This window comes from Halomonas urmiana (assembly GCF_005780185.1).
Classification (GTDB): Bacteria; Pseudomonadota; Gammaproteobacteria; order Pseudomonadales; family Halomonadaceae; genus Halomonas; species Halomonas urmiana.
Window position 1 is genome coordinate 1 of record NZ_VBUI01000026.1, and the last position, 57,386, is coordinate 57,386.

Sequence of the window (57,386 nt, forward strand, 5' to 3'; positions counted from 1 at the left end):
CGGCGACCACGTGGGCGGTGGCGCCGGCCAGGGCGCCGTCGTGATGTTCGGCAAGGACCAGAATGCTCATGAGATCAGCTCCTTTCAAAGCACTGTTTTCAAAGCACTTTGGCTTCGTTCTTGAGTTTATCGACCAGCTCATCCACGGAGCCCACCTTGACGCCCCCCTGGCGCTCGGCCGGCGGCTCGACCTTGACCAGCGTGACCTTCGAGGCCACCTCGATGCCCAGATCCGCCGGCGTCTTGACGTCCATCGGCTTCTTCTTGGCCTTCATGATGTCGGGTAGCTTGGCGTAGCGCGGCTCGTTGAGCCGCAAATCCGTCGTCACTATCGCCGGCAGGGTCAGCGACACCGTCTGCAGGCCGCCGTCGACCTCGCGGGTCACCTTGGCCGTGTCGTTCTCGACGACCACCTCGGAGGCGAAGGTGCCCTGGGGCAGCCCGGTCAGCGCCGCCAGCATCTGGCCGGTCTGGTTGTTGTCGGTGTCGATGGCCTGCTTGCCGAGGATGACCAGCCCCGGCTGCTCTTCCTCGACGATCTTGGCCAGCGCCTTGGCCGCGCCCAGCGACTCGACGCGCTCATCGGTCTCGACGTGCACGGCACGATCGGCACCCAGCGCCAGCGCGGTGCGAAGCTGCTCCTGGGCGGCCTTGGGACCGACGGTGGCCACGATGACCTCGCTGGCCACGCCCTTCTCCTTCAGGCGCACGGCCTCTTCCACGGCGATCTCGCAGAAGGGGTTCATGGCCATCTTGACGTTGGTGAGGTCGACGTCGGAGTGATCCGGCTTGACTCGGATCTTGACGTTGTAGTCAAGCACGCGCTTGACCGCGACGAGGATCTTCATGGGTGCTCTCTCCTGTCGGTTGTTGTCATCGGGCTCAGCAGAAGGCCTGGATGCCGGTCTGGGCGCGACCGAGGATCAGGGCGTGGACGTCATGGGTGCCCTCGTAGGTGTTCACCACCTCGAGGTTGACCAGGTGGCGCGCCACCCCGAATTCGTCGCTGATGCCGTTGCCGCCCAGCATGTCGCGGGCCAGCCGCGCGATATCCAGGGCGTGGCCGCAGCTGTTGCGCTTCATGATCGAGGTGATCTCCACCGCGGCGCTGCCCTCGTCCTTCATGCGCCCCAGGCGCAGGCAGCCCTGCAGGGCCAGGCAGATATCGGTCTGCATGTCGGCCAGCTTCTTCTGGATCAGCTGGTTGGCGGCCAGCGGCCTGCCGAACTGCTGGCGGTCCAGGGTGTACTGTCGCGCGGTGTGCCAGCAGTCCTCGGCGGCACCGAGCGCGCCCCAACTGATGCCGTAACGGGCCGAGTTGAGGCAGGTGAAGGGGCCCTTGAGGCCGCGCACCTCGGGAAACAGGTTCTCCTCGGGCACGAAGACGTCGTCCATGACGACTTCGCCGGTGATCGAGGCGCGCAGGCCGACCTTGCCGTGGATCGCCGGGGCGGAGAGGCCCTCCCAGCCCTTCTCGAGCACGAAGCCGCGGATGTCGCCCTCGTCGTCCTTGGCCCACACCACGAAGACGTCGGCGATGGGGCTGTTGGTGATCCAGGTCTTGTTGCCGGTGAGCCGGTAGCCGCCCTCGACCTTGCGGGCGCGGGACACCATGGAGCCGGGGTCGGAGCCGTGATTGGGCTCGGTGAGGCCGAAGCAGCCGATCCACTCGCCGCTGGCCAGTTTTGGCAGGTACTTCTGCTTGGTCGCTTCGGTGCCGAATTCGTTGATCGGCACCATCACCAGCGAGGACTGCACGCTCATCATCGAACGGTAGCCGGAGTCGACGCGCTCGACTTCCCGGGCGATCAGGCCGTAGCAGACGTAGTTGAGACCGCTGCCGCCATATTCCTCGGGGATGGTAGCGCCCAGCAGGCCGGTCTCGCCCATCTCGCGGAAGATGGCCGGATCGGTCTGCTCATGACGAAAGGCCTCCAGCACGCGGGGGGCGAGCTTGTCGGCGGCAAACTGAGCGGCACTCTGCTGCACCATGCGCTCTTCGTCGCTGAGCTGCCGGTCGAGCAGCAGCGGATCCTGCCAATGGAAAGCGGGATTCTGGGACATATCGAAAATTCCTTTGCCTGTCGGTATGGCCTGGGGTGACAAGCCATGCTGATTTTGTATTGCGAAACCTGATTTCATTTATACCATGATGCTGAACGGCTCTGACACCGTCAAGCAGCAAATGCCATGCTTAAAATCGCGCTAGCAGGAACCACACCGCCAACAGCGGCACGGCAAGACAGAGAAAGAGGCCATTCCAGCGATAACCGATCCGCAGCGACGAAATGCCCGTGAACCTGGACAGGATCAGCATCGAGATGGTCATGGGTGATGACATGAGCGCCAGCGTCCACCCCATCAGCAGGGAGACCGCGAGCACGGGCGGCGTCAAACCATCGATGCCCAGGGTGGGCAGAATCCCGACCAGCAGGGTGACGCTGACGATGGGGTTGATGCCCACCTGCGCCAGCAGTGCCACCAGCAGCATGGCGACCACCGCGGTGCCGGCGCCCAGCGACGACAGGAAGCCGACGCTCTCCGCCAGAGAGGCCCCGTCCACCAATCCCACGCAGAGGTGCCCCAGAAAGCCTGCCGCCCCCAGCACCACGATTTCGTTGGACGCCGGCGACACCAGCTTGGGAAACCCGCGATGCAGGGCAACGGCGGCGGCCGGCACCCCCGCCCTACCATGGCGACGGCACTGCCAGCAGAGCCACAGGAAAGCCCCCAGCGGCGCGCCCAACAGCACGGCCGTAGGCAAAGGCAGGTCGAGTCCCCAGGCGAGAACGAAGATCAATGCCACCAGCGAGAACAGCAGCAGGACGAAACGCGCCAAGGGCCGCAGCGAGGGAACCTCCCGCTGCCTGTTCTGCTGCAGTCGTGGGCCGGTCACCCGGTCGACGCCCCAGCCCACCAGGAACAGCACCAGCGCCGCACCCAGGGCGTAGGGGGCCAGCTCGATCCAGCTAAGCCCCTCCATGCTGGAGAGCACCACCGCCATGCCGATACCCATGGGCGACACCAGTGGCGCCAGGGCAAAACCGCGCAGCAGCGCCAGCATCATGCGCCGCTGCCGGGCTTGCTGTACCCACTGACGCCCTTGGGCGGCCGCCAGGGTATTGCTCTTCTCGATCATGGCGGCAAAGAGATTGAGCACGCCGATATTGAGGATGATGCCGAACAACGCCGAGCCCAGTGACAGGATCGGATAACGCCGGCTGGGCGGCTGAAGCAGCATGGCCTGCCCACAGCGCGTCACCAGCCTCGACCGGTAGGCCGGTAGCCGAAGCAGGCCCAGCGCCACCAGAAAGGTCGCGAAGAAGGCGAAACGTCCCGCCGCCTCGCGCAGCAGCGCCAGCGGAGCGGTGTGTTGCCACAGCGCGACCAGGCTCAGCATGATCGCCGCCCCCAAAAGGGTACGGGCCATGGTCGACAGCCCGCGCAGGGTGAGCAGATAGCCCCCCAGGGCGACCATGGCCACCCACTGCGCCAGGAGGCTTACGAACACCAGGTCTGCCAGGGTCGCCAGGGTCACGACCAGCAGCAGGGAAGCCCTCAGGCGCTCCCGGCTCACTGGCCCTCTCCCTCCTCGGCCTCGCTTCCTCGACGCCGACGGAAGGCCCCTTCGCCCATCGCCACGAGGTTGCCTTCGCTGTCGAATACTCTACCGCTGGCCATGAAGGTACTGCGCCCTCCCCCTTCCAACCGGCCGATAGCACGCAGCGTCTCCCCCTTGGCCGAGGCAACGAAGGTGGTGGTGAGCGACAGCGTCATCGCCTTGCGCAGCCGATCCGGCGCCTCGCAGTGCAAGCCCGAAAAGCTCATGGCCACATCCAGCAAGGTGCAGAGGACGCCGCCGTGCACGATCCCGCTGCGGTTGAGGTGATGCGGCTCGACCCCCAGTTCGAGCGTGACCCGATCCGGCTCCCAGTCGACGACGCGAATGCCCAGGAAGTCCTGGAAACCCACCATCCGCCATGACAACGGCAAGGCATCACTCATGACGGATCTCCCCCTTGCGCCATGTCGCGAAGCCGCCCCTTGAGGATCTTGCCGCTCGCCGTCGCGGGCAGGCTGTCCATCAGCACGATCCGGGTGGGCCGCTTGTAGGGTGCCAGCCGCTCGGCAATGAACGCCCTGAGCGCCGCCTGCTCCAGGTTCGCGCCCGGCTCGCACTGCACGAAGGCCACCACCTCCTCATTGCCTACTACCTGGCGCCCCACCACGGCTGACAGCGTCACGTCGGGATGCTCGTTGATCACCGCCTCCACATCCGGCGGATAGATATTGAACCCGGAGCGGATGATCAGCTCCTTGCTGCGCCCCACGATATACAGCTGGTCGTCCTCGTCGAACCGCGCGATGTCACCGGTATTGAGCCAGCCGTCGTCGGTCAGGCAGGCCCGTGTGGCCTCTGGCTGGCGGAAGTAGCCCTTCATCACGTTGGGGCCGCGTACCCAGAGCTCGCCCACCCCGTCATCGTCTGCAGGGGCATCATCGCTCGCGTCCAATGGCTCGAGGCGATACTCCAGCAGCGGCAGGGCCCGCCCCACGGTATTGCTGGCATGGCGATCGTCGATACGGGTCTGACTGATGGTCGGGCTGGCTTCGGTCAACCCATAGCCGTTGTGCAGGGTCAGGCCGAAGACCGCCTCGACCCGGCGCTTGATGTCGCTGTCCAGCGGCGAGCCACCGGCCGAGATATAGATCAGCGCCGGCACCTCTAGCCTCTCGCCCTCCCGCTTGAGGTGCTCGAGCATGCGCGCATACATGGCCGGCACCCCCTGCAGCACGGTGATCCGCTCCTGCTTCAGGGCGTCGAGCAGCATCGCCGCATCGAAGCGCGGCACCGTATAGAGGCAGGCACCGTTGTAGAGCGCCCCCATGCACACCGAGGAGAGGCCGAAGACATGCGACATGGGCAACACGCCGTAGACCCGCTGGCCCTCGCTCAGGTGACGCATGCCACCGGAGATCGAGGCGATATAGAGGATACCGCGGTGGCTCAGCATGACGCCCTTGGGCGTGCCGGTGGTGCCCGAGGTGTAGATCATCGCCGCCACCTGCTCGGCGCCACTGGCCTGGACCGGTTCCGGTTCGCTATCGGCCAGGGCGCCCACCCTCAGAGTGCCCAGGCTGGGATGCGCCAGGGGCTCGGCGCCGTGGCGACGACCGTGCGCCTCGGCGTCGGGGGACGCCTCGCTGGTATAAAAGACGCGACGCGGCAGGCAATTATCGCGGATCAGGTCGATTTCCTTGGCCGAGAGGCGCGAATTGACGATCGCCACCCAGGCATCGAGTTCGCTGGCCGCCAGCAGTAGCACCACCAGGGCACGGCTGTTCTCGCCGACGGTCATCAGGCGGTCACCCGGGCGGATGTCCAGCGAGGCCAGCCACCGACAAGCCTCGCGGATCTCGCGCCCCAGGTCGGCGTAGCTCCAGCGGATCCCGCCATCGACCAGGGCCTCGGTCTCGCCCAGCAGCTCGGCATTCTCCAGCACCCGGGTGCTGATCCGCTCGGGCAACTCCGCCACCAACTCGCTGGCCAGGCGTCCGAAGATGCGCTCGTCGGGTGCCTGGCGTGTTTCGGAAAGAACCATCAGGACGCCTCCCGCACCATGTTGCGGGCGATCACCAGTTGCTGGATCTGGGTGGTGCCCTCGTAGATGCGGAACAGCCGCACATCGCGATAGAAGCGTTCGACGGCATACTCCGTCATATAGCCCGCCCCGCCATGGACCTGAACCGCACGATCGGCAACACGGCCGACCATCTCGGCACAGAACAGCTTGGCGCACGAAGCCAGGGTCGCGACGTCTTCACCGGCATCCTTGCGGCGTGCGGCATCGAGGACCATGGTGCGGCCGGCATAGGCTTCGGTCTTGCTGTCGGCGAGCATCGCCTGGATCAGTTGATGGCTGGAGAGTGGCACGCCGAACTGTTGGCGCTCCATGGCATAGCTGAGCGACTCTTCCACCAGCCGATCGGCGACCCCGACACAGACCGCCGAGATATGCAGGCGGCCGCGGTCGAGCACCTTCATCGCGGTCTTGAAGCCCTGCCCCTCGCGGCCCCCGATGATGTTCTCCGCCGGCACCCGACAGTCGTTGAAAATGATATCGCAGGTATGGGCCCCCTTCTGGCCCATCTTGCTGTCGGCGGGCCCGCGCTCGAGTCCGGGGGTGCCACCTTCGACGATGAAGGCCGAAATGCCGCCGGCCCCCTTCTTGTCGGGATCCGTTCGCGCCATCACGGTGAACAGATCCGCCTCGGGGCCATTGGTGATGTAGCGCTTGGTGCCGTTGAGAATATAGTGATCGCCGTCGCGTACGGCCGTGGTGCGCAGGCTGGCAGCGTCGGAACCGACGTCGGGCTCGGTCAGGCAGAACGAGCTGAGGATTTCGCCGGTCGCCAGCTTCGGGACGTAGTGCGCCTTCTGCTCCGGTGTGCCGTCGATGAGAATGCCCTGGGCGCCGATGCCGTTGTTGGTGCCGAAGACCGAGCGAAACGCCGGTGACGTCTTGCCAATCTCCATCGCGACCAGTGCCTCCTCCTCCATGGTCAAGCCGAGGCCGCCGTATTCCTCGGGGATCGACAGGCCGAACAGCCCCATCTCCTTCATCTCCGCGAGCAACTCGACGGGGACGGCATCCTCTTCGGCCAGGCACGCCTCGTTGGGAATCAGTCGTTCGCGCACGAAACGGGAAATGGTATCGAGAAGCTGCTGCAGGAGTTCTGGATCGCGAATCATGGCGTGTCCTCATGAACAAGAATGGCAGGGTGGTTATCGAGAATCAGCAAACGCCAACGCTGCATGTTCTGTATAGCGGAATTGATGTTCGCAGGTCTTGCCAGGCACTCTTGCATAGCCTAGGATGCCAGTCAATAAATGAAACCACATACCGCTATGCAAAATCACATGCCCACCCTGTCAACTTCCAGGCATGTCAGCCACCGCAAGGAGGAGCCCCATGTCGCCCGACGTCTCCCAGGAAGCGACCACCACCATGCCTTTTCACAGACTCGGCCTCGTCGGCACCGGTGCCATGGGCCGCGGTATCGCGCAACTGGCGGCACAGGCCGGCCTTGAGGTCGTCTTGCACGATGCGCGTGAAGGCGCCGTCCAGGAAGCGCGTGAGTTCATCGAGGGCCTCTGGCAAAGGGGGGTCGACAAACATCGATTGAGCGAATCCCGGGCGGAGGAACTCCGCGCCAGCTTGAAGGAAGCCGAGCGTCTCGAGGCGCTGGCGGACTGCGATGTCGTGGTGGAAGCGATCGTCGAGAAGCTCGAGGCCAAGCAGGAACTCTTCACTCGGCTGGAGGCCATCTTGAGCGACGATGCCGTCCTCGGCACCAACACCTCGTCGCTGTCGGTGACGTCCATCGCCGCCGCCTGCCGGCTGCCGCAGCGCGTTATCGGCTTGCACTTCTTCAACCCGGTACCGCTGATGAAGATCGTCGAGGTCATTCCGGGCTTGCGGACCGCACCCGAGGTCGTCGACCGTGTGGATGCCTTGGGCCAGGCCATGGGCCACTTCACCGCCCGCACCACCGATACGCCGGGCTTTCTGGTCAACCACGCCGGCCGCGCCTATGGCACCGAGGCCCTGAAGATTCTCGGCGAGGGCGTCACCGATCACGCCACCATCGACCGTCTGCTGGTCGACCAGGGCGGATTTCGCATGGGCCCCTTCAGCCTGCTCGACCTCACCGGTCTCGATGTTTCCCACGCGGTGATGGAGTCCATCTATCACCAGTACTACGAGGAACCGCGCTTCCGCCCCTCGCCGATCACCCGTCAACGCCTTAACGCGGGGCTGCTGGGCCGCAAGAGCGGCGAGGGCTTCTATCGCTATGTCGATGGCCAGGCCCAGATACCCGATGAACCGGCGGCACCGAAGGTTGCGCCCACACCGGTCTGGATCAGCGGCGAAGACCCCCATGCCTGCCACGCCCTGGCCACTGTGGTCGAGGCGGCCGGTTGGCGGCTGGAAGCGGGCGAGCTGCCCAGTGATCAGGCGCTATGCTTGCTGACGCCCTATGGGGAGGACACCACCGACTGTGCCCTGCGTCAGCGACTCGACCCGGCGCGCTGCGTCGCCATCGACATGCTGGCAGGGCTCGACAGGCGCCGTAGCCTGATGACGGCGCCGGTCACCCGGGTCGACTACCGGGATGCCGCCTGGGCACTACTCGGCCAGGACGGCACCCCGGTGAGTTCCATCAACGACAGCAACGGCTTCGTTCTCCAGCGCGTGGTGGCCTGCATCGTCAACGTCGGCGCCGACATCGCCCAGCAGGGGGTGGCCGACCCAGAGACCCTCGATCGCGCCGTGGAACTGGGGCTGGGCTATCCCCGGGGACCACTGGCCATGGGTGACCACTACGGCAGCCGGCGGATCCTGACCATTCTCGACAATCTCTTCACCGCCAGCCGCGACCCCCGCTACCGCCCCAGCCCCTGGCTGCGCCGGCGCGCCGCCCTGGGCCTGCCGCTGACCACCACCGAACTGAACTGAGAGGAGCCTCCCATGCAAGACGCCTATATCTACGACGGCACTCGCACCCCCTTCGGCCGCCACGGCGGCAGCCTGGCCACCGTGCGCCCCGATGACCTGCTAGGCAGGACCCTGCGGGCCCTGGTCGAGCGCAACGGCTTCGCTCCCGAGGACTACGAGGAGGTGCTGGCCGGCTGCACCAACCAGGCCGGCGAGGATTCGCGCAACGTGGCCCGCCACGGCGCCCTGCTCGCCGGCCTGCCCGTCGAGGTCGCCGGGCAGACCGTCAATCGCCTGTGCGGCAGCGGCCTGGCTGCGGTGATCGACGCCGCACGCGCCACCCGCCTCGGGGAAGGTGAACTGTTCCTGGCCGGCGGGGTGGAATCGATGTCGCGGGCGCCCTATGTGCTGGGCAAGGCCGACACGGCCTTCGCCCGCAACCAGCCGCTGTATGACACCGTCATCGGCTCGCGCTTCCCCAACCCCTGGATCGCCCAGGAGCATGGCAGCCACAGCATGCCGGAGACTGCCGACAACGTGGCCCATGACCTGGGGCTGGGGCGCGACGAGAGCGATGCCTTCGCGGCGCGCTCCCAGGCGCGGTACGACGACGCCCTGGCCAGCGGCTTCTACGACGAGGAGATCCTCGGCATCGAGGTGTCCCAGGGCCGCAAGCTGCCCCCTCTGCTGGTCGACAAAGACGAGCACCCACGGCCCGGTACCGATGCCGACAAGCTCGGCCGGCTGTCACCGCTGTTCGAGGGAGGCGTGGTCACCGCCGGCAATGCCTCGGGGCTTAACGACGGCGCCGCCGCCCTGATCGTCGGCAGCCGCCAGGCGGGTGACAACGCCGGTATCAGACCGCGGGCGCGCATCGTGGCCGGTGCCGTGGCCGGCGTGGCGCCCCGCGTCATGGGCCTAGGGCCGGCACCTGCCTCGCAGAAGGTATTGGCGCGTGCCGGCATGACGCTCGACCAGATGGACGTCATCGAGATCAACGAGGCCTTTGCGGTGCAGGTGCTGGGCTGCCTCAAGCAACTCGGGCTGTCAGCCGATGACAGCCGCCTTAACATCAACGGCGGTGCCATCGCGATTGGCCACCCCCTGGGGGCATCGGGAGCGCGACTGGCGCTGACCGCCCTGCGCCAGTTGGAGGTCAGCGGCGGCCGGTATGCGCTGGTCACCATGTGCATTGGCGTCGGCCAGGGCATTGCGGCCATCATCGAGCGCCTGGACTGAGCAACGCCTCTCCCGAGGATCCAACGCCATCAACGGCTTCCACTAACGGCGCTCGCTTCGGACGGGCGTCGTGTTTGGCACGTGTGTCGGGCGATGGGCAGGGCTATCGCCGTTCGCTCGGCCTCGAAAGCGAAAGGCGCCGGGGACAGGTCGAAGAGGGGGTCCGGAGGCCAGGGGTGAGAAGCACTGCTTCGAACGGGCTGGCCATGGATGGCCAGCACCGGTCCTGCAAGCGGAGCAGGATGCGAGAGCGAAGCAGGGCGGAGGTAGCGTACAGGGAGGTATTCACAGCGCCCCCTCGAAGGCCTGTCGCCGGGAAAGCCTCGAGCGATGTTGCCAACGGCGATAGCCCTGGCGCGATGGGGCGCGCCACGCTTCACACCTGCGAGATATGCGATACTGTATTCCGCAAATACCACCGGTAATAAGGAATGCGTATGCACCAACCTGCCCAATTCGAGGACGATCAATCCACGCCTGCAAAGGATCGAAGCTTCGTGACCGCCCTGGCTCGAGGCCTGGAACTGCTGCGCGCCTTCGGCCCCGGTGAGGAGTACCTCGGCAACGCCGAACTCTCCAGCCGCACCGGCATTCCGCGTCCGACCGTGTCGCGACTCACCTATACGCTGACCCAGCTGGGCTATCTCAAGCACGACACCAGGCTCGAGAAGTATCGACTGGGAGCGGGCATCCTGGCACTCGGCTATCGGTTCCTTGCCAGCCAGGGCATCCGCGAGATTGCTCGCCCCTATATGCAACAGCTCGCCGATGCGACCGACTGTGCCATTGCTTTGGGCACTGTCGATCGCTACAGCATGACCTACCTCGAGGTGTGCCAAGGCAGCGGCCCGCTGGTGATGCGCCTCGAGACGGGGTCGCGTATTCCGGTGACAACCACGGCTATCGGCCGCGCCTGGCTCTGTGGCATTTCCAAGCAGCAGCGTGAGACCTTCCTGGAAGGGGTCAGGAGACGTGACCCCGATGGCTGGCCTGCCGTCAAGAAGGTCATGGAGAAGAGCCTGGACGATTACGCTCGCTATGGTTTCTGTCTGTCAGAAGGCGATTGGGAGCGCGATGTCAGCGCCGTTGCCATTCCGTTGATACTCGAAGATGGCGCCGAGGTCATGGCCATCAATTGCGGCGGTTCATCACTACGCTTGAGCCATCGCATCCTAGTCGAGAATCTAGGACCACGCCTGAAGGAGATCGAGCAACAGATTCATGCGGAACTGCGGCATGGGGGCGACCTCCTGACACGTCCCTCATGAGCGCACAGGGAGATCGCCGGGGCACGCCCCCCGGCCGCCCAGGACTGGTGATCACCGAGGATCGGCAGAGAATATCCATGATCCTCAACTGTTTCCATTTTTCGATGACTCACGCCACGATTCACCACAATGGCGATGGTTAGGTATGATGGCTATCACATTACGGAACGATAGTGGGCCATGGACACCATCTCGAAACAGAACCTCGGCGTCAGTGCCTATCACTGGCTAAAAAACGACATCATCCGCGGCGTCTTCCAGCCCGGCGAGAAGTTGCGCATGAGCGGGCTCAAGGAGCGCTATGGCCTGGGCATCGGCCCTCTGCGCGAGGCCCTCTCGCAGCTGGTGGCCGAGCACCTGGTGGTGGCGATCAGCCAGCGGGGCTACCGCGTCGCGCCCATGTCGCTGTCGGAGCTCGCCGATCTCTACGACGCCCGGGCTCAGCTCGAGGGGCTGCTACTGGAGCTGGCCATCCAGCGCGGTGGCGACGACTGGGAGGCCGAGATCCTGGCCAAGGCCCATACCCTGGCCAAGGTGACCGAGGTCAACAGCCCCGAGGAGCAGCTCGAGGTGTGGGATGCCCGCCACAAGGCCTTCCATACCGCCATCGTCGCCGGCTGCGACTCGCCCCACCTGCTCAAGGTGCGCGAGAGCCTCTTCGACCAGGTCGAGCGCTATCGCCACCTGTGGCTGCGCGAGACCGTCTTCTCGGGTGAGGCCCTGACGCGCAAGCGCGATGAACACGAGGCGCTGGTCGAGGTCATCCTCTCCCGCGACGTCCCGCGCGCCGCCCGGATGATGCGCGAGCACCTGATGACGCCGGTGCCGATCATCACCGAGGCCATGCAGCGCCAGGGACTGGCCTGAGTACGCCTCACAACAAGGCACCACCGACGCGCTTCTCACGCGCCTCGATCCAGGCGTTCCCCTCGCCCGGCCGAGGCGTCATGATGGTGTCATCTACCGTCGCGACACTCGACTCAGACCCACTGCAAGGAACGAGCCCCATGCCCCATCTGCTGCGTTTTTCCCGCGACATCGAGACCCGCCTCGAGCAGGCCAGCCAGCATACCGGCATCACCAAGGCCGAGCTGATCGAGCGCCTGGTGCAGGACGGCCTGAGCGACCTGGAGACCCAGCTGCTGCTCGAGGGCGGCGCGCCCCGCGTCGAGCGCAGTATCGACCAGCTGCTGCGCGAGAGCGGCCTGGGTGCCTAGAGAAGCGCCTCGCTCAGGCGAAGACGCTGCGAAAGCGTCGGTAGTCCGCCAGCGCCCGCTCGCTGGCGACCGCCTTCAGCCGCACCTCCTGCCCCGGCAGGCACTGGGCCAGCCGTGAGCAGGCCAGCGGCGTGAGGGCGCCAAGCCGAGGATAGCCGCCGATGGTCTGGCGATCGTTGAGCAGGGCGATGGGCTGACCGTCGGGCGGCACCTGCACGGCACCCAGTCCGATCCCCTCGGAGATCATGCTGGTCAATCGGCAGTGAAGCGGCGGACCGGCCAGCCGCACGCCCATGCGATCGGCGCGATCATCGACCCGCCAGGACGCGTTGAAGGCCCGATAGAGACTCTCCCCGCTGAACTCACCCACCTGGGCCCCCGGCAACAGCGCAAGCTCGGCCGGCTGCCGATAGTCGATCCGCGCCTCGGGTGGTGCCGCACGAGCCGTCTCGCCACCGCTACCGGCGCGACGCGGCGAGACCCGCAGGTGGTCGCCCTCGGCCAGCCGATGCCCCTGACCATCGTGGCCGCCGAGCCCCTCCCGCACCACGCAGGCCACACTGCCGAGTACCGGCGGCGCCGCGAAGCCACCGGCTACCGCCAGATAGGCCCTCAGGCCGTTGACCGGCGTATCGAAGGCGAGGCGCTGGCCGGCCTTCATCGCCAGCGCGCGCCAGCCGGCGAGCGGCTCGCCGTCGAGTGTCGCCGCGAGATCCGCCCCGGCCACGGCCACCACCAGGTCGCGCTCGGCGACGAGCTCCAGGCCGCCGAAGGTCACCTCCAGGGCCGGCGTGCCCCAGGCGTTGCCGACGAGATGGTTGGCCCAGGCCCAGCCGTGCAGGTCCACGGGCCCGCCCTGAGTCACGCCCAGCCGGCGCACGCCGCAGCGCCCGGCATCCTGGAGCAGCGCCAGGGGACCGGCACGTGTCACGCGCAGGGCGTTGACGGCATCGATCATCACGACTCCTCCATCGGGCGGGGATCGCCCCCCAGGCGTTCGAACTCGGCGCGCTCGATGGGCACGAAGCGCACCCGATCGCCGACCTGCAGCAGGCTGAAGCCCTCCCGATCGCGATCGAAGAGCACCGCCGGGGTCCGCCCGATCAGGTTCCAGCCGCCCGGGGTGACCGCGGGATAGGCCGCGGTCTGGCGGCCGGCCACGGCCACGCTGCCCGCCGGCACCCGGCGCCGGGGGGTGTCCAGGCGTGGCGCCTCGAGCCTGGCATCGACGCTGCCCATGAAGGCGAACCCCGGGGCGAAGCCCAGGGCGAAGACCCGGTAGGTCCGCTCGCTGTGGCAGGCGATGACCGCGTCGCGGCTCATGCCCGCGAGCTCGGCCAATCGCGCCAGCTCCGGCCCCACCGAGGCGTCGTACCACACCGGCAACTCCTTGACCGGGGCATCCGCCGCGTCCTCATCGGGGGTGAGCCGCGCCAGCAGCGCAACCAGGCGGCGCCGGGCCTCGGCCGGCGAGAGTCGCAACGGGTCGAAGATCACCAGCAGGGTGGTGTAGGACGGCACCAGGTCGACCAGCTCATCACCGAAGGCCGCCTCGCACTCCCTCACCAGGGCGGTGAGCCAGGGCATGTTGGCCTCATCGATGGCGTCGAACAGGCGCACCATCCAGCCGTCGAGCCCGGCGGGCTCGAGGCGCGGCAGGGTGGGGGGATACCGACGACTCACGAGGCGCTCGCCAGGCCGTCGAGGGCCTCGCGGATCGCCTGGATGGCGGCGATCGACTCGGCGTTATCGCCGTGGACGCAGAGGGTGTCGGCGGCCAGCACCAGGCGGCTGCCGTCACTGGCCGTCAGCGGCTCGCCGCCGGCGATGCGCCGGGCCTGATCGACGATCACCGCCGGATCATGGTGCACCGCGCCCAGCTCGCGCCGGGAGACGAGCCGCCCCTCGGCGTCGTAGGCGCGATCGGCGAAGGCCTCGAACCACAGCGTCACGCCGTGGCGCTCGGCCATCTCTCGCGGCGCGGAAGGGTCCCGGGTGGCCATGACCATCAGCGGCAGGCGGGGGTCATAGGCCACCAGCGCCCGCATCACGGCGGCGAGGATCTCGGGATCCCGCATCATGTCGTTGTAGAGCGCACCATGGGGCTTGACGTAGCCGACCGTCAGGCCCTCGGCCCGACAGACCCCGGCCAGGGCACCGACCTGATAGAGCACCAGGTTCTCGATCTCCTCGGCCGAGCAGGCCATCGAGCGACGGCCGAAGCCGACCATGTCCGGATAGGCGGGGTGGGCCCCCACGGTGACGCCGTGACGCTTGGCGAGCCGCACGGTCATGCGGATCACGTCGGGGTCGGAGGCGTGGAAACCGCAGGCGACGTTGGCCAGGTCCACGTGGGGCATGACCTCATGGTCCAGCCCCATGACCCAGGGACCGAAGCTCTCGCCCATATCGGCATTGAGCAACAGACGCTTCATGCTCCATCTCCTCGAAATCAGTGTTTGACGAGAATTTATCAACGTTTTATCGATAAGACATCGTCCTTTAGTCTATAGATCGTTGACTCGGCCTCCCTCGCCTCCCTAATCTGCCCTCCAAACACCCGCTAGACTGGTTCAGGACGATCCGCCTGCGGCGTCCTGCGTCGCTGCCCGCCGTCCCGCAACGACCACACGCATTCGACACGAGGTACCGCCCATGACTGCCCGCTTCCCCCTTCTGTCTCTGACCTCGGCCGCCGCCATTGGTCTCAGCCTAGCCACCCTGGGCGGCACCGCCCAGGCGGCGACCGAGTGGAACATGCCCACGCCCTATGGCGACATGACCTTCCACACCGTGAACATCCGCGAGTTCGCCGATGACGTTCGCGAGGCCACCGATGGCGAGCTGGACATCACCGTGCACTCCAACGGCTCGCTGATCGGCCATGCCGAGATCAAGAACTCGGTGCGTCGCGGCATCGTGCCCATCGGCGAGCTGATCATGTCGCGCCTGGCCAACGAGAATCCGATCTTCGAGGTCGACTCCGTGCCCTACCTGGCGTCGAGCTACGAGGATGCCGAGATCCTCTGGGAGGCTTCCCGGGAGATCATCGCCGAGGAGCTCGCCGAGCAGCGGCTGCGCCTGCTGTTCGCCGTGCCGTGGCCACCCCAGGGCATCTACACCCAGCAGGCGCTGGAGGAACCCGACGACCTCAAGAACCTGAGCATGCGCGCCTACAACACGGCCAGCGAGCGGTTGGCCCAGCTGGTCGGCGCCGTGCCGACCCAGGTCGAGGTGCCGGACATTCCCACCGCCTTCAGCACCGGGCGCGTCGGTGCCATGATCACCTCGCCGGCCACCGGCGCCGATACCAAGGCCTGGGACTACCTGAGCCACTTCAACCATGCCCAGCTGTGGCTGCCGAAGAACATGGTGATCGTCAGCGAGAAGGCCTTCTCGCGCCTCGACGAGGCCACCCGCCAGGCGGTGCTCGATGCGGCGGCCGAGGCCGAGGCCCGCGGCTGGGAGATGAGCCGCCAGGAGACCGCCGACGCCCTCGCGGTGCTCAAGGAGAACGGCATCGAGGTCAGCGAGCCGACGCCCGAGCTCGCCACCCTGCTCGAAGAGGTCGGCGCGACCATGACCGAGGAGTGGGCCGGCCGCGCCGGTGACCAGGGCGCCGCCATCCTCGAGGCCTACGAGGCCGCTCGCGACTGATCCGTCCCTCCCTGCCGGGGCGCCTCGCCCCGGCAGCCACCTCTGGACCCAGCCATGACCTATCGTCTGCGACCGCTCTACAACCTGGGCGGCTACCTCGCCGCCCTCTGCCTCTGCCTGATCTGCGCGCTGATCACCGCCCAGATCCTCGGGCGCATTATCGATCGCATCGCTACCGGGATCGGCGGCGACCGCATCGGCCTGGCGATTCCCGGCCTCGCGGAAATCTCCGGCTTCCTGCTGGTCGGCGCCAGCTTCCTCGGGCTCGCCTATACCTTCGTGCACGGCGGCCATATCCGCGTGACGCTGCTGATCGGACGCCTCTCGCCGGCCCCGCGCGCCTTCGTCGAGGTCTTCTGCCTGAGCATCGCGTTGATCCTCGGCCTCTATCTCGGCTGGTACCTCTACTGGCTGCTGGCCGACAGCATCGCCTTCAACGAGACCTCCTACGGCCTGTTGAGCATCCCGCTGTGGATTCCCCAGTCGGCCATGCTCACCGGCGTGGCGCTGTTCTGCCTGGCGCTGGCCGAGACCTGGTGGGCGACCCTGGTGACCGCCGTGACCCGGCCCTCCACCTTTACCATCGACGACAGCGGCCAGGACTGAGCCCGGGAGACACACCATGCTCGTGATGATGACGATCCTCTTCGTCACCCTGATGCTGCTGCTCGGCAGCGGCGTCTGGGTGGCCTTCTCGCTGCTGGGGCTGGGTTGGCTCGGCCTCTCGCAGTTCACCTCGGTCCCCACCGGCGACGTGCTCGCCTCGAATGTCTGGGGCGACAGCTACAGCTGGGAGCTCACGGCCCTGCCGATGTTCATCTGGATGGGCGAGATCCTCTTCCGCTCGCGGCTCGCCGACGACATGTTCACCGGCCTCTCGCCCTGGATGCAGCGCATCCCGGGCCGCCTGCTGCACACCAACGTGGTCGGCTGCGGCCTGTTCGCCGCCGTCTCCGGCTCCTCGGCGGCCACCTGCGCCACCATGGGCAAGATGACCATTCCCGAGCTCACCCGCCGCGGCTATGACGAGCAGCTGGTGATCGGCACCCTGGCGGGCTCGGCGACCCTGGGCCTGTTGATCCCGCCGTCGATCATCCTGATCGTCTATGGCGTCGCCACCGACCAGTCGATTGCGCGGCTGTTCATGGCCGGCATCTTCCCGGGCCTGCTGCTGATCTCGCTGTTCGCCGGCTACCTGATGCTCTGGTCCTGGCGCTTCCCGGACAAGGTGCCCCCCGCCGAGACCGGCCTGCCGTTGGCCGAGAAGCTGCGCCGGGCGCGCCGACTGATCCCTTTGCTGGCACTGATCGTCGGGGTCATCGGCTCGATCTACGCCGGGCTCGCCTCGCCCACCGAGGCGGCGGCCGTGGGGGTGGTGCTCTCGCTGTTGCTGGCCCGCGTCCAGGGCAGCATGAACGGCGGGGTCTTTCGTGACGCCCTGCTCGGGGCGGTGCGCACCTCGACGATGATCGCCTTCATCCTCGCCGGGGCCTCGTTTCTCACCGCCGCCATGGGCTTCACCGGTCTGCCGCGTGAGCTCGCCGCCTGGATCGGCACCCTGGGACTCTCGCCCGTCATGCTGCTGGCGGCCCTGACACTGTTCTTCATCCTGCTGGGCTGTTTCCTCGACGGCATCTCGGTGGTGGTGCTGACCACCTCGATCATGCTGCCGATGGTCGAGGCCGCCGGCATCGACCTGATCTGGTTCGGCATCTACCTAGTGGTCGTGGTGGAGATGTCGCAGATCACCCCGCCGGTGGGCTTCAACCTCTTCGTGCTGCAGGGCATGACGGGGCGCAACATCCTGTCGATCGCCTGGGCCGCCATGCCGTTCTTCTTCCTGATGATGCTCGGCGTGGTGCTGATCAGCGTCTTCCCCGGCATCGTGACCTGGCTGCCCCAGGCCATGGGCAACTGACCTCAAACGCTTGGACTCATCGACAAGGAGCAGCACGTGACACGCGAACGGACACCCCGCGGCCCCATCGTCTCCTCGGAGCACCTGTCGCGCAGCAGCCAGGAGCTCTCGGAGTTCGAGTTCGGCCTGATCATCGCCGGGCATGCCTTCGACCGCTGGATGGTGCGCTGCATGACGGCCAGCGGCTATCCGGAGCTCGGCGCCCTGGACGTGCTGGTGCTGCATAGCGTCAACCACCGGGAGCGCGCCAAGCGCCAGGCAGATATCTGCCTGGTGCTCAACGTCGAGGATACCCACACGGTCACCTATGCCCTGAAGAAGCTGGGGCGCCTGGGGCTGGTGGCCGGCGAGAAACAGGGCAAGGAGAGCCTGTTTCGCACCACCGAGCTTGGCCGCGAGGCCTGCAGCCGCTACGCCGAGATCCGCGAGGCCTGCCTGGTCGACTCGCTCTCCTCCATGGGCATCGAGCGCGAGGAGATGAGCCGCCTGGCGGGCCTGTTGCGCGCCATGTCCGGGCTCTACGACCAGGCCGCGCGCTCCGCCGCCTCGCTCTAGGCAAGCCCCCTCCGGGTTTCGCGCAGCGGCGGTCAGGGTTCCGGGTCGGCCGCGACGCTGGATTCACCAACACTAAGGCGCTGGTGGCTGGGGTAGAGCCGCCGGGCCCGCCACAAACTAAACATGAACAGCAGGAAGCTGGTGGTCATCGACGCCGAAAGCGACAGGGCGAAGACCAGCATGCCCGGCAGGTGGCCCACGCACAGATAGCTGACGACGCAGAAGGCGAGCAGGCTCAGCATGCCCCGCTGGGTCATGCTGACGGTCATGCGGGCCACCTCGACCCCGTAGCGCTCGGAGAGCGCCCAGGCGATGGTCAGGATACCGACCGGAAAGCCGAGGATAATGCCGGAGAGGGCCGGCCCTGAGCGTGCGGCCAGCGTCGTCGCCAGGCTCACCAGCGTCCCCGCCAGGAGCCCGCGCAGCAGCAGGTCGAACCAGCCGGCACTGGCCACCACCACCGGCTGGCCCAGCCTCAGTCGGCGGTTGATCCCTTCCGCCAGCGCCAGCACCGCTAGGAAGGCGACGACCACGCCAACGAGCTCGCCCGGCAACCGGGTGAACAGCAGCGCGCCGGGCACCCAGAGCAGGCTTGAGAGCGCCAGGCTATGAAGGGACGAGCGCCGTGCTGCGCTCACCACGAAGCACACCGTGAAGAGCAGCGTCGCCACCAGCGCCTGCAGGGTCGAGAGCACGGCCTGCTGCACGAAGTCCGCCGACTGCTCGCGCAGCATGAAGAAGTAGCCGGGCCCGAGAATCACCGGGGTGCCGGCGAGGATACCGCCGAGCCTGGGACCCAGGCGGCCCACCGACAGCGCGACGAACATCACGATGCCAGCCGTCGCCAGCAGCTTGATCAGCAACAGCTGGATCATAGGCGTCGACCCACCTCCCTGTGCGACGAGAAACCCGGTAAACCCTTAGCCTACTGGCTTTCGCGCGCCGCCGACAGCTCGGCCGCCTGGCGAGGATTGCGCGGATAGAAACGCTCGGGCTGGCGTTCGATATGGGCGAAGAAGCGGGTGTCCTTGTAGGGCATCTTCATGAAGCCCGAGACCCCGAGCCCCTCGATCAGCCCCACCGCATCGAGGATGTCCTCGAGCCGGCGACGAAACTCCGCTTCCCGGGAGGGGTCGAGCAGCCGGTAGTGGCTATGGATCTTCAGGTGCTCGGGCAACGCCTCGAAGATGATCATGCCGGTATGGTGGATATCGTTGAGCGCCTCCAGCGAGGTGATGATCGCCTCGGGCAGCACCAGGAACTCCTCGGGATCCGGCCCGTCCTCGAAGTAGCTGTGCAGGCGCGAGCGGTCCTCCAGCTCGGGGACCGCGCTGACCTCGTAGTGCAGCCGCATGCCGGGGGTGAGCACGAAGGGGCGATCGACGCTCTCGCGCTCCAGGTGCAGGGTGTCGCGGGCATTGAACAGGCAACTCTTGAAGATCCCGCGGCGATGGATCGCCCGGGCGAGCGTCACCATGTTGTTGACCGCGGCGATGAACGCCGGCTTGAGACCGGGGTCGTGCAGGTTGAGCGAGGTGTCGATGTAGACGCCTTCCGCCTCCCAGCGCACCGCCAGCCCGCCGACCACCGGATAGCGGCCCAGCCGGCTGACCGCGGCCAGGAAGGCCTTCTCGGTCTCGCCCATGTTCTGCATGAAGTTCTTGTAGTAGCGGTCGAGCTGGACGTCGTTGACGTCGTTCAGCGTCTCGCGACCGCCCTCCTCGCGCAGGAAGGACTTGCGCGAGCTGTAGACCACGGTGTCGATCTCGCGCCCGGCGGGACGACTCCAGACCGGCACCAGCGGCGCCTCCTGGGGCGTGGGCAGATCGAGCATCACCAGCCGGCCCAGGCGCGGCATCTCGCGGATGAAGTGATCGCCGGCGCGCCGGCGCGTGCCCGGATCGGGATCGAGCATGCCATCGAGCATGCGCGCGAACTCCCTGGGCAGGCCGAGCGACGTGGCCGGGATGGCCCGATGGCCGAAGCGACAGGACTGTGCCGAGGCCAACGCATAGAGGGTCGCGGCCGCGCCCTGTTCATCGAAGCGCGGCGAGGAGAGCGCACCGTTCAGCTGCTCCTCGCCGATGAAGTAGACATCGCCCAGGCGGGCGTTGGTCTGCTGCAGGTTGTCCGACATCAGTTCCATGACGTTGGTCGCCACGAACTGCTGGTTGGCATCGAGTTGGGCGAATACCGAGGAGCCCCAGTCGATCAGCGCGATGGTCTCGCGGGCATCGTCGAAGACCAGGTTGGAGGGCTTGATGTCGCCATGCACCACCGGCTTGCCGGCCGGGCCACTCTCCCGGCGCAGGGCGCGCAGGATATCGGCCAGCTGGTCGGCGATGCGCACCACTAGGCGCGGCGCCAGCCGCCCCCGCTGTAGCGAGACCTCCTCGAGATTGAAGCCCGGGGCCCGCTGCATCACCAGGATCGACTGGCGACGGACCCGCTGGAAGACGATCAACTTCGGCACCCGCGGGTGGTCGACCTGCTCCAGCATGAAGGCCTCCTCCTCGAGGCGGTCCTGCAGGCGCTGGGGCAGGTTGACGCGGGTGAACTTGAAGACGTACTGCTCGCCCAGGCCGGTGAAGCCGGCGAACACGAAGCCGTAGGCGCCCTTGCCGATCAGCTCGATGCCCCGGTAGCCCAGCTGTTCCAGCTGGGCCTGACACAGCGACACCCACGCCTTGAGCTTGCGGGCGTCGTCGTGGCTGAGCAGGTAGATCGACTGCTCTTCCGGGATGTAGAACTGCTGCAGGGACGCCTGGGTCATGGGAGCGCTCATGGCTTATCCAAGGTGGAGGAGCATCGTCTCCGGCGCCTCCAGGTAGCCCTTCCAGGCGTTGCAGAAGCGGGCGATGGTGCCGCCGTCGATCAGCCGGTGATCGCCCGCCCAGGTGACGGTCATGATCGCCCGCTTGACGACATTGTCGTCGGCATCGAAGCGCGGCAGCCACTGGGTCTTGCCGATGGCCACGATGGCCACCTCCGGGGCGTTGATGATCGGTGCCGCGTAGGTGCCGCCCAGCGCGCCGATGTTGGAGATGCTGATGGTCCCCTCCTGCAGGTCCGCAGACGCCACCCGGCCCTCGCGGGCCTCATTAGTGAGGCGCTGGATCTCGCCGGCGATCTGAAGCAGGCTCAGGCGCTCCACGCCCTTGACGTTGGGCACCATCAGGCCGGCCTTGCCGTCCACGGCCATGCCGATGTTGCACGACGGCAGGTAGTGGATCTCGTCGCCCGCCTCGTTGAGCCGGCTGTTGAGGATCGGGAAATCGCGGATCGAAAGCGCCATCGCCTTCATGAAGAAGGGCATCAGCGTCAGGCGAGCGTCACGGGCCTGGGCCTCGGGCTTGAGGCGCTCGCGCAGCGCCAGCAGCTCGGTGACGTCGAGCTCCTCGCCGTACTGGAAGTGCGGGATCGTCGAGGCCGAGGCGACCATCTTGCGCGCCATGGCGGCACGAATGCCGCGCATCGGCTCCACGCGCACCTCGCCCTGGGCGCTGGCGCGGGCGGGCGCCCGGGGCTTCTCGGCGGATGACGCCTCGGCGCTGGCCGTCTCGCCGCGCGTCAGGAAGGCCTGGATGTCCTCCTTCAGCACCCGGCCCTGCTTGCCGGACCCCGGCACCTGCTCAAGCCGCAGCCCGTGCTCGCGCAGCAGGCGTCGCACGGCGGGGCTCGCCGGAATCCGCCCGTGGGGCCCCTGCCCACTCGTCTCGCGGGTCACGGCACCAGATGAGGCGTCCGTCGCGGCGGCCTGCGGGGCACGCGGGGTCGAGGCGGCGGGCTCGGACGCCGCCGGCTCGCCATCGGCCGGCTCCCCATCGGCCGGTTCATAGGCGAACAGCGGCGCGTGCACCTTGGCGATCTCGCCCTTGGGCACGTGAAGCTTCGCCACGCGCCCCGCCTCGGGGGCGGTGATCTCCATCATGGCCTTGTCGGTCATCACGTCGACGACCGGCTGGTCCTCCTCGATGGTATCCCCCTCGGCGATGCGCCACTCCACCACCTCGCACTCGACGATCCCCTCGCCGAGGTCCGGCAGGATAAAGTCCTTGGCAGCGGCGCTGGCGGGCGCGGCCGGACGTGCGCCCTCCTGCCGATCGGCGGGCGCAGCCTGGCTCTCCGGCTGATCGGTCTTCTGCTCAGGCGCCGATGTATCGACCGATGATGTCTCGGGGGACCCAGCCGACTCGCCCTCGGCCTCGTAGGCGAACAGCGGCGCATGCACCCTGGCGATCTCGCCCTTGGGCACGAAGAGCCGGGAGACCCGGCCCGCCTCGGGGGCGGTGATCTCGACCAGCGCCTTGTCGGTCATCACCTCGACCACCGGCTGATCCTCCTCGATGACGTCACCCTCCTGGATGCGCCACTCCACCACCTCGCACTCCACGATACCTTCGCCGATATCGGGCAGCTTGAAATCTGTCATCTTGTCTCTCCTGTCCTGGATCCGGTCGTCAGAAATTCACGCTGTCGCGGATGGCCTCGACGATCTTCAGATGATCCGGCAGATACTCCTTCTCCAGGGTCAGCGGGAAGGGGGTATCCAGGCCGGTCACCCGGGCGATGGGCGATTCCAGGTACAGGAAGCAGCGCTCCTGGATGGCCGCGGCGATCTCGCCGGCGAAGCCCCCGGTGCGCGGTGCCTCATGGGTGATCACCAGCCGGCCGGTCTTGAGCACCGACTCGGCCACGGTCTCCTGATCCCAGGGCAAGAGGCTTCTCAGATCGATCACCTCGCAGGAGATGCCGTCCTTCTCGGCCAGCTCCACGGCGCGCTCGATCACTTCCATCTGGGCGCCCCAGCCCACCAGGGTCACGTCGCTGCCCTCCTTGGTCACCTCGGCCTCGCCGATGGGCAGCTGGTAGTCCTCCTCCGGCACCTCGCCGACGGATGCCCGATAGAGGCGCTTGGGCTCGAAGAAGATCACCGGGTCCGGGTCGCGGATGGCGGCCAGCAGCAGCCCCTTGGCCTGGTAGGGATCGCGGGGCACCACGATCTTGAGGCCGGGGGTATGCGCGAAGTAGGCCTCCGGCGACTGGGAGTGGTAGAGCCCGCCGGAGATGCCGCCGCCGTAGGGGGCGCGGATGGTCAGGCCGCCGACGTTGAACAGGTCGCCCGAGCGATAGCGGAACTTGGCGGTCTCGTTGACGATCTGGTCGAAGGCCGGAAAGATGTAGTCGGCGAACTGGATCTCGGCGACCGGCACCGAGCCCTGGGCGGCCAGGCCGTTGGCGAAGCCGATGATGCCCTGCTCCACCAGCGGGGTATTGAAGCAGCGCGCGCGGCCATACTTCTCCTGCAGGTGGCTGGTGGCGCGGAAGACGCCGCCGAAGCTGCCCACGTCCTCGCCGAAGCAGAGCACCTTGTCGTCCTCGCCCATGGCGATGTCCAGGGCGTTGTTGATGGCCTGCAGCATGTTCATGGTCGGCATCTCACTTCTCTCCCTTGGCCGCGGTGTCGTCGGCTTGCACGTCCGGGTCCAGGGCACGCGCCCCCTTGGGGTAGGCCTCCGGATACTGACGGACATGGCGCTTGAGCGCGTCGAGCTGACGCTGCAGCTCCGGGGTGACGTCGGCGTAGACATCGGTCACCAGGCTGTCCAGGGGCGGCGGTGGACGCTTCTCGGCCCGCTTCATGGTCTCCAGCACCTCGCGACGCAGGCTCTCCTGGAGCGCCTTCTCCTCGTCGTCGCTCCACCAGCCCAGGTCGGCCAGCCAGCGCTGCATGCGCAGGATGGGATCCTTCTCCCGCCAGGCCTCCTCTTCCTTCTTCGAGCGGTAGCCGGAGGGGTCGTCCGAGGAGGAGTGGGCGGCCAGGCGATAGCTCATGGCCTCGATCAGCACCGGCTGGTTGTGCTCCACGGCGATGCGCCGCGCCTCCCGGGTGGCCGAGTAGACCGCCAGGATGTCGTTGCCGTCGACCCGGATCACGTGCATGCGGTAGCCGAAGGCCCGCGGTGCCACGCCGTCGGCGGCGAACTGCTCGATGGCGGGTGTGGAGATGGCATAGCCGTTGTTGCGACAGAAGAAGATCACCGGCACCTCGTGCACCGCGGCCATGTTCAGGGCGGCGTGGAAGTCGCCCTCGGAGGCGGCCCCCTCGCCGAAGAACACCGTGGTGCACAGGCCGTCGCCGGCGAGCTTCTGACCGTAGGCGTAGCCGGTGGCCTGGGGGATCTGGGTCGCCAGCGGCGACGAGATGGTCATGTAGTGCAGCTTGCGCGACCCATAGTGGATCGGCATCTGGCGACCCTTGCCGTAGTCCAGCTCGTTGCCGAACAGCTGGTTCATGAACTCGTCGAAGGTGAAGCCGCGATAGACCAGGGCGCCCTGCTCACGGTACTGGGCCATGATCATGTCGGCGTCGTCCAGCGCCGCCGTGGCGCCGATCACCGCGGCCTCCTCGCCGGTGCACTGCATGTAGAAGGAGAGGCGTCCCTGGCGCTGGGCGGCGAGCATCCGCTCGTCGAGCACCCGGGTGGCGACCATGGCGCGGTAGATGGCCAGCGCCTGCTCCTGGTCGAGTTCGGGCGCCTTCGCTCCCTCATGGAGGGTGCCGTCCTGCTTGAGCAGGCGGAAGGTCGGAATGCTGAACTCGTCACCGGCCAGGAAGGTCGGCTCGTGGATGTCCGGTGTTGTTGTCATCGTCATGATCCTGTGCCCCTTTTGGGGGCAGTGTTGTCTTTAATGTTCCGGTCCGCCAGGGGGTCGCCCCGGGGCCGGTCAACGCAACAATCTTGACGTTAACGTAAACTGGATGAATTGGGTAGTCCCCGCGCGAGCGAGGAAACGGACGAATGAGACGCAGGCGGGGGCGGTGCAGGGCTATCGCCGTTAGCTCGGCCTCGAAAGCGAAAGGCGCCGGGGACAGGTCGAAGAGGGGGTCCGGAGGCCAGGGGTGAGAAGCACTGCTTCGAACGGGCTGGCCATGGATGGCCAGCACCGGTCCTGCAAGCGGAGCAGGATGCGAGAGCGAAGCAGGGCGGAGGTAGCGTACAGGGAGGTATTCACAGCGCCCCCTCGAAGGCCTGTCGCCGGGAAAGCCTTGCGCGATGCTGCCAATGGCGATAGCCCTGGGGGGCGGTGCTGGAAAGCAGCGCGCGAAAGATGCGCTCGAGGCGAGCGAGGTGCGTGAAGGCTTGCCGGCGAGGCCGGGCAGACATCAGCGCCCGCCGGGCGACGGCAGGCGGCTGAACAGGCTGTCCACGCTGATGGCCAGCAGGCCGATCAGCAGCGCACCCTGGATCACATAAGCGGTGTTGCCATTGACGATCCCCGAGATGATCGGGTCACCCAGGTTGCTCGCCCCCACGGTGGCGCCGATCGCCGCCGTGGCGATGTTGATGGTCACCGAGGTGCGGATGCCGGCGAGGATCACCGGCGCGGCCAGGGGCAGCTCCACCTGGCGCAGGATCTGGCCGCTGCTCATGCCCATGCCGCGCGCCGCCTCGCGCACCGAGGCCTCGATGCCGAGGATGCCCGCCAGGGTGTTGCGCACGATGGGTAGCAGCCCATAGAGCAGCAGCGCCACGATGATCGGCAGGGTGCCGAAGCCGAGCACCGGGACGGCCAGCGCCAGCACCGCCACCGGCGGAAAGGTCTGCCCCATGGAAGCCAGCTGGCTGACCAGCGGCAGGAAGTCCCGGCCCCGCTCGCGGGTCACGGCGATGGCGGCGCCGACCCCGATCAGGATGGCCAGCACGGCCGCCACGCCCACCACCGAGAGGTGGCGGCCCAGCAGGGTCAGGAAGCCGGCCCGGTCATAGATCACCTGGCGGCTGTCGGGCTCGATGACGCGAAAGAGCCCCTCCAGCTGCCCCATGCCCAGGGTGGCGGCTAGCAGCAACGACAACCAGCACAGCGGCACGACCAGCCGGCGACACTCAGTCATCGCTGCGCACCCCCACCAGACGGCGCAGGGAGAGCTCGCCCACCGGCAGGTCGTCGTCATCCACCACGGTGAGCCGCTCGGCGTGCCGCCACAGCATCAGCGACAGCGCCTCGCGCAGGCTGGCTTGCTGGCCGATCCGCTCGCGCGCCAGCAGGCGCGGCCCCAGCGGCAGCATCCGCTGGCTGACCGGCAGCAGCGCCGCCTCCTTCAGGCCACGACCCTCGCCACCCAGCAGCGACTCGACGAAGGCATCCGCCGGCTCGCGCAGCAGCTCGAGCGGCCGGCCCTGCTGTTTGATGCGCCCTTGGTGCATCACCACCAGGTGATCCGCCAGGCGCAGCGCCTCGTCCATGTCGTGGGTGACGAAGACGATGGTCTTCTCGAGCCGCCCCTGCAGCTCGCGCAGCTCCTCCTGCAGGCCTTCTCGGGTCAGCGGGTCCAGGGCGCCGAAGGGCTCGTCCATCAGCAGGATATCGGGGTCCGCCGCCAGCGCCCGGGCGACGCCCACCCGCTGCGCCTGGCCGCCGGAGAGCTGATGGGGATACTTGTCGGCGAACTCCTCCAGGTCGAGCCCCAGCAGCGCCATCAGCTCCTCGACCCGCGCCTGGATCCGGGCGGCCGGCCACTTGAGCAGGCGCGGCACCAGGCCGATGTTGCGGGCCACCGTCCAGTGGGGAAAGAGCCCGGTGCTCTGGATCGCATAGCCCATGCGCCGGCGCAGACTCTCCTCGCGGAACTCGCGAATCTGCTGGCCGTCGATATGGATCTCGCCCTCGCTGTGCTCGATCAGGCGATTGATCATGCGCAGCGTGGTCGACTTGCCGCAGCCCGAGGTGCCGACCAGCACGCAGAGTTCACCCCGCGCCACGCTCAGCGAGATGTCGTCCACCGCGACGGCATCGCCGAAGTGCTTGGTGACATGGATCAGATCGATCATTCGGCCCCTCCCGGGCGTAGCGTCTCGGTCAGGGCCCCGAGCAGGGCGTCGGCGACCAGCGCCAGGACCAGGATGGGCAGCGCGCCCAGCAGCACCAGGTCCATGGCGGCCTGGCCGAGCCCCTGAAAGATGAAGGTGCCGAGGCCCCCGGCGCCGATCAGCGCGGCCACCGCGGTGAGCCCGATGGCCTGCACCGTGGTGATGCGCACGCCCTCGAGGATCACCGGCAGCGCCAGCGGCAGGCGCACCTGGCGAAACACCTGGCCGCGGCTCATGCCCATGCCCCGGGCGGCATCGATGACGCCGGGATCCACCGCCTCCAGCGCCACGAAGGTGTTGCGCACCATCGGCAGCAGGCTGTAGCCCACCAGCGCCAGCAGCGCCGGCGCCCAACCGATGCCGCTGACCCCCAGCGCCGCCAGCCAGTCGACGTGGGCCGAGAGCCAGGCGAGCGGGGCCAGCAGCAGGCCGAAGAGCGCGATGCTGGGAATGGTCTGCAGGAAGTTGAGCACGCCGAAGCCGATCCGCTGGGCGGCCTGCCAGCGGCGCATGGCCAGCGCCGCGGCCACTCCAAGCAGCAGGCTCGCCCCGACCGCCACGCCGACCAGCGCCAGGTGCTCGAGGATGGCGCCCAGGAACTGATCGCGCCGCCCCTGATATTCCTGCCACAGTGCCAGGGGCACGAGCCACTGGGTCAGACACCACCCGAGCACGGCCAGCGGCGCCGCCAGCAGCGACACGCCGGCCAGGCGCGACAGCGAAAGCCGGCTACGCAGCTCCACCAGCAGCATCAGCAGCAGAAACAGCAGCAGCCAGACGCCGGCGCCGATCCCCAAGCGCGCGCCTAGCGCGTCGGGGTCGACCAGGCGATGCGCCGCCAGGGAGAGCCACAGTGGCAGCGTGGCGAGCTGCACCACGGTGAGCCCCAGGGCGAGGCGCAGCGCCGTCGGCGTCGGCCGCCGGGCCAGGGCGCCCAGCGCCAGCAGCGGCAGCGCCGAGACCAGGGCGCCGCCCCAGCCGAGCGACGCCACCAGGCCATGGGCGGTACCGGGGACGATGCGGTTGGGCGCCACGCTCACCGTGTCGAGGGCCAGCCAGACCAGCAGGCCGATCAGCGACAGGCTCAGCAGCACGATATTGTGGCGGGGACGCTCGACGGGCAAGGTCGCCTCAGTCGCCCAGGGTAGCGAGGAACTCGGCGGCCACGGCGTCCGGGGCGCGCCCGTTCACCGCCACGTCGCCGTTCAGGCGCTGCAGGGTCTCCTTGTCCAGCGCCTGGAAGACCGGCTCGAGAAGCTCCGCGATCTCGGGGTACTGGTCGAGGACCGCCTCGCGGACCACCGGCGCCGGCTGATAGACCGGCTGCACGCCCAGGGTGTCGTCCATGACCACCAGGTCCAGGGCCTGCAGGCCGCCGTCGGTGCCATAGGTCATGGCCGCATTGACCCCGCTGGTCTGCTGAGCGGCGGCGCGCATGGTGGCCGCCGTGTTGCCGCCGGAGAGGATCAGCAGCTCCTCCTCGGAAAGCTCGAAGCCGTAGGCCGACTGGAAGGCCGGCAGCGCCTGGGGCGACTCCACGAACTCGGCGCTGGCCGCCAGCTTGAACGCGCCGCCGTCGTCGAGGTAGCTCGCCAGGTCCTCGAGGCTCGACAGGCCATGCTCGCGGGCCAGCTCGCCGCGCACGCTGATCGCCCAGGTGTTGTTGGCCTCGGCCGGCGTCAGCCAGACCAGGCCGTTCGCCTCGGCGTCATGCTCCCGCACGGTCTCATAGGCCTCTCCGGCGTCGTTCCACACCGGGCTGTCGGTCATGTCGAAGAAGAAGGCGCCATTGCCGGTGTATTCGGGATAGAGATCGATCTCGCCGGCCAGCAGCGCCTCGCGCACGATGCTGGTGCCGCCGAGCTGCAGGCGGTCCTCGACCTCGATGCCGCCCTGCTCCAGTCGCTGCAGGATCAGCTGGCCGAGCACCGAGCCTTCGGTATCGATCTTGGAGGAGATCACCACGGGATCCTGCGCCTGGGCCGTGGAGATGGCGATCAGCGATGCGGCCGCCAGGGAGACGCAGCGAGACAGGGGACGAATCATCATGTTCACCCGGTTCCTTATGAATGTATCCTGAGTATAAGGCCTGTACAGCTTCAATGTCAGACACGAACGTCAACGTCGGACCCTCGCCATGCCGCTCACCGCCTCGGCGCAACGCCTGCTCGATCACTGCCGCCATCCGCTGGTCCGCGACCTGGGGTGGATCGTGCTGGCGCCCTGCCTCATCGAGATGCCCGGGGCCTCGCGCCCGACCCGCGAGGAGCTGGGCCTCGCCGACGACCAGCGCATGGCCTCCTGGCTGGTGGAACACGAGCGCGCGCCGAGCCGGCTCGAGGCCCATCTCGCCCCCACCCTGCGCGGGCGGATGGGGCTCTATCATGAGCGGCTCTGGCAGTTCCTGCTCGACGAGGCGCCCGCCACGCGGCTGCTGGCCCACAACCTGCGCATTCACCAGGGCAAGCGCACCCTGGGCGAGCTGGACCTGCTCTACGCCCGCCGCGACGACCCTCGCCCGGTGCACCTGGAGGTAGCGATCAAGTTCTACCTGGGCCTCGTCGAGGGGCCCGGCACGCCGGACAGCCAGGCGCGCTGGATCGGCCCGGGCGGGGCCGACAGCCTGCTCGCCAAGCGCGACCATCTCTTCCATCACCAGCTGCGACTGGCGCGAACCCCGGAGGCGCGCGAAGCGCTTCGCCCGCTGCTATCGTCCGCGGATCCGACGGGATCGGGAACCGAACCGGCGACGCCCGCGCGCCTGGCGCTGCCGGGCGTGCTCTTCTATCCCTGGCACGCCCCCCTGCCGGCGCCGCGAGACGCCACGCCCGATCACCTGCGCGGCCGCTGGCTCTACGCGCAGGACTGGCCCCGGCTGCGGGCCGGGCTGCCGCGAGGCACCCGCGGCGCCTGGCTGCACAAGCCGCACTGGCTCGCCCTGCCCCGGTTCGATGAGCTGCAGCCCCTGGCGGTGCTGGAGAGACAGCTGGCGGCCCACTTCCAGGCCGCCGCTCGCCCCATCCAGATCGTGCTTCACCCTCCCGAAAGCGCCGCCAGGCGCCTCATCCTGGTCCCCGACGACTGGCCGAGTCAGATCCCGCTGCCGCCGCGACCATGAGTGCGCCGCCTCGAGATAGGGGCAGGATTAGCCGACGCGGAGATCGCCAAGCAGGATATCAATCAGTTGTTCCTCATGAACCGCCCTCCCCCGCGTCTCCAGGGCCGCCCGCAGCTCGGGATCCCAACGCGCCTCGAGCGGACGGCCCGCCAAGGGCTTCCCACCCAGGTTCGCGTATCCCAGTAGATCATCGGCCCCCATCCGCCAAGGCCGCATGACAAAGCGTGCCAGCAGGGCGTTGGCGATGCTGATCCCCGCCCAGTCGAAATCGCCGTGATAGTGGAGCACGGCGCCGGCGGCCTCCAGCTGCTCCAACAAGGTGAGCACGGCGGCGCCGGGCCGGCCCCAGGTGGCGATCAGCGGAGCGCCGTCGGCCCCCAGGCGCTCCGCGGCCTCGGCCAGCACGGCGGGATTCTCGCAGACGAAGACATCCCGGCTGGCAGCGTCCCACGCGGGGGGATGCCGGAGGAGTTGCCGCAGGGTCAGCCAGCTGGGCTCCGCCTGATGGCAATAGCGGGACAGGGCCTCATCCAGCACGCGCCCCGGGCGTACGGGTAGCCGCAAGGTGAGCACCGCGCTGGTGACATCCCCGCCCATCAGCACGCCGGCATGGGCCCAGATACTGCGTTCGTCGGGATCCACACGGGCAACCCCACCCCGCCAGTGGCGTGCCAGGGCTCGGCGCACCAGGGCGGCCACCGGCCTGCCGGCATCAAGGCCATGGGCATCGCCCAGGCACTCGGCCGCCAGGGCGCTCAGGCTCAGGCCCTGGACCGGCAGGCGTTCCAACACGTCGAGGGCCTGCTCGAGCAAGGTCACGCCGTAACGCTCGTTGCGCGCGGCCAACCGCTTAAGCAGCCCGCTGGCTTGCAGCGTCTCCAGCCAATCGACCAGCCCGAGGGGTTCTGCCCGCTCCCTGAAGCCGTCGATGAGCGCTGTCCAGGTCAGGCTCTCCGCCTCGCGCCGAGCGCGATCATCGACCAGGGGGCCATCGAGCGCCTCGAGGGCAGCGCGTAGGTCCTCGGCCACCCCGGCGCGGGATAACGCCCGAGACATCGCCTCCAGATCCACACTCAGCGACTTGCCCCGGCGGGGCGCCCGCCCTAACAGGCGCTCCACAGCGGCCCGTTCGGCCTCATTGACCCGATTCAGGGAAAGCTGCCCGCCGCCGTCTCGCAGACACTTGCGCGCCAGCTTCTGACGCAGCCGGACCAGCTCGGGGCCACCCAGTAATCGCTGCAGACGCTCGAGATCCATCAAAACAGGCTGTCCATGCCGCCATCCGCCGCCTCATCCACCGCCAGGGGAACGGCTTCTCGTGCCTGCGAGACCGGCACCTCGTCGCGCGAGCGGCGAGCCCCGTCCCATCGCCAGCGAGTGACGTGGACGGCGTCGACCCCTTCGCGACGAACCAGCTGGGCGATGGCCAGCCCCGGCACGTCGGCATAGCAGCCCCACTCCCGCTCCGAGGTCATGACGGCGTCGAGGTCGAACTGTGCCAGCAGGCCCATGCTCTTGGCCCGCGCGTCGTCGTCGATGCCGGCGAAGACCTCGTCGAGCATCACCAGGCGCGGCGCCTCGTGATGGGCGCTGCCGTAGTGGCTGGCCGCAGCGGCGAACAGCGGCAGGGTGATCACCAGGGCTCGCTCGCCCCCGGAAGCGGGACCGTAAGCGGGGCGCCACTGGCCGTTCTGATGACGCTCCACCACGAAGCGGTGCCAGAAGCGGTAGTCCAGCGCGCGCTCGAGAATCTCCTGCAGGGCACCGCCCTCGTCGCTGGCCCGCGCCTCTTCGATGCGCCGGCGCAGGAAGTCACCCACGACCTCGCGATCCTCCGGCGACCAGGCATCCAGCGCCTGGCGACGCAGCCGCTGACAGACATCGGCCAGCCCCGCCGGTGCCGTCATGCCACCGGCGCTCTGCCCTTCGGTGAGGGGCTGCCAGCGGATGCGCAGGCGCATGCCGGTACTCGTGGGCCGGCTCTCCAGCTCACGGTTCATCTCCCGCACGTGGTACTCGGTGTCACGGATGCGCTCCTGGATATGGCTGGCCACCTCGTCGATCAGGTAGTTCTCCAGCAGCTCTCGCTCCCGGGCATTGAGCAGCGCCTGCCGCTCGGCGATCTCCTCGTTGAGCTGGCGATGCAGGGCATCGGGGTCCTGGCGCCGGCCCTGGAAGACGATGCGCACCAGCAACAGGTCGTCGCGGGCCTCGGCGACGCAGTCATGACCGCCGCGGGAGAGCACGTCGGTGAGCAGCTTGATGTGCTCGTGCAACCGCCCCTGATGGGCGTGCCAGCTCTCGTCGTCGGCGTTGACGCCCGCGGTCGCCTGCACGGCGGCGCGCGCCAGTCGTACGGCGGGATCCGCCGCCCAGGAGATCGGGGGCTGCTCTGCCGCGAGGGTCGTCTCCGGCGCGGCGACGCGCAGCAGTCCCTCCTCCACCAAGGCCCGGAAGGCGGCAATCTTCTCGGCGCGGCGCTCATCCAGCTCGCCCAGGTGTTGCTCGCCGTGGTTCACCTTCTCGGCCAACTGTGCGACCTCACCGATGAGGGCCTCGTAACGTTGCGCCTGCTCACGTTGTTCCAGCGCCAGCGCCTCGCTCTGCTCCTGGATGGCCGCCAGCTGACGCTCCAGCTCCTGCACCTCGGCGCCCATGGTCTCGCGCAGGGTATCGCGACGCACCTCGGCCTCGCGGGCCTGTTCGGTGGCCTCGGCGTGCTCCCACTCGGCCTGCTGAAGGGTCTCCCGGGCCGTCTGCCGCTCGTCCTGCTGCTCGTCATGGCGACGTCGCGCCTGCTGCCAGGTGACAACGGCCTGCACCAGCTCGCTGACGGCGAGCCGATAGTCGTTGAGCGAGGCCTGAAGGCGGCCCAGGGACTCGCGCTCGGCGGGCAGGCGCAGATCCTCGGCGGCCTGGTAGAGCTCGCCGCGCAGGGCCTCGAGCGCCTCGCGGGCCTCCTCCAGCGCCTCGCGGGCCTGCTCCAAACGCTCGGCCTGGGTATCCCGGGCACGTCGCGCCGCCGCCTCGTTGGCATGGGCATCACGCAGCGCCTGGGCGCTGGGGCGCCGCTGCCACTCCTGGTCGGCGCCCTGGAGGCGCGCCTCGAGGCGCTCGAGCCGTGCCGCCATCTCGGCGTCCTGAGCGGCCAGGGCCTCCAGCGTCTGGTGGATCTCCATCAGCCGGCGCTGCCGGGCGGCCTCACGCGCCGCATGGCCGATATAGACCGCCGCCGGCTTGCCCCAGCGACCAGTCAGCGGCCCCAGCCGCCAGTCTCCGGCGGGGCTAACCCAGGCGATAGCCTCCGCCTCACCCAGGCCGATACCGGCCAGCAACCGCTCGATCACCTCAACGGTGACCGGGGCGTGCTTGGGAGGATCGGCCCTGAGGGCCGCGCTCAGGCTGGCCTCTCTAGAAAGGACCGCGCCACCGGCATCGGGCAACAGCAAAGTGTCCCAGGTATCGGAGCGCAACAGTTCGCCTTCCGGCAGCACCCAGGCGTCCAGCAAGCCTGAAGCTTCCAGGGCCGCCTCCAGCCCGGCGCGCTGGCTCTCGTCCAGGGAGAGTTCGAAGTCCACCAGCTGCCAGAGCGGGGCACCGGGACGCCCAGTGCGCGCGCCCTCACCGCGGGTGTAGGGCACGGGCGGTACGCGCTCATCCCCGGCCTCCAGGCGGCTGCGCTCCGCTTCCAGGTCGGCACGCTCGGCGTCGAGCTCCCGTCGCCGTTGCGCCAGCGCATGGCGCTGCTGGCCCAGGCCCTCGCGCAAGGCGTCTCGAGCCGTCGAGAGCCCCGCTTCGGCGGGATCGTCGCCGCCCAGGTGATGGCACCACTGTGCCAGCTCGGCGAGCAGCGCCTCGGGATCCTCGAGCGTCAGCTCACGCAGACTCGCCAAGCACTCACGCCAGGTCGCCTGCAGTCCTTCGACGGCTTCGGCGCGCGCCGTCATCGCCTCCTGCCACTCCTCCTCACGACTGGCCAGGGTCTCCTCCTCGCGGCGCGCCTCATGCTCGACCCGATGATAGGCACGCTCTTCACGCTCCACCTCATCGAGGCGGCGGTTGAGGTGGCTTACGCCCTCCTCGCGGCGACGATGCACAGAGCCCAGCGCCTGATGAAGGGTGTCGATCTCTGCGGCGTCGGGAGGCACCTGGTCGGCACTGTCCGCTGCCGGCAGCAGCGCCGTCACCTGGCGGCGATGGTCGGCCCCCACGCCGGCCGCATCGGCCAGTTCGGCGCTCGCCTCGCGCCGCTGTGCCAGCGCCGAGGTTGAAGCAGCGAGGACCGTCTCGGCCTCGGCACAGCGGCTCTCGGCGCGATGGAGGCCTTCTCGCTCACGGGCGAGCTGTTTGTCCTGGCGATCGGCCTGGGTACGGCGTTGACGCGCCAGTTCGTCGGCGTTGCGCAGCGCCTCTGCCGAGCGCATGGCGTCGCTGGCCTCCAGGGTGCGCTGGCGAGCCGCCAGATCCCGCTGCTGCCCCGCCAGCGTCTCCCGCGACTCGCTCAGCGCATCGCGCGTCTCCAGGGCCTGCTCATGGGCCTGACGATCGCGGCCCAGCTGCAGACGCAGGCGCTCATACTCGGCGTTGGCGCCGGTCAGGGCCTCGGCCCGGCGGCGTACGGCGATACCGGAATAGTGGCGATAGTGCCCGAGGAAGGCCTCCACCGCGCGGGCGGTCTCTTCCAGCCCCTGAATCTCCTCGCGATAGACGTCCAGGCTGCGATAGGCCTCCGCCACCTCGCCGATCAGCCCCCGCCCCAGCGGCGGCAAGGCGTCGCTGAGCGCCTGGGAGAGGCGATTGGGATCGGGTTTCTTGGCCAGCTGCGGCTGGCGCAGCTGAAGCAGCAGGTCGAGCAGGGCGCCGTAGCGCTGCTCCCCCAGGCGGAAGAGCCGCTCGTCGATGGCGCGACGGTAGTCCGCGGCGCGATCGAACAGCTGCCCTCGCTCTCCCAGCGCCTGGCCAAGCCTCTCGCGACTCACGCTACGCCCCCCCTCGATCAGGAAGAGATCACGCCCGACGCGCTGAGCCGTGGTGAAGAACCAGGAGCGCACCGGGCGCCCCGCGACCGCCTTGAGGCCACACCCCACCGTGAAGGTCTCGGGCCCCTCCTCTCCCTGACGCCCGAACTCCAGCCAGGTGTAGCCCAGCCGCTCCTGGTACTCGCCTACCAGCAGGTTCCACTCCATGCGCTTGGCGCTATCCCCATCGGGCTCCACCCGGGAGGGAAGCAGCTGGCCATCGAGCAGAAACGGCAGGGTCATCGCCATCACCTTGGACTTGCCGGTGCCGTTGTTGCCGCGCAGCAGCAGCCGGCCGTCGTGGAAGTGAAAGGTCTCCTCGTCGTAGTAGAAGATCTCCACCAGGCCGCAGCGCAACGGCTGCCAGCGCTGGCTGCGCGGTTCGGGAAGCTCACTCATGGGGCGGGACACTCACTCATTGAAAGAGGACTCGGCCAGATCGGATGGGGCGTATTGCGCGTTGTCGGCGGCATCGGGGAGTGCGGGTGCGCGAACGCGGAAGCGACCCAGCGCCGCTAGCGGCAGGACGCGCCCTCCTTCACGCTCCGCCTGATGGCGCACCAGGCCCAGCGCGACCAGGCGGGCCAGGGTCTGCCGGGCCAGGCCGTGGGCGGCCCCCGGCTCGCAGGCGGACTTGCGCCAGTAGCGGCGGAAGGTCCGTTGCCATTCGTGGATCCAGGCCTCGACCTGCCCGAGGCCGACGCCCTCGGGGCCGGCATCGGCCAGCCGTTCGGCCATGAGCAGCGCCAGGTGCCCCTCGGTGCCCTCCGCCGGCAGCTTCTCGTCGGTCAGTTCGCCGTCGGGATCCACCAGCGCCAGCCCTTCGGCACGCACCTCGGCCACCAGCCCCGTGGCCTGCTGCAGCCGGCGCAGCAGGGGCCCGCGCTGGTTGGCCAGGTAGGCGGCCTCCTCCTCGTCGAGGTCCTCCCGGTAGACCACCGGATCATCCAGCAGCCGCCGCGCCAGGCGGTGGCGCAGCTCGCGATTGCGCCCGTCGGGCGTATCCGGCACGAAGGTCTCGCTCAGGGCGCGCAGCCGCGCGTCCAGGTCGAGGTCGGCGTCGGCGCCGTTCAGCGCCACCAGGGAGGGTCCCCGAGCGGTGACCAGCAGGGCGGCGAGCAGCCGGCGATCCACGTCGTAGAGTACATCACCCTCCAGGCCGCGGCGCAGGAACTGCTCCTCGTCGCCGGCTACGCGCACCAGCACCCCGAGCTCCATCAGCAGGCGCACGACGACCACCAGGTCCCGCCGCGCCTCCTGGTGGTCCAGGGAGAAGGTCAGGCCGCGTTCGGCCAGCGCCGGGTCGCTGACCGCCTGCCCCAGCCCCTCGCCCAGGCGCCCCAGGGTGATCTGGGCGTCGCCACGCTCGAGGTCGGCGAGCAGCAGGCAGAACAGCACATAGCGGCGGCGATTGAAGGTCTTGCGCTGGGTGCCGCGGCCCACCGCCGCCGGACGCGTGGGGTCGCCGAGATCGGCGGGACGCTTGTGCAGGCGCACGAAGTCGCGCTCGTTCTGCAGATGCCAGCCGGCCTCGCGGGCCAGCCAGTCGCGCAGCGTGGCGGCATGGCGGCGAATCAGGGGGAAGGCGGCGTCATCGCTGCGAATCAGCGGCCGGGCCAGCAGGGCGCGTAGGGCACGGCGCTGCTCCTCCTGGCGCTGGCGCGTCAGGGCATCGCTCAGCTCGTCCATGCGTCCTCCTCCAGATCGATGATCTCCAGGCGGTAGTCGCGGCCGCGGAGCACCCCGGCCTCGGTTCGCAGGGTCGCCGTGGTATCGAGACCCAGCGGCGCCAGGGTGATGCGCAGGCTGCCATCGGCGGTGGTGGTGGTCACCGGGGTCCCATCATCGGGGCTTGCCGCCAGCGCATCGCCGAGTAGATTGAGCAGCAGGCGGAAGGCGCCATCATCCAGCTCACCCCGCTCACACAGGTGGGAGAGCCGCTCGGCGCCTCGCTCCACCAGTTGGCGCCGGGCGGCGCGGGCCGCACTGGCCTCCTCGGCCAGCTGCAGGGCCAGCAGCTCGCGCTCCCGGGCACGATTGCGCAGCTTGGGCGGCGCCCCGGGTTTCTGGTAGCTGCCGGTCGCACGCAGACGCGCTTGCACCTGCATTCCCGGGGCCTCGGCCCAGGGCGTGCTGGCCGGCACCGGCGTCTGCTGCCACTGCTCAGCGGTCGAGGCATCGATCACCAGGTGACGGGCCGGCGTCATGCCGAAGGCAGTGCGCCACAGACGGTGCGCGTCAGCGTCGCTGTCACACTCCAGGAACCAGCGCGCCAGGGTGCGGAAGTCCGCCGAGCGATCGCTGCGCGCCATGCGGCGTTCGTTGAGCCGGCTAACCATTTCCAGCAGCTGCGTCACGGCTCGGCGCGCGCTGCTGCGCAATAGCCGCGCCTGGGCCTGGCGCCCGGGTTGATCGAGAAACCAGGCGCGCAGCCCCTCCCAATGGCCATGCCAGCGCCGCCACGCCTCGGCAAAGGCGCGGGCGCGCTCTTCGCCGTCATCCGCCGACTCGCCGGGCGCCAGGTCGGCCAGCTCCCGCTCGGCCGCCTGGCGCAGCAGCCGGTCCACCGGTGCCTCGCCACCCTCGCCATCGCTATCCAGGGCACGAATCAGCTCGGCGATCTCGCCAGAGGCGGTGGTCAGGTCGCCAAGGAACCGCTCGATATAGCCGATGACCCTTTCCTTGTAGAGCAGGAAGGCATCGGCATCGCTGCCCTCCCTCTCCAGGGTACGGTTCAGCCCCGTCATGAAGGCCCGGGCATTCTCGGCCAGGTCGGCAAAGACGCCGGCCAGGTCGCGCAGCAGCAGCTGACTCTCGGTGGCCGAGGGCGACTCGCTCCTCGCCAGGATCAGCAGCGCCCGCAGGCGGGTGCGGATATCCTCCAGCGCCACGCCCTGCAGCGACCCGCGCCGTCCCAGCTCATGCTCGAAGGTCGCCAGGGCGGCCTCCACCGCTTCGCCCTGACGGGTCAGCTGATAGACGTAGAGGGCACGGTAGTAGTCCTCGACACTAGTCACCCGGGCGTTGTCGCGCTCGGCATCCAGGTTACCCCAGGTCACCAGCTGGGTCAGGGCCGCCTGCACGGTGGCCAGCTCCGGCTCACCGACTTGCTGCTGCACGTCCTCCGGGCGCAGGTGCACCAGGAAGTGCGACTTGGCCTCCACGAAGGCGCGCATCACCTCACGATAGAGATCGGCCTTCTCCGCGGTGACATAGCTGAAGGGGGAATAATCCAAGATCGCTCCAGTTCACTCTGTTGGCGAAACGCCCGACCCACCTGCATGGCGGACCGGGCGTCTTCCAGCTTCAAGCTTATGGCTTACGGCTCACGTTCGGGCGTCTCGAAGACCCAGGTCGTGCCCTCACGGGAATCCTTGAGGATGATCCCGAGCGCGGCGAGTTCGTCGCGGATGGCGTCGGCGCGGGCGAAGTCCTTGGCCTGCTTGGCCGCGGCACGCGCGTCGATCTGCGCCTGGATCTCGTCTTCGGCGAGCGGCAGGCTCGAGGCACCGGCCTGGAGGAAGCTCGCCGGCGCCTGCTGCAAAAGGCCCAGCACCCCGCCCAGGCGCCTGAGCTCGGCGGCCAGCGCCGGGGCCCGGTCCGGCGCCTCCTTCCTGGCGCGATTGAGCTCGCGGGCCAGGTCGAAGAGCACCGACAGCGCCTCGGGGGTGTTGAAGTCGTCATCCATGGCGGCGGCGAAGCGTGCCGCATGGTCGCCGTCGTCCGCCGGATCGAGCGCCGCCTCGGGGCCGGCCGCGCCCTCGAGCGCCACGCCCTCCAGGGCCAGCCCTTCGAGTGAATTGTAGAAACGCTCCAGCGACTTGCGGGCCTCGGCCAGCGACTCGGGGGCGTAGTTGATCGGGCTGCGGTAGTGGCTGGCCACCAGCAGGTAACGCACCACCTCCGGATCGTGATGCTCGAGCACGTCGCGGATGGTGAAGAAGTTGCCCAGCGACTTGGACATCTTCTCCTGATTCACCCGCACCGCCCCGGCGTGCATCCAGGTATTCACGTAGCGATGGCCGGTGGCGGCCTCGCTCTGGGCGATCTCGTTCTCGTGGTGGGGGAACATCAGGTCCGGCCCGCCACCATGGATGTCGAAGGTCTCGCCCAGGCAGCAGGTGGACATCGCCGAGCACTCGATGTGCCAGCCGGGGCGACCCTCGCCCCAGGGCGAGGTCCAGCTCGCCTCGCCGGGCTTGGCCGCCTTCCAGAGCACGAAGTCCAGCGGATCCTCCTTGTGCTCGTCTACCTCGATGCGGGCCCCGGAACGCATCTCGTCGGGGTCGCGGTTGCTCAGCGCCCCGTAGGTCGCGAAGCGGCGCACCCGGTAGTAGACATCGCCGTTGTCGGCGGCGTAGGCGAACCCCTTGTCGATCAGCGTCTCGATCATGGCGATGATCTCGCCGACATGACCGGTGGCACGGGGCTCCTGGTCCGGCGGCAGCACGGAGAGGCGCGCCTCGTCCTCGTGCATGGCCGCGATCATGCGCTCGGTGAGCGCGGCGATGCTCTCGCCGTTCTCGTCGGCCCGCTTGAGGATCTTGTCGTCGATGTCGGTAACGTTGCGCACATAGGTCACCTCATAGCCCCGGGCGCGCAGGTAGCGGGTGATGACGTCGAAGGCCACCATCACCCGGGCGTGGCCCAGGTGGCAGTAATCGTAGACCGTCATGCCGCAGACGTACATGCGTACCTTGCCGGGCTCGAGCGGCGTGAGCGGCTCCTTGCGACGCGTCAGCGTGTTGTAGATCTGCATGTCGCTCATGCTCACCCCTTGTTGTCCTGCGCGGTCTTCTGGCTTTCCTGCTTCTTCACCTTGGCCCAGCCGTCCTTGAGGCCCACGGTGCGGTTGAACACCCGCTTGCCGTCGCGGCAGGCGTGGCGATCGGCGCAGAAGTAGCCCACCCGCTCGAACTGGAAGCGACTCTCGGGCGTCGCCTCGGCGAGGCTCGGCTCGCCGATCGCCTGCACGGTGACCAGCGACTCGGGATTGAGGTGCTCGAGGAAGTCGGCGTCCTTGTCCTTGTCGGGCTGCTCGACCTGGAAGAGGTTGTCGTAGAGGCGCACCTCGATGGGCACGCCATGCACGGCGCTGACCCAGTGGATCACGCCCTTGACCTTGCGGCCCTCCGGGTTCTTGCCGAGGGTGTCGAAGTCCACGGAACAGCGCAGCTCGCTGATCCCCCCGTCGGCGTCCTTGACCACCTCGTCGCAGCGAATCACGTAGCTGTTGCGCAGGCGCACCTCCTTGCCCGGCGCCAGACGGAAGAACTTCTTGGGCGGCTCCTCCATGAAGTCATCGGCGTCGATGTAGAGCTCCCGGGTCAGAGGCACGCGGCGCACCGTCATGTCCTCGCGGGCCGGGTGGCCGGGCACCTCGTAGACCTCCTCGCGATCCTCGGCCACGTTGGTCAGCACCACCTTGAGCGGCTTGAGCACGGCCATGGCCCGCGGGGCGTTGTCCTCGAGATCCGAGCGGATGGCGTGATAGAGCATGGCGATGTCCACCAGGCCGCCGTCGGCCCGGGTCACGCCGATCATGTCGCAGAACTTGCGGATCGAGGCCGGCGTGTAGCCGCGGCGGCGCATCCCGGAGATGGTCGGCAGGCGCGGGTCGTCCCAACCGTCGACGATCTGCTCGTCCACCAGCAGCTTGAGCTTGCGCTTGGAGGTCAGGGTGTAGTTGAGGTTGAGCCGCGCGAACTCGATCTGGCGCGGGGTCACCGGCACCGGCAGGTTGTCCAGGAACCACTCGTAGAGCGGGCGGTGATCCTCGAACTCCAGGGTGCAGACGGAGTGAGTCACGCCCTCCAGGGCATCGGACTGCCCGTGAGTGAAGTCATAGGAGGGGTAGATCTTCCACTTGTCGCCGGTCTGGTGGTGGCTGGCGTGGCGAATGCGATAGAGAATCGGGTCGCGCAGGTTGATGTTGGACGAGGCCATGTCGATCTTCGCCCGCAGCACCTTCTCGCCCTCGGCGAACTCGCCCACGCGCATGCGCTCGAGCAGGTCGAGGTTCTCGGACGCCGAGCGCTCACGGTAGGGGCTCGGTTTGCCCGCCTCGGTCAGGGTGCCGCGGTACTCGCGGATCTCGTCCGGCGAGAGGTCGTCGACGTAGGCCTTGCCCTCGCGCACCAGATGCTGCGCCCAGGCATAGAGCTGGTCGAAGTAGTCCGAGGCGAAGCGTACCGGGCCCGCCCACTCGAAGCCCAGCCAGTGAACGTCCGCCTTGATGGCGTCGATGTAGGCCTGCTCTTCCTTGGCCGGGTTGGTGTCGTCGAAGCGCAGATGACAGTCGCCACCGAAGTGCTCGGCAAGCCCGAAGTTCAGACAGATCGACTTGGCGTGGCCGATGTGCAGGAAGCCGTTGGGCTCCGGCGGAAAGCGCGTCACGATCTTTCCGGCCCGCCCGGCCTCGATCTCCTCGCGGATCTGGTTGCGGATGAAGTTCGGCGCGCTGGTGGTCTCGGTGGTCATGTCGGTGGGGCAACCTCTGGTTGAATCGCGGGCCTGGCTCGGTGCACGGCGCAGGGCATGAAGGACATGCCCCCGCCTTCGCGCATCGAGGCAAAACCGCTATTATAGCGCCACGTGCCCATAGGGCGCCAAGGCATCCCGCCTACCGACCAATATGAGACCGCCGCGGGCCATCCCGCGGGGCGCCGGGGACGGCTCGAAGAGGAGGTCTTTTGCCATGGATGGCAAAAGTAGCGCCCAGGGAAGGGTTCACAGCGCCTCCTCGCAGAGCCGTCGACGGAACAACCCCGCGTAACGGACGTGGCGATCGCGCCGGCTTCGGCGACAACGACAGGAACCCAGCATGATCGTACTGCAGACCAACTTCGGCGATATCACCATCGCCCTGAACCACGACCAGGCCCCGAAGACCGCCGCCAACTTCGAACAGTACGTGCGCGACGGCTTCTACGACGGCACCCTCTTCCACCGCGTGATCCCGGGCTTCATGGTCCAGGGTGGCGGCTTCGACAGCGACTTCAACCAGAAGCCGACCCGCGAGCCCATCGACAACGAGGCCGACAACGGCCTGAAGAACACCACCGGCACCCTGGCCATGGCGCGCACCCAGGATCCCCACTCGGCCACCGCGCAGTTCTTCATCAACGTGGCCGACAACGACTTCCTCAACCACAGCGGCAAGAACATCCAGGGCTGGGGCTACTGCGTGTTCGGCGAGGTGGTCGAGGGCATGGACGTAGTCGAGAAGATCAAGGCGGTCCCCACCACCCGTCGCGGCATGCACGCCGACGTGCCCACCGAGGACGTGATCATCCAGAAGGCCTACGTGAAGGACGACGCCGAGGCCTGATCCTCGCCACGCTCGCACGCCCGCCAGGTCGCTCAAGCCCGGCGGGCGTGATGCGTTTCAACTCCCGACGCGCGTCACCGGCGCCCCCTTTCCTTAGCCAACCGGGCCGACCATGACCACCCTGCTGATATCCGACCTGCACCTGCAGCCCGCTACCCCCGAGCTCACCGACGGCTTCCTGAGCTGGCTCGCCGACCGTGCCCCTGGCGCCGAGGCCCTCTATATCCTCGGCGACTTCTTCGAGGCGTGGATCGGCGACGACCTGCTGGATCTCGGCGCCGGCGATCCGACCGGCACCGCCGAGCTGGCATCGCGCGTCGCCGCCGCGCTGAAGACCCTCGCCGAGGCCGGCACCGCCATCTACTTGATGCACGGCAACCGCGACTTCCTGCTGGGCGAACGCTTCGCGACCGCCGCCGGCGCCCGCCTGCTGCCGGACCCCAGCGTGGTGACCCTGGGCGATCGCCCCGTGCTGCTGATGCACGGCGACAGCCTGTGCACCCGCGACGAGGCCTACATGGCCTTTCGCCGCCAGGCCCGAGACCCGCGGTGGCAAACCCAGGTGCTCGGCATGCCGATCGCCGAGCGGCTCCAGCTGGCCAGGCAGCTGCGCGACCAGTCCGGTGAGGCCAACTCCAACAAGGCCGAGGACATCATGGACGTCACCCCCGACGAAGTGGTCGAGGCGCTGCGTGCCCACGGGGTCGAGACCCTGATCCACGGCCACACCCACCGGCCTGCCGTCCACGATGTCGACCTCGACGGCACCACGGCGCGCCGCTACGTGCTGGGCGACTGGCAGCCCGACAAAGGCTGGGAGATCGTCATCGAGGACGGCGCCGAGCCGCGACTCCAGGCGTTCCCGCTCTCCTGAGCAGGCCCCTCATGGGAGCCGTCGGATCGACGGTTCGACGCTTCGACGCTTCGACGGTTCGACGCTTCGACTGGTAGGGCGAAAGGGGTGGCCTCACCGACTGTCTAGGCACTCCGCCAACCGGCCTTCCAGCGCCTCAGCGTCCGGCAGCTCGCCCGCCTCGCCGATCAGCTCCAGGCGGGAATCGCGCCGCCAGGCCGTCTCGCCGAGGCTGACCACGCCCTCGGCCCGGTTGTAGAGTCGCCATCCCTCGGACGTATGCAGCACCCCCTTGACCCTGAGCCCCGCGGGCAGCTCGCCGAGCCGCACCGCGAGACGATCCAGGTCGAAGCGATCCTCGGCGTGCCAGCGCCAACCCAGGCTCGCGTGCCCCAGCGACGCGCCCGCCTCGCGGACCGGCTGGCCGGGGGCCGGCTCGCGCGCGGCGGGCCCCGCGTCCTGCCCCGCGTCCTGCCCCGCGTCCTGCGCCGAGTGTGACGCGCCCTCTCGGGCCGCCCGATGGATCGCCGAGGCGGGCGCTCCACCGCCATCGTCGTGGCGTCGGTTGTCGCCCAGCAGGGAGAGCGGCAGCTCGCCGTGGGGCGCCTCGCGAATCCAGTGCTTTCGTGGCCAGAGCTCGCCGAGCCAGTCCCTCGCCGCCTGCACCTGCCGAGGGGTGGCCAGGTCGGTCATGGTCAGCGCCACGCCGTCGGCCATGACCAGCTGGTCGCGGAAGGTCTCATGCGCCCGGGCGCGCGGGTCATCCAGCCGACGCGGGTCGAGCAGCGCGATCACGTCGCGCACCGCCAGCGCCTCGCCCAGGCCCTCGCCGCGCAGCACCTCGATGAGGCCTGCCGGATGACCGAGCCCCGAGGGCTCGATGATCAGCCGATCGGGTCGATGGCGATGCAGCAGGTTCACCAGCGACGCCTGCAGCACGAAGGCCAGCTGGCAGCACAGGCAGCCCCCGGGCAGGCCCTTGACGACGAGGTCATCACGCTCCTCGAACATCGCCTGGTCGATCCCCACCCGACCGAACTCGTTGATCACCACGGCCCAGCGCTCGTCGGCGGGCTTCTGCTCGATCAGGCGCCGGATCAGCGAGCTCTTGCCGCTGCCGAGAAAGCCGGTGATGAGGTGGACGGGAATGGCGGAGAGGGGGGTGGGCATGGGAACTCCAGAGGGGGAATGGCGAGCGCTGTAACGATGATTGTTATAACATAACACTTTATTCCCGTGCCGGCATGCCGCCACGGGAATGAGCCCTCACCCTCCCCTGGGGCCAATAAAAAGGGTCATCGCAGATCGGCGTGGAACGGGAGAAGATGGTGGAAGCACTGCTTGCGGCGCGATCCGCCGCGTAGCGGCGGCAGGTGTGGTGCCATTGGCAAAAGAGTGGCTTCGGCGGGGCGACGGCCGACGCCAATCGCTGGGCAAGTCGAGGCGTCGAACCGACAGCTTCCACCATACGTTGCTCAAGACCTGCTCTTCTGCTGACGATCGTTTCCCGGCAAGGTGCGATGAACCAATTTTCCATGTATGGGCAAGGGGCATTCTAATAGCTGTCAGGCGACCACTTCCGTCTCGTCCTCAATCTCCAGCTTGAGGTGGAAGTGAGCTGGCCCCGTCAGATTGACCAAGGCGTCGAGGCTGAACTTGTTGATGCGTCCGCTCAGCAGGTCGTTGAGGCGAGGCTGGGTGATGCCCAGGCGATGCGCGGCCTCTTTCTGAGTGACGCCCCACTCCCTGACACGGCCAGCGATCTTCGCCATGAGCTCGGAGCGCAGGCGCATGTTCAGCGTCTCCTCGGGAGTGTCCTCGATGGCGTCCCACACGCTGTCATAATACTCGATGGCCATGATGTCACCTCGCTTGGTGGCCGGGCTCAGGTCAGCTCCTTGTATCGCTGCTTGCCCAGGTCGATATCTTTCTTGGCGGTCTTCTGGGACTTCTTCTGGAAGCAGTGGAGCACGAAAACCGCATCGCCCCGATTGGCTACGTAGAACACCCGAAAGGCCCCGTTGTCTTCCCGAATGCGGATCTCCATGACGCCAGGGCCAATGCTTGGCATGGGACGGAAGTCGTCCGGTTGACCTCCAGCCTGAACCCTGTCGATCTGAAATCCCGCTTCTCGCTTGGCGTCCAGAGGGAAGTCGCGCAGCCGGTCTTTCGAGTCCCCTACGAATGCGACGGGCTTCTTCCGCGCCACGCTGCCTCCTTGGCTCCCGTGATCCTATATCAGTATCGATATAATGGACCTCTCAGTCGAATGGTTCAAGCTCGATGCCGGCTCCCCCTCCGGTTGAGGATAGCCAGGTGGCGTGCTGTAGCCCTTTCCCTGGCTCCCTCACTGGAACCTCCACGACGGGTTACTTTAGGTTCGTCGCAAAGCACCCATCTGCCAACGGCACGCCACCCGCCACCGCTACGCGGCGGATCGCGCTGCAAGCAGCGCTCCCACGAATCTCGCCCATATCACGCTGCTCTGCGAGGATCCAAAAGCAAACCCCGAGGCCATGGCCTCGGGGTTTGCTTGTAGCTCGGCGCTTGTAGCTCGGCGCTTGTAGCTCGGCGCTTGTAGCTCGGCGCTTGGCGGCTCCTACAGCCGCTCGATGCTGGCCTTGTCGCGCAGGTCGTCGAGCAGGCCCTGAATGGCGGCCTGGGCCCGCAGGCGCTCCGCCCTGTTGGCGACGAAGGCCTCCATCTGGGCGTTGGGCTCGCCGTCCTGGACGCGTTCCAGGGCGATCAGCACCACGCGCTCGCCGTCCAGGGCGTGCCCGTAGACCGGCTTCTCGCCCTCGGGGTGCGGCAGGCGGAAGGCGGCCTGCACCAGCGCCTCCGAGAGCGCGCTGCCGCCCTGGCGGCTGACCGACTCGGCCTGCTGCCAGGCGATGTCGAGCGTCTCGCCGGCCCGCAGGCTCTCGACCCGCCGGGTCGCCAGCTCGACCAACGCCTCACGCGTCTTGGCCTCGCGCACGGCGGCCTCGACCTCATCGCGCACCTCGGAGAGCGGCAGCGTGGCGGCATCGCGGTGCCCGGCCACACGCAGCACCAGGCGGCGATCCTCGTCGAGCTCGATCACCTCGCTGTTGTAACCGTTCTCCAGCACGTCGTCACTGAAGGCCTGCTGCATCACGCCGGGCTCGGAGAGCACGCCCTCGCTGACCTGGCGGCCGACCCAGTCGCTCTGCTGGAGCGAGAGCCCCAGGTCGTCGGCGACGCTTGCCAGGTCGTCGGCAGCGAAGCTGTCGTCGATCAGGCGCTGGGCCCGCTCGTTGAAGGCGTCGTCGACCTGCTCGAGGGCCAGTTCGGCGCGCAGCGCCTCGCGGCGCTCCTCGAAGGCGGGGCGATCGAGCTCGGTGACCTTGATCAGGTGCAGGCCGTTGTCGGTCTCGACGATGCCGGAGACCTCGCCCTCGCCGAGGGCGAAGGCGGCGTCCTCGAAGGCCTCGCCGAAGAAGCCGCGGGAGATGACGCCCAGATCGCCACCGGTATCGCTGGTCGAGGTGTCGTCGGAGACCTCGGCCGCCAGCTCGGCGAACGCCTCACCCTCGGCGAGACGCGCCTGAACCTGCTCGAGGCGCGCCCGGGCCTGTTCACGACTACCCGCGTCGTCGCCGAACGTCACCATGATGTGCGAGACCCGGCGATCGGCCTCGGCCGCCCCAGACTCCCAGGCCTCGCGCAGCGCTGCCTCGCTCACCTCGACCTCGGCGGCCATCTGCTGGCGATCGAGCACCACGTAGTTGACCTTCACCTGCTCGGGACGGCGGTAGTCGCCCTGGTGAGCATCGTAGTAGGCCTGCAGATCCTGCTCCGTGATCTCGGGCATGGAAGACAGGTCGTCCGGGGTCAGGGCGTGGTGCCGGAAGCTGCGGGTCTGGCGCTGCAGTTCGGCGAGGCGCTCACGCTCCTCTTCCAGGGTGAAGTCGCTGACGGCCAGCCCCTGCTGGACCTGCTGACGCTTCAGGTCGACGGCGAGCTGCTGGCGGAACGACAGCGGCGTGAAACCGGCACTGGCCAGGCGATTGCGGAACAGCTCCCGGTCGAAGCCCCCCTGGGCGTCCTGGAACTCCGGCAGGGTGACGATCAACTGATCGAGCTGCTGCTCGGAGACATACAAGCCGCCCTCCTCGGCGTACTGGGTCAGCAGCCGCTCGGTGATCAGCATGTCGAGCATCTCGGCACGCAGGGCGCGCTCCTGGTCCGGCGGCACCTGGCCACTGCGGATGGCGCGCTGCACCTCGATCTCGAGCTGCTGGCGGGTAATCGGCTCATCGTTGACCTGGGCGACCTCATCGCCGCTGTTGCCCAGCAGCCCGACCAGCGATTCCACGCCGAACAGCGCCATGGTCACGACCACGGCACCGATGATGATCTTGGCGCCCCAACTCTTGGAGCGGTCACGAATACTTTGCAGCATGCAGGCCTCTGCGGATCAAATGAGTCGGGTCGCGCACATTATACGCATCACCGTGCGCCTCGCGACGCGGCGGTGTGGGTGCCCATAGAACGGGAACAGGCGCACCGCCGGGGCGATGCGCCTGTAGAAGAAACCACCGTCAATGCTACGGCAGGCGCCGTTGTTTCAGTTGACGGAGTCCTTGAGCGCCTTGCCGGCCTTGAAGCTCGGCACCTTGGCAGCACTGATCTCGATCGGCTGGCCGGTCTGCGGGTTACGCCCCGTGCGAGCGGCACGCTCCTTGACGGTGAAGGTACCAAACCCCACCAGGGACACGCTGTCACCCTTCTTCAGGCTCTCTGACACGGTGTCGACCATGGCATCCAGTGCGCGAGAGGCGGCTGCCTTGGGAATGTCGGCAGACGCGGCAATGGCTTCGATCAGCTCGGATTTGTTCACACTTCACCCCTTGACTATTTCGTAAATTGGCTCTAACCGGCGAGACTTTCGGCTGACTGACGCGATCACAGCATGGCGATAGTTTATAGCAATGCGGCGAAAGCTCTGTCAAGCAACCTTAGCAGCCAAACCCCGCCATACCGGGCTTTTCACTCCGGCATGGCGAGAAAAATTACCGCTAGTGCGTACTGATCATCGACGCCTTGGAGGAGGAATCTTCCGTGCTGGAACCCTCCTTTTTCGGCTCAGGCTTCTCGGCCAGAGCCACCTCCAGAACGTCATCAATCCAGCTAACCGGCCGAATATCGAGGGCTTCCTTGATATTGTCCGGGACCTCCTTGAGGTCGCGACGGTTTTCCTCCGGTATTAGCACCGTCTTTATACCACCGCGCCTGGCGGCCAGCAATTTCTCCTTGAGCCCGCCGATCGGCATCACCTCGCCGCGCAGGTTGACCTCGCCGGTCATGGCCACGTCACAGCGCACCGGACGACCGGTGTAGGCCGAGATCATGGCCGTGACCATGGCGATGCCGGCGCTGGGACCGTCCTTGGGCGTGGCGCCCTCGGGCACGTGGATGTGCAGGTCCTCCTTCTCGAAGCGCTCGGGGTCGATGCCGAGTGCCAGCGCGCGAGCCCGCACCACGGTCTGGGCGGCGCTCACCGACTCCTTCATGACGTCGCCGAGCGAGCCGGTCTTGTCCAGGCGCCCCTTGCCGGGCGTGATCACCGACTCGATGCTGAGCAGCTCGCCGCCCACCGAGGTCCAGGCCAGGCCGGTCACGCGGCCCACCTGATCCTGCTGATCGGCCAGGCCGTAGCTATAGCGCCGCACCCCGGCATAGGGCTCGACGTCGGCGGCACAGAGCCGCTGCGGGGCCTGGGCGCCCTCCTGGCTCTCCTTCTCGATGCGCTCGCGCAGCACCTTGCGACACACCTTGGCGATCTGGCGCTCGAGTTCACGCACCCCGGCCTCGCGGCTGTAGTAGCGGATCAGCTCGAGCAGCGCCTCGTCGGTGAACGAGAGCTCGTCGTCCTTGAAGCCGTTGGCCTTGAGCTGCTTGGGCATCAGGTAGCGCTTGGCGATCGCCAGCTTCTCATCCTCGGTATAGCCCGGCAGACGAATCACCTCCATGCGATCGAGCAGCGGCCCGGGGATGTTCATCGAGTTGGCGGTGCAGATGAACAGCGTCTCGGAGAGATCGTAGTCCAGCTCCAGGTAGTGGTCGCTGAAGGTGTTGTTCTGCTCCGGGTCGAGCACCTCGAGCAGCGCCGAGGAGGGATCGCCGCGGTGATCCATGCCGATCTTGTCGACCTCGTCGAGCAGGAACAGCGGGTTCTTGACCCCGGCCTTGCTCATGCGCTGGATCATCTTGCCGGGCAGCGAACCGATGTAGGTGCGGCGATGCCCGCGGATCTCGGACTCGTCGCGCACCCCGCCGAGCGCCAGGCGCACGTACTTGCGGTTGGTGGCGCGGGCGATGGATTGCCCGAGCGAGGTCTTGCCCACCCCGGGCGGCCCCACCAGGCACAGCACCGGCCCCTTGTGCTTCTTGACCCGCTTGTGTACCGCCAGGTACTCGAGGACACGTGCCTTGACCTCGTCGAGGCCGTAGTGATCCTCATCGAGCACCTTCTGGGCGTGCACCAGGTCATGCTTGATGCGGGTGCGCTTCTTCCACGGCACCGCCACCAGCCAGTCGAGGTAGGAGCGCACCACCGTGGCCTCGGCGGAATTCGGCGACATCATCTTGAGCTTGCCCAGTTCCTGGAGGGCCTTGTCGCGGGCCTCCTTGGGCATGCCGGATTCCTCGATGGCCTGCTCGTACTTCTCGGCCTCGTTGGGCACGTTCTCGAGCTCGCCCATCTCCTTCTGGATGGCCTTCATCTGCTCGTTGAGATAGTACTCGCGCTGGGACTTCTCCATCTGGTCCTTGACCCGCGAGCGGATGCGCTTCTCCACCTGCAGCAGGTCGATCTCGGACTCGATCAGCGCCATCAGGTGCTCGATGCGGTCGCGCACCCGATCCATCTCCAGCAGCTGCTGCTTGTCGTCGATCTTCAACGACAGGTGGGCGCAGATGGTATCCACCAGGCGACTCGGGTCCTCGATGCCCGAGAGCGAGTTGAGCACCTCGTTGGGCACCTTCTTCGACATCTTCACGTACTGCTCGAACTGGTTGAGCAGCACGCGCACCAGCGACTCCTGCTCGCGCTCGGAGAGCGGCTCGCTCTCACGCAGGCTCACCTCGGCGTGGCTGTAGCCGCCGTCGACGGCGACGATCTCGCGGATGTCGGCCCGCGACTCGCCCTCGATGAGCACCTTGACGGTGCCGTCGGGGAGCTTGAGCAGCTGCATGATCTCGGCGACGGTACCGATGGCGAACATGTCCTCGCTATCGGGATCGTCCTTGCTGGCCTCACGCTGGGCCACCAGCAGGACGCGCTTGTCGGCCTCCATGGCGGCCTCGAGCGCCTGGATCGACTTCTCGCGGCCGACGAACAGCGGAATGACCATCTGCGGGTAGACGACCACGTCCCGCAGCGGCAAAAGGGGCAGACTCAGGGTCTGTTCGGCGTTCTGCTGCATCGCAGACGTTCCTCACACGAAATCGGATGGATACCCAGGGAATGGGGGCGAAGCGGCGGCATTGCAAGGCAATGGCGGGCGGCCACACACAAGAAGGGGAGCGGCCTCCCCCGGAGTGCCCGATAGGCATCCCGAGGATGAAGCCGCTCCCTCATCGGGGCGACGAACGCCCGGCGCGCGTCAGCCGTCGGTGCCGTCGACCCGCGCCGCTTCCTGCTGGGAGTAAATCAGCAGCGGCTCGCTCTCGCCGGCGATGACCGAGGCATCGATCACCACCTTGGAGACTCCCTCGAGAGACGGAATCTCGTACATGGTGTCGAGCAACACCGACTCGAGGATCGAGCGCAGCCCGCGGGCACCGGTCTTGCGGGCCATGGCCTTGCGGGCCACCGCGCGCAGGGCGTCCTCGCGGAAGTCGAGCTCCACGCTTTCCATGTCGAACAGCCGAGCGTACTGCTTGATCAGCGAGTTCTTCGGCTCGGTGAGGATCTGGATCAGGGCATCCTCGGTCAGCTCGGTAAGCGTCGCGATCACCGGCAGGCGGCCGACGAACTCGGGGATCAGGCCGAACTTGACCAGGTCCTCGGGCTCGACGTCCAGTAACAGGTCGCCCACCCCCTTGGTCTCATCCTTACTCTTCACCTCGGCATTGAAGCCGATGCCGCCCTTCTCGGCGCGATCGCGGATCACCTTATCGAGACCGGAGAAGGCGCCACCCACGATGAACAGCATGTTGGTGGTATCGACCTGAACGAATTCCTGCTGCGGATGCTTGCGCCCACCCTGGGGCGGCACCGAGGCGGTAGTACCCTCGATCAGCTTGAGCAGCGCCTGCTGCACGCCCTCGCCCGAGACATCCCGGGTGATCGACGGGTTGTCCGACTTGCGCGAGATCTTGTCGATCTCATCGATGTAGACGATGCCACGCTGGGCCTTGTCGACATCGTAGTCGCACTTCTGCAGCAGCTTCTGGATGATGTTCTCGACATCCTCGCCGACGTAGCCCGCCTCGGTGAGGGTCGTGGCATCGGCGATGGTGAAGGGCACGTTGAGCAGCCGCGCCAGGGTCTCGGCGAGCAGGGTCTTGCCGCTACCGGTCGGCCCGATCAGCAGGATGTTCGACTTGCCGAGCTCGACCTCTTCCTTGCCACCATAGCGCAGGCGCTTGTAGTGGTTGTACACCGCCACGGACAGCACCATCTTGGCGCGGTCCTGGCCGATCACGTAGTCATCGAGGGTGTGACGAATCTCGCGGGGAGCGGGCAGACGCTCCTCGTCGGTCTCGGCATCGGCATCGAGCACCTCCTCGCGAATGATGTCGTTGCAGAGGTCGACACACTCATCGCAGATATAGACGGACGGGCCGGCAATCAGCTTGCGCACCTCGTTCTGGTTCTTGCCGCAGAACGAGCAGTAGAGCAGCTTGCCGCCATCGTCCTTGCCTTTGCCGTCGGCCATTCGCGTACCTCTTTCTTGATGACACCCCATGCAGTATGGCTCACGGGGCGCCGGGTTCACCACGGTGGCCGCGGCCACCGGGAAACGTCTCAGTGCATGAAGGCACTCGGGTGAATTTTACGCTATCAGGATGTCGGGCGCTGTTCCAGCACCGCATCGATCAGGCCGTATTCGGCGGCCTGCGAGCCATTCATGAAGTTGTCGCGATCGGTATCCTTGGCGATGGTCTCGATCTTCTGGCCGGTGTGGTGGGCCAGGATCTGGTTGAGCCGGTCGCGGATGCCGAGGATCTCGCGGGTGTGGATCTCGATGTCCGCGGCCTGACCCTGGTAGCCGCCCAGCGGCTGGTGGATCATCATGCGCGAGTTGGGCAGGCAGTAGCGCTTGCCCGCGGCACCGCCGGCCAGCAGCAGTGCGCCCATGCTCGCCGCCTGGCCGAGGCACACGGTGGAGACATCGGGCTTGATGAACTGCATGGTGTCGTAGACCGACATGCCGGCCGTCACGCCACCGCCCGGCGAGTTGATGTACAGATGGATGTCCTTGTCCGGGTTCTCGGACTCAAGGAACAGCATCTGCGCCACCAGCAGGTTGGCCATGTAATCTTCTACCGGCCCGATCAGGAAGATCACGCGCTCCTTGAGCAGGCGGGAGTAGATGTCGTAGGCCCGCTCGCCGCGCGCGCTCTGCTCGACCACCATGGGCACCAGGCCGCCGGCGGATTGGGGTTCGAACGGGTTGCTCATCTGGTGATGTCCTTGGATCCGATGAATGGAAGCGGAGGATGCAGCACCTGCCCGACCGCACGGCCGGGCAGGCGTTCCCGAAGCGAGACTCAGGCCTTGGCTTCGCCCTCGGCCTCTTCGTCTTCGTCTTCGTCTTCCTCGGCCGCTTCGCCCTGCTGCTGGGCCGCGGCGAGGGCTTCCTGGTAGCCCATTTCCACCTCCTTGACGGTGGCCTGCGCGAGCAACGCGTCGACCGCCTTCTCCTCGAGGATGGCGGACTGGACCTGGGTCTTCAGCTGATCATTGCCCATGTAGTGGGCGACGACCTGCTCGGGGTCCTGGTACTGCTGGGCCAGCTCCTCGACCTTGGCCTTGATCTCTTCGTCGGTGGCCTCGAGCTCGCCGCTCTTGATCACCTCGGCCAGCAGCAGGCCGACCTGAACGCGGCTCTTGGCCTGCTCGCTGAACAGCTCGTCGGGCAGTTGGGAGACGTCGAAGTCCTCGCCGAGGCCGAACTGCTGGGCCGCCTGGCGCTTGAGGCCGTCGGTCTCCTGCTGCACCAACGCCTGGGGCACCGGGATGTCGTTGGCCTTCTTCAGCGCCTCGAGCACCTGCTGCTTGACGCGGTTATCGACGGCCTGGCTCGCCTCGCGGGTCATGTTCTGCTTGACCTCGCTGCGGAACTTGTCCAGATCGCCGTCCTCGACACCGAACTTGGCGACGAACTCGGCATCGACCTCGGGCAGGGCCTGGCCCTTCACCGCGTGGACCTTGACCTTGAAGGTCGCTTCCTGACCGGCCAGCTGCTCGGCCTGGTAGTCCTCGGGGAAGGTGACCTTGAGCTCCTTCTCCTCACCGGCCTTGGCACCGATCAGCTGCTCCTCGAAACCGGGGATGAAGCTGCCGGAACCGATCACCAGCTCGTGATCCTCGGCGCTGCCGCCCTCGAAGGGCTCGTCGCCCAGGAAGCCCTGGAAGTCGATCTTGACCTGGTCGCCATCCTCGGCGGCGCGCTCGACCTCTTCCCAGCCGGCATTCTGCTTGCGCAGGGTGTCGATCATCTCGTCGACGTCGGCCTCGGTCACCTCGACCACCGGACGCTCGACCTCGGTGCCCTCGATGGACGCCAGCTCGATCTCGGGGTAGATCTCGAGAGTGGCGGTGAACTCCAGGTCCTTGCCGGTCTCGTTGGTGGTGGCCTCGATCTGCGGGTTGCCTGCCGGGTTGAGCTCGTGCTCGGAGATGGCGCGCACGTAGCGCTCACGCATCACCTCGCCCACCACTTCGTTACGCACGTCGTGGCCGTAGCGCTGACGGATCACCGACATCGGCACCTTGCCCTTGCGGAACCCGTCCAGGCGCACGTTCTTGGCGGCATCCTTGAGACGGGCGGCAACGGCCTCGTCGACCTCGGCGGCCGGCACCTGAACCTTGATGCGGCGTTCAATCTGGGAGGTCGTATCGACGGAAACTTGCATGAAATGTCCTCTACCGACTGGAGCGTTCTGAAAGCGTGAAAAGTTCAAAGGGCTGATTCTAAGAATCCCGCCCGTGACTGGCAAGCGCCGTGCCTGATCAAATTGGGGGCCCGGCGGCGCATTACAAGGGTCGCCACGGAGATTTTCTGCCCCGGCACGAGCAGGATCGCCGAGCGGCGCGTCACGAGACATCACGACACGAGATCACGGGCAACCGCATGGCACTGGCCACGAGGAAAGGCAAAAAAGGGAGCACTGCGGAAAAGACGGGTCACGCTGAGGGAGGCAATGGGGTGGATGATGGGGATCGAACCCACGACCACCGGAGCCACAATCCGGGGCTCTACCACTGAGCTACATCCACCACGACGACACGGGTCTTGCTGATGCACTTGCGAAAGCTCTGACGCATCGTTCGGACCGCTGGCGACACGTTCATGCAACGCATGGCGCGCCCAGCAGGACTCGAACCTGCAGCCTACGGCTTAGAAGGCCGTTGCTCTATCCGATTGAGCTATGGGCGCATGATACGTATCCGGGCGCCTGACCGCAACCCTTGTAGGAAAAATAAAACTTTCCAATCAACAGGTTGTGGTCGGGGTGGAGGGATTCGAACCCCCGACATCCTGCTCCCAAAGCAGGCGCGCTACCAGACTGCGCTACACCCCGCCGGCTCTTGCACGGCCTCGACGTCGCCGCAGGGGCCTCGTCAAGCGCTGCGTATTCTACGGAACTCTCCGCCCCCGTCAAGGCCACAGCGCCCGGTGGTCAAACCTTTAGCTGCAAGCGCCGAGCTGCAAGCGCCGAGCTGCAAGCGCCGAGCTGCAAGCGCCGAGCTGCAAGCGCCGAGCTGCAAGCGCCGAGCTGCAAGCCAGTAGCATGATCTCCCGCCAGGCAAACGCAAACCTCATGGGTCGGACCTTCGGGTTTCCTTGTAGCTTGTAGCTCGGCGCTATCCGCTTGCCGCTTTCGCCCCTTGCTTGGCCGGGCCGCCCGGGCATGCGAAAATCACCCGCCCCGTCCACCCACCACCAGAGGGAAGCTCGATGACCGCCCAACTGATCGATGGCAAGTCCATTGCCGCCCGAGTCCGCCAGCAGGTCGCGCGTCAGGTCCAGACGCGCCGCGAGGCCGGCGGGCGCATCCCGGGGCTTGCCGTGGTTCTGGTGGGCGAGGACGCCGCCTCCGCCGTCTACGTGCGCAACAAGCATCTCGCCTGCGAGGAGGCCGGCATCCTCTCGTTCATGCATCGGCTGCCGACCGACACCAGCCAGCAGGCGCTCGAGCAGCTGGTCGACCAGCTCAACGATGACCCGCGCATCGACGGCATCCTGGTGCAGCTGCCGCTTCCCGAGCATCTCGACGCGCGGCCGATCCTCGAGCGCATCCTGCCGAACAAGGATGTCGACGGCTTCCACCCCTACAACCTCGGCCGCCTGGCGCAGCGCCTGCCGCTGCTGCGCCCCTGCACGCCCAAGGGCGTGATGACCCTGCTCCAGCAGAGCGAACTCTCGGTGCGCGGCCTGGATGCCACCGTGGTCGGCGCCTCCAACATCGTCGGCCGCCCCATGTCACTGGAGCTGATGCTCGCCGGCTGCACCACCACGGTCTGCCACCGCTTCACCAACCATCTCGAGGAGCACGTGCGCCGCGCCGACCTGCTGGTGGTCGCGGTCGGCAAGCCCGGCCTGGTCAAGGGCGAGTGGATCAAGCCCGGCGCCATCGTCATCGACGTGGGCATCAATCGCCAGGAGGACGGCCGCCTGATCGGCGACATCGACTTCGCCGCCGCCGCCGAGCGCGCCAGCTGGATCACCCCGGTGCCCGGCGGCGTCGGCCCGATGACCGTGGCCAGCCTGCTCGAGAACACCCTGCAGGCCGCCGAGCTGCACGACGCCGCGGAATAGGCCCAAGAAGCAAGGTGTCCCGCGGCGCGGCGAAATGCACCCCACCGCGAATTCCGCTAGAATCTCGCCTCCACTTTTTCCGACTCGCGAGGTCTCCCGATGACCGACAAGAAGATGAACGTCGAAAGCTTCAACCTCGACCATACCAAGGTGAAGGCGCCCTACATTCGCCTGGCCGACATCAAGACCGGCGAGCACGGCGATACCATCCACAAGTACGACATGCGGATCTGCCAGCCGAACCAGGACCACATGGACATGCCCGGCCTGCACTCGCTGGAGCACCTGATGGCCGAGCTCTCGCGCAACCACTCCGACAAGGTCGTCGACATCAGCCCGATGGGCTGCCAGACCGGCTTCTACATCGCGATGATCAACCACGACGACTATGACGGCGTGCTCGCGCTGGTCGAAGGCACCCTCGAGGACGTGCTTCAGGCCACCGAAGTGCCCGCCTGCAACGAGATGCAGTGCGGCTGGGCCGCCAGCCACAGCCTGGAGGGCGCCCAGCAGATCGCCCGCGGCTTCCTGGCCAAGCGCAACGAGTGGAGCCAGGTGTTCGCATGAAGCGCATCGGCATCATCGGCGCCATGGCCCAGGAGGTCGAGCAGCTCGCCGCCCAGCTGGAGGATCGCCGCACCCGCCATCACGTCGGCTGCACCTTTCACCTCGGCCGGCTGCACGGCGTCGAGGTGGTGATCCTGCAGTCCGGCATCGGCAAGGTAAACGCCGCCGTCGGCACCACCCTGCTGCTTGACGTCTACCACCCCGAAGCGATCATCAACACCGGCTCCGCCGGCGGCTTCGGCCAGGGGCTGGCGAT

The 57,386-nt window shown here is 67.6% G+C and carries 49 protein-coding genes and 3 tRNA genes (1 of these 52 running past the window's edge); 15 read left to right on the forward strand and 37 right to left on the reverse strand.

Going from position 1 to position 57,386, the window contains the following annotated elements; genetic code table 11:
• Positions 1-98: 98 nt before the first annotated feature.
• The 6 genes from FEI13_RS15295 to FEI13_RS15320 all read right to left on the reverse strand — a co-directional run bounded on the left by FEI13_RS15295 (position 99) and on the right by FEI13_RS15320 (position 6,754).
• A complete protein-coding gene (locus FEI13_RS15295; RefSeq protein WP_138182389.1) occupies positions 99-848 on the reverse strand; it encodes an electron transfer flavoprotein subunit beta/FixA family protein in 750 nt (249 codons plus the stop codon).
• 34 nt (positions 849-882) lie between these two features.
• Entirely contained in the window at positions 883-2,064 is a 1,182-nt protein-coding gene (locus tag FEI13_RS15300; protein WP_138182390.1) for an acyl-CoA dehydrogenase, read from the reverse strand.
• A 130-nt stretch (positions 2,065-2,194) separates the two neighbouring features.
• On the reverse strand, positions 2,195-3,577 hold the full coding sequence (locus FEI13_RS15305; protein WP_138182391.1) for a hypothetical protein: 1,383 nt from the start codon (positions 3,575-3,577) through the stop codon (positions 2,195-2,197).
• Entirely contained in the window at positions 3,574-4,005 is a 432-nt protein-coding gene (locus FEI13_RS15310) for a PaaI family thioesterase (RefSeq protein ID WP_138182392.1), read from the reverse strand. The genes FEI13_RS15305 and FEI13_RS15310 overlap by 4 nt, the downstream gene beginning before the upstream one ends.
• A complete protein-coding gene (locus tag FEI13_RS15315) occupies positions 4,002-5,603 on the reverse strand; it encodes a class I adenylate-forming enzyme family protein (protein ID WP_138182393.1) in 1,602 nt (533 codons plus the stop codon). The genes FEI13_RS15310 and FEI13_RS15315 overlap by 4 nt, the downstream gene beginning before the upstream one ends.
• Positions 5,603-6,754 (reverse strand): acyl-CoA dehydrogenase family protein, encoded by a 1,152-nt coding sequence (locus FEI13_RS15320; RefSeq protein ID WP_138182394.1) that lies wholly within the window; start codon positions 6,752-6,754, stop codon positions 5,603-5,605. The genes FEI13_RS15315 and FEI13_RS15320 overlap by 1 nt, the downstream gene beginning before the upstream one ends.
• Positions 6,755-6,974: 220 nt before the next feature.
• On the opposite strand from FEI13_RS15320, the gene FEI13_RS15325 reads away from it, so the two are divergent.
• The 5 genes from FEI13_RS15325 to FEI13_RS15345 all read left to right on the forward strand — a co-directional run bounded on the left by FEI13_RS15325 (position 6,975) and on the right by FEI13_RS15345 (position 12,225).
• Entirely contained in the window at positions 6,975-8,522 is a 1,548-nt protein-coding gene (locus tag FEI13_RS15325; protein ID WP_138182395.1) for a 3-hydroxyacyl-CoA dehydrogenase, read from the forward strand.
• A 12-nt stretch (positions 8,523-8,534) separates the two neighbouring features.
• Positions 8,535-9,740 (forward strand): 3-oxoadipyl-CoA thiolase, encoded by a 1,206-nt coding sequence (locus FEI13_RS15330; protein ID WP_138182396.1) that lies wholly within the window; start codon positions 8,535-8,537, stop codon positions 9,738-9,740.
• Between the two features lie 437 nt (positions 9,741-10,177).
• Complete coding sequence (locus tag FEI13_RS15335; RefSeq protein ID WP_138182397.1) at positions 10,178-11,008, forward strand: IclR family transcriptional regulator; 831 nt, start codon at positions 10,178-10,180, stop codon at positions 11,006-11,008.
• Positions 11,009-11,188: 180 nt separating this feature from the next.
• On the forward strand, positions 11,189-11,875 hold the full coding sequence (gene csiR, locus FEI13_RS15340; RefSeq protein ID WP_138182398.1) for a DNA-binding transcriptional regulator CsiR: 687 nt from the start codon (positions 11,189-11,191) through the stop codon (positions 11,873-11,875).
• A gap of 140 nt (positions 11,876-12,015) precedes the next feature.
• Positions 12,016-12,225, forward strand: a complete 210-nt coding sequence (locus FEI13_RS15345; protein ID WP_138182399.1) for a hypothetical protein — start codon at positions 12,016-12,018, stop codon at positions 12,223-12,225.
• 13 nt (positions 12,226-12,238) lie between these two features.
• Here the strand turns inward: FEI13_RS15345 and FEI13_RS15350 are convergent, their stop codons facing one another.
• From FEI13_RS15350 to FEI13_RS15360, 3 genes are read right to left on the reverse strand one after another with little or no spacing between them, the layout of a single operon-like run.
• Positions 12,239-13,183 carry a 5-oxoprolinase subunit C family protein gene (locus FEI13_RS15350; RefSeq protein WP_138182400.1) on the reverse strand — a complete coding sequence of 315 codons (945 nt, stop codon included), beginning with the start codon at positions 13,181-13,183 and terminating at the stop codon, positions 12,239-12,241.
• Positions 13,183-13,908 carry a 5-oxoprolinase subunit PxpB gene (pxpB, locus tag FEI13_RS15355; RefSeq protein ID WP_275668756.1) on the reverse strand — a complete coding sequence of 242 codons (726 nt, stop codon included), beginning with the start codon at positions 13,906-13,908 and terminating at the stop codon, positions 13,183-13,185. Before pxpB ends, FEI13_RS15350 begins: the two co-directional genes overlap by 1 nt.
• Positions 13,905-14,660 (reverse strand): 5-oxoprolinase subunit PxpA, encoded by a 756-nt coding sequence (locus tag FEI13_RS15360; protein WP_138182401.1) that lies wholly within the window; start codon positions 14,658-14,660, stop codon positions 13,905-13,907. The genes pxpB and FEI13_RS15360 overlap by 4 nt, the downstream gene beginning before the upstream one ends.
• 220 nt (positions 14,661-14,880) lie before the next feature.
• Between FEI13_RS15360 and FEI13_RS15365 the strand changes: the two genes are divergently transcribed.
• The 4 genes from FEI13_RS15365 to FEI13_RS15380 are packed head-to-tail and all read left to right on the forward strand — an operon-like array spanning position 14,881 to position 18,355.
• Positions 14,881-15,882 carry a TRAP transporter substrate-binding protein gene (locus FEI13_RS15365; protein WP_138182402.1) on the forward strand — a complete coding sequence of 334 codons (1,002 nt, stop codon included), beginning with the start codon at positions 14,881-14,883 and terminating at the stop codon, positions 15,880-15,882.
• Between the two features lie 54 nt (positions 15,883-15,936).
• Positions 15,937-16,488 carry a TRAP transporter small permease gene (locus FEI13_RS15370; protein ID WP_138182403.1) on the forward strand — a complete coding sequence of 184 codons (552 nt, stop codon included), beginning with the start codon at positions 15,937-15,939 and terminating at the stop codon, positions 16,486-16,488.
• 16 nt (positions 16,489-16,504) lie between these two features.
• Positions 16,505-17,800 carry a TRAP transporter large permease gene (locus tag FEI13_RS15375; protein WP_138182404.1) on the forward strand — a complete coding sequence of 432 codons (1,296 nt, stop codon included), beginning with the start codon at positions 16,505-16,507 and terminating at the stop codon, positions 17,798-17,800.
• Between the two features lie 36 nt (positions 17,801-17,836).
• A complete protein-coding gene (locus tag FEI13_RS15380) occupies positions 17,837-18,355 on the forward strand; it encodes a winged helix DNA-binding protein (protein ID WP_138182405.1) in 519 nt (172 codons plus the stop codon).
• A gap of 32 nt (positions 18,356-18,387) precedes the next feature.
• Here FEI13_RS15380 and FEI13_RS15385 read toward each other — a convergent pair whose 3' ends face one another.
• From FEI13_RS15385 to osmF, 10 genes are all read right to left on the reverse strand, one after another.
• Positions 18,388-19,230: a hypothetical protein gene (locus FEI13_RS15385; RefSeq protein ID WP_138182406.1), complete on the reverse strand. Its 843-nt coding sequence runs from the start codon at positions 19,228-19,230 to the stop codon at positions 18,388-18,390.
• A gap of 50 nt (positions 19,231-19,280) precedes the next feature.
• Complete coding sequence (locus tag FEI13_RS15390; RefSeq protein ID WP_138182433.1) at positions 19,281-21,128, reverse strand: protein kinase domain-containing protein; 1,848 nt, start codon at positions 21,126-21,128, stop codon at positions 19,281-19,283.
• A gap of 15 nt (positions 21,129-21,143) precedes the next feature.
• Entirely contained in the window at positions 21,144-22,787 is a 1,644-nt protein-coding gene (locus tag FEI13_RS15395; protein WP_138182407.1) for a dihydrolipoyllysine-residue acetyltransferase, read from the reverse strand.
• Between the two features lie 28 nt (positions 22,788-22,815).
• Positions 22,816-23,793: an alpha-ketoacid dehydrogenase subunit beta gene (locus FEI13_RS15400; RefSeq protein WP_138182408.1), complete on the reverse strand. Its 978-nt coding sequence runs from the start codon at positions 23,791-23,793 to the stop codon at positions 22,816-22,818.
• 1 nt (position 23,794) lies between these two features.
• Complete coding sequence (locus FEI13_RS15405) at positions 23,795-25,006, reverse strand: thiamine pyrophosphate-dependent dehydrogenase E1 component subunit alpha (RefSeq protein WP_138182409.1); 1,212 nt, start codon at positions 25,004-25,006, stop codon at positions 23,795-23,797.
• Between the two features lie 362 nt (positions 25,007-25,368).
• On the reverse strand, positions 25,369-25,524 hold the full coding sequence (locus tag FEI13_RS19110; protein WP_158294556.1) for a hypothetical protein: 156 nt from the start codon (positions 25,522-25,524) through the stop codon (positions 25,369-25,371).
• Entirely contained in the window at positions 25,524-26,252 is a 729-nt protein-coding gene (locus FEI13_RS15410; RefSeq protein WP_138182410.1) for an ABC transporter permease, read from the reverse strand. Before FEI13_RS15410 ends, FEI13_RS19110 begins: the two co-directional genes overlap by 1 nt.
• Entirely contained in the window at positions 26,245-27,189 is a 945-nt protein-coding gene (locus tag FEI13_RS15415; RefSeq protein ID WP_138182411.1) for an ABC transporter ATP-binding protein, read from the reverse strand. The genes FEI13_RS15410 and FEI13_RS15415 overlap by 8 nt, the downstream gene beginning before the upstream one ends.
• On the reverse strand, positions 27,186-28,352 hold the full coding sequence (locus tag FEI13_RS15420) for an ABC transporter permease (protein WP_240036544.1): 1,167 nt from the start codon (positions 28,350-28,352) through the stop codon (positions 27,186-27,188). The genes FEI13_RS15415 and FEI13_RS15420 overlap by 4 nt, the downstream gene beginning before the upstream one ends.
• A gap of 7 nt (positions 28,353-28,359) precedes the next feature.
• Entirely contained in the window at positions 28,360-29,274 is a 915-nt protein-coding gene (gene osmF, locus FEI13_RS15425) for a glycine betaine ABC transporter substrate-binding protein OsmF (protein ID WP_138182435.1), read from the reverse strand.
• A gap of 91 nt (positions 29,275-29,365) precedes the next feature.
• Between osmF and FEI13_RS15430 the strand changes: the two genes are divergently transcribed.
• Positions 29,366-30,346 carry a DUF1853 family protein gene (locus tag FEI13_RS15430; protein ID WP_138182412.1) on the forward strand — a complete coding sequence of 327 codons (981 nt, stop codon included), beginning with the start codon at positions 29,366-29,368 and terminating at the stop codon, positions 30,344-30,346.
• A gap of 27 nt (positions 30,347-30,373) precedes the next feature.
• Here FEI13_RS15430 and FEI13_RS15435 read toward each other — a convergent pair whose 3' ends face one another.
• The 6 genes from FEI13_RS15435 to FEI13_RS15460 all read right to left on the reverse strand — a co-directional run bounded on the left by FEI13_RS15435 (position 30,374) and on the right by FEI13_RS15460 (position 41,844).
• Complete coding sequence (locus FEI13_RS15435) at positions 30,374-31,603, reverse strand: TIGR02679 family protein (protein WP_138182413.1); 1,230 nt, start codon at positions 31,601-31,603, stop codon at positions 30,374-30,376.
• Positions 31,603-35,763 carry a TIGR02680 family protein gene (locus FEI13_RS15440; protein ID WP_138182414.1) on the reverse strand — a complete coding sequence of 1,387 codons (4,161 nt, stop codon included), beginning with the start codon at positions 35,761-35,763 and terminating at the stop codon, positions 31,603-31,605. Before FEI13_RS15440 ends, FEI13_RS15435 begins: the two co-directional genes overlap by 1 nt.
• A gap of 12 nt (positions 35,764-35,775) precedes the next feature.
• A complete protein-coding gene (locus tag FEI13_RS15445) occupies positions 35,776-37,053 on the reverse strand; it encodes a TIGR02678 family protein (RefSeq protein WP_138182415.1) in 1,278 nt (425 codons plus the stop codon).
• Positions 37,041-38,600: a TIGR02677 family protein gene (locus FEI13_RS15450; protein ID WP_138182416.1), complete on the reverse strand. Its 1,560-nt coding sequence runs from the start codon at positions 38,598-38,600 to the stop codon at positions 37,041-37,043. The genes FEI13_RS15445 and FEI13_RS15450 overlap by 13 nt, the downstream gene beginning before the upstream one ends.
• An 83-nt stretch (positions 38,601-38,683) precedes the next feature.
• On the reverse strand, positions 38,684-40,123 hold the full coding sequence (gene cysS / locus FEI13_RS15455; protein WP_138182436.1) for a cysteine--tRNA ligase: 1,440 nt from the start codon (positions 40,121-40,123) through the stop codon (positions 38,684-38,686).
• 11 nt (positions 40,124-40,134) lie between these two features.
• Positions 40,135-41,844, reverse strand: a complete 1,710-nt coding sequence (locus FEI13_RS15460; RefSeq protein WP_138182417.1) for a glutamine--tRNA ligase/YqeY domain fusion protein — start codon at positions 41,842-41,844, stop codon at positions 40,135-40,137.
• 343 nt (positions 41,845-42,187) lie between these two features.
• On the opposite strand from FEI13_RS15460, the gene FEI13_RS15465 reads away from it, so the two are divergent.
• Together FEI13_RS15465 and FEI13_RS15470 are read left to right on the forward strand one after the other, a co-directional pair.
• Entirely contained in the window at positions 42,188-42,694 is a 507-nt protein-coding gene (locus FEI13_RS15465; RefSeq protein ID WP_138182418.1) for a peptidylprolyl isomerase, read from the forward strand.
• Positions 42,695-42,806: 112 nt separating this feature from the next.
• Entirely contained in the window at positions 42,807-43,568 is a 762-nt protein-coding gene (locus tag FEI13_RS15470) for a UDP-2,3-diacylglucosamine diphosphatase (RefSeq protein ID WP_138182419.1), read from the forward strand.
• A gap of 93 nt (positions 43,569-43,661) precedes the next feature.
• On the opposite strand, the gene FEI13_RS15475 is transcribed toward FEI13_RS15470, so the two are convergent.
• The 12 genes from FEI13_RS15475 to FEI13_RS15530 form a co-directional block, all read right to left on the reverse strand.
• Positions 43,662-44,717 (reverse strand): CobW family GTP-binding protein, encoded by a 1,056-nt coding sequence (locus FEI13_RS15475; RefSeq protein ID WP_138182420.1) that lies wholly within the window; start codon positions 44,715-44,717, stop codon positions 43,662-43,664.
• A 395-nt stretch (positions 44,718-45,112) separates the two neighbouring features.
• Complete coding sequence (locus FEI13_RS15480; RefSeq protein WP_138182421.1) at positions 45,113-45,406, reverse strand: helix-turn-helix domain-containing protein; 294 nt, start codon at positions 45,404-45,406, stop codon at positions 45,113-45,115.
• Positions 45,407-45,432: 26 nt separating this feature from the next.
• Positions 45,433-45,756, reverse strand: a complete 324-nt coding sequence (locus FEI13_RS15485) for a type II toxin-antitoxin system RelE/ParE family toxin (RefSeq protein WP_138182422.1) — start codon at positions 45,754-45,756, stop codon at positions 45,433-45,435.
• Positions 45,757-46,146: 390 nt separating this feature from the next.
• Positions 46,147-47,970, reverse strand: coding sequence for a SurA N-terminal domain-containing protein (locus FEI13_RS15490; protein WP_138182423.1), 1,824 nt, complete (start codon positions 47,968-47,970; stop codon positions 46,147-46,149).
• Positions 47,971-48,135: 165 nt separating this feature from the next.
• The gene (locus FEI13_RS15495; protein WP_089850121.1) at positions 48,136-48,408 is read right to left on the reverse strand and encodes an HU family DNA-binding protein; all 273 of its coding nucleotides are present in this window, start codon (positions 48,406-48,408) and stop codon (positions 48,136-48,138) included.
• Positions 48,409-48,586: 178 nt separating this feature from the next.
• Positions 48,587-50,995: an endopeptidase La gene (lon, locus tag FEI13_RS15500; RefSeq protein ID WP_138182424.1), complete on the reverse strand. Its 2,409-nt coding sequence runs from the start codon at positions 50,993-50,995 to the stop codon at positions 48,587-48,589.
• Between the two features lie 180 nt (positions 50,996-51,175).
• Positions 51,176-52,453, reverse strand: coding sequence for an ATP-dependent Clp protease ATP-binding subunit ClpX (clpX, locus tag FEI13_RS15505; RefSeq protein ID WP_138182425.1), 1,278 nt, complete (start codon positions 52,451-52,453; stop codon positions 51,176-51,178).
• A gap of 125 nt (positions 52,454-52,578) precedes the next feature.
• Complete coding sequence (gene clpP / locus FEI13_RS15510; RefSeq protein WP_138182426.1) at positions 52,579-53,199, reverse strand: ATP-dependent Clp endopeptidase proteolytic subunit ClpP; 621 nt, start codon at positions 53,197-53,199, stop codon at positions 52,579-52,581.
• A gap of 89 nt (positions 53,200-53,288) precedes the next feature.
• Positions 53,289-54,656 (reverse strand): trigger factor, encoded by a 1,368-nt coding sequence (tig, locus tag FEI13_RS15515; protein WP_138182427.1) that lies wholly within the window; start codon positions 54,654-54,656, stop codon positions 53,289-53,291.
• A 289-nt stretch (positions 54,657-54,945) separates the two neighbouring features.
• Positions 54,946-55,020 (reverse strand) — tRNA-His (locus FEI13_RS15520).
• A gap of 83 nt (positions 55,021-55,103) precedes the next feature.
• Positions 55,104-55,180: transfer RNA gene (locus FEI13_RS15525), tRNA-Arg, on the reverse strand.
• Between the two features lie 68 nt (positions 55,181-55,248).
• Positions 55,249-55,325: transfer RNA gene (locus tag FEI13_RS15530), tRNA-Pro, on the reverse strand.
• A 377-nt stretch (positions 55,326-55,702) separates the two neighbouring features.
• Here FEI13_RS15530 and folD point away from each other — a divergent pair.
• The 3 genes from folD to mtnN all read left to right on the forward strand — a co-directional run.
• Positions 55,703-56,563 (forward strand): bifunctional methylenetetrahydrofolate dehydrogenase/methenyltetrahydrofolate cyclohydrolase FolD, encoded by an 861-nt coding sequence (gene folD / locus FEI13_RS15535; protein ID WP_138182428.1) that lies wholly within the window; start codon positions 55,703-55,705, stop codon positions 56,561-56,563.
• A 99-nt stretch (positions 56,564-56,662) separates the two neighbouring features.
• Positions 56,663-57,130 (forward strand): S-ribosylhomocysteine lyase, encoded by a 468-nt coding sequence (locus tag FEI13_RS15540; RefSeq protein ID WP_138182429.1) that lies wholly within the window; start codon positions 56,663-56,665, stop codon positions 57,128-57,130.
• Positions 57,127-57,386 carry the start of a 5'-methylthioadenosine/S-adenosylhomocysteine nucleosidase gene (gene mtnN, locus FEI13_RS15545; protein WP_138182430.1) on the forward strand. It continues 484 nt past the right edge of the window, so only the first 260 of its 744 coding nucleotides appear in the window; the start codon lies at positions 57,127-57,129; its stop codon lies beyond the right edge, outside the window. Before FEI13_RS15540 ends, mtnN begins: the two co-directional genes overlap by 4 nt.

Coding starts and splice junctions, on each gene's coding strand:
- FEI13_RS15415 (WP_138182411.1), bottom strand. CDS start 27,189: ATGATCGATCTGATCCATGTCACCAAGCACTTCGGCGATGCCGTCGCG.
- FEI13_RS15315 (WP_138182393.1), bottom strand. CDS start 5,603: ATGGTTCTTTCCGAAACACGCCAGGCACCCGACGAGCGCATCTTCGGA.
- tig (WP_138182427.1), bottom strand. CDS start 54,656: ATGCAAGTTTCCGTCGATACGACCTCCCAGATTGAACGCCGCATCAAG.
- FEI13_RS15390 (WP_138182433.1), bottom strand. CDS start 21,128: ATGACCCAGGCGTCCCTGCAGCAGTTCTACATCCCGGAAGAGCAGTCG.
- folD (WP_138182428.1), top strand. CDS start 55,703: ATGACCGCCCAACTGATCGATGGCAAGTCCATTGCCGCCCGAGTCCGC.
- FEI13_RS15400 (WP_138182408.1), bottom strand. CDS start 23,793: ATGCCGACCATGAACATGCTGCAGGCCATCAACAACGCCCTGGACATC.
- FEI13_RS15350 (WP_138182400.1), bottom strand. CDS start 13,183: ATGATCGATGCCGTCAACGCCCTGCGCGTGACACGTGCCGGTCCCCTG.
- FEI13_RS15360 (WP_138182401.1), bottom strand. CDS start 14,660: ATGAAGCGTCTGTTGCTCAATGCCGATATGGGCGAGAGCTTCGGTCCC.
- clpP (WP_138182426.1), bottom strand. CDS start 53,199: ATGAGCAACCCGTTCGAACCCCAATCCGCCGGCGGCCTGGTGCCCATG.
- FEI13_RS19110 (WP_158294556.1), bottom strand. CDS start 25,524: ATGTCTGCCCGGCCTCGCCGGCAAGCCTTCACGCACCTCGCTCGCCTC.
- clpX (WP_138182425.1), bottom strand. CDS start 52,453: ATGGCCGACGGCAAAGGCAAGGACGATGGCGGCAAGCTGCTCTACTGC.
- FEI13_RS15410 (WP_138182410.1), bottom strand. CDS start 26,252: ATGACTGAGTGTCGCCGGCTGGTCGTGCCGCTGTGCTGGTTGTCGTTG.
- FEI13_RS15395 (WP_138182407.1), bottom strand. CDS start 22,787: ATGACAGATTTCAAGCTGCCCGATATCGGCGAAGGTATCGTGGAGTGC.
- FEI13_RS15490 (WP_138182423.1), bottom strand. CDS start 47,970: ATGCTGCAAAGTATTCGTGACCGCTCCAAGAGTTGGGGCGCCAAGATC.
- FEI13_RS15430 (WP_138182412.1), top strand. CDS start 29,366: ATGCCGCTCACCGCCTCGGCGCAACGCCTGCTCGATCACTGCCGCCAT.
- osmF (WP_138182435.1), bottom strand. CDS start 29,274: ATGATTCGTCCCCTGTCTCGCTGCGTCTCCCTGGCGGCCGCATCGCTG.
- FEI13_RS15470 (WP_138182419.1), top strand. CDS start 42,807: ATGACCACCCTGCTGATATCCGACCTGCACCTGCAGCCCGCTACCCCC.
- FEI13_RS15320 (WP_138182394.1), bottom strand. CDS start 6,754: ATGATTCGCGATCCAGAACTCCTGCAGCAGCTTCTCGATACCATTTCC.
- FEI13_RS15385 (WP_138182406.1), bottom strand. CDS start 19,230: ATGATCCAGCTGTTGCTGATCAAGCTGCTGGCGACGGCTGGCATCGTG.
- FEI13_RS15295 (WP_138182389.1), bottom strand. CDS start 848: ATGAAGATCCTCGTCGCGGTCAAGCGCGTGCTTGACTACAACGTCAAG.
- FEI13_RS15405 (WP_138182409.1), bottom strand. CDS start 25,006: ATGACAACAACACCGGACATCCACGAGCCGACCTTCCTGGCCGGTGAC.
- FEI13_RS15310 (WP_138182392.1), bottom strand. CDS start 4,005: ATGAGTGATGCCTTGCCGTTGTCATGGCGGATGGTGGGTTTCCAGGAC.
- FEI13_RS15465 (WP_138182418.1), top strand. CDS start 42,188: ATGATCGTACTGCAGACCAACTTCGGCGATATCACCATCGCCCTGAAC.
- FEI13_RS15370 (WP_138182403.1), top strand. CDS start 15,937: ATGACCTATCGTCTGCGACCGCTCTACAACCTGGGCGGCTACCTCGCC.
- FEI13_RS15445 (WP_138182415.1), bottom strand. CDS start 37,053: ATGGACGAGCTGAGCGATGCCCTGACGCGCCAGCGCCAGGAGGAGCAG.
- cysS (WP_138182436.1), bottom strand. CDS start 40,123: ATGCAGATCTACAACACGCTGACGCGTCGCAAGGAGCCGCTCACGCCG.
- FEI13_RS15345 (WP_138182399.1), top strand. CDS start 12,016: ATGCCCCATCTGCTGCGTTTTTCCCGCGACATCGAGACCCGCCTCGAG.
- FEI13_RS15330 (WP_138182396.1), top strand. CDS start 8,535: ATGCAAGACGCCTATATCTACGACGGCACTCGCACCCCCTTCGGCCGC.
- FEI13_RS15480 (WP_138182421.1), bottom strand. CDS start 45,406: ATGGCCATCGAGTATTATGACAGCGTGTGGGACGCCATCGAGGACACT.
- FEI13_RS15365 (WP_138182402.1), top strand. CDS start 14,881: ATGACTGCCCGCTTCCCCCTTCTGTCTCTGACCTCGGCCGCCGCCATT.
- FEI13_RS15435 (WP_138182413.1), bottom strand. CDS start 31,603: ATGGATCTCGAGCGTCTGCAGCGATTACTGGGTGGCCCCGAGCTGGTC.
- FEI13_RS15475 (WP_138182420.1), bottom strand. CDS start 44,717: ATGCCCACCCCCCTCTCCGCCATTCCCGTCCACCTCATCACCGGCTTT.
- FEI13_RS15335 (WP_138182397.1), top strand. CDS start 10,178: ATGCACCAACCTGCCCAATTCGAGGACGATCAATCCACGCCTGCAAAG.
- FEI13_RS15375 (WP_138182404.1), top strand. CDS start 16,505: ATGCTCGTGATGATGACGATCCTCTTCGTCACCCTGATGCTGCTGCTC.
- FEI13_RS15300 (WP_138182390.1), bottom strand. CDS start 2,064: ATGTCCCAGAATCCCGCTTTCCATTGGCAGGATCCGCTGCTGCTCGAC.
- FEI13_RS15325 (WP_138182395.1), top strand. CDS start 6,975: ATGTCGCCCGACGTCTCCCAGGAAGCGACCACCACCATGCCTTTTCAC.
- csiR (WP_138182398.1), top strand. CDS start 11,189: ATGGACACCATCTCGAAACAGAACCTCGGCGTCAGTGCCTATCACTGG.
- FEI13_RS15540 (WP_138182429.1), top strand. CDS start 56,663: ATGACCGACAAGAAGATGAACGTCGAAAGCTTCAACCTCGACCATACC.
- FEI13_RS15440 (WP_138182414.1), bottom strand. CDS start 35,763: ATGAGTGAGCTTCCCGAACCGCGCAGCCAGCGCTGGCAGCCGTTGCGC.
- lon (WP_138182424.1), bottom strand. CDS start 50,995: ATGCAGCAGAACGCCGAACAGACCCTGAGTCTGCCCCTTTTGCCGCTG.
- FEI13_RS15460 (WP_138182417.1), bottom strand. CDS start 41,844: ATGACCACCGAGACCACCAGCGCGCCGAACTTCATCCGCAACCAGATC.